The 57,671-nt window shown below is 42.0% G+C and carries 44 protein-coding genes and 1 pseudogene (2 of these 45 running past the window's edge); 15 read left to right on the plus strand and 30 right to left on the minus strand.

Annotated elements, in window-relative coordinates:
• The 3 genes from JMX48_RS02375 to JMX48_RS02385 form a co-directional block, all read left to right on the plus strand.
• Positions 1-807: the end of an NAD+ synthase gene (locus JMX48_RS02375; protein WP_201533860.1), read on the plus strand. The gene continues 879 nt to the left of window position 1, outside the view; only the last 807 of its 1,686 coding nucleotides appear in the window; the start codon falls outside the window, past its left edge; it ends in the stop codon at positions 805-807.
• Between the two features lie 427 nt (positions 808-1,234).
• Complete coding sequence (locus JMX48_RS02380; RefSeq protein ID WP_201533861.1) at positions 1,235-2,509, plus strand: hemolysin family protein; 1,275 nt, start codon at positions 1,235-1,237, stop codon at positions 2,507-2,509.
• Between the two features lie 176 nt (positions 2,510-2,685).
• Positions 2,686-3,411, plus strand: a complete 726-nt coding sequence (locus JMX48_RS02385; RefSeq protein WP_201533862.1) for a phosphatase PAP2 family protein — start codon at positions 2,686-2,688, stop codon at positions 3,409-3,411.
• 53 nt (positions 3,412-3,464) lie between these two features.
• Here JMX48_RS02385 and JMX48_RS02390 read toward each other — a convergent pair whose 3' ends face one another.
• Positions 3,465-4,181, minus strand: coding sequence for a YggS family pyridoxal phosphate-dependent enzyme (locus JMX48_RS02390; protein ID WP_201533863.1), 717 nt, complete (start codon positions 4,179-4,181; stop codon positions 3,465-3,467).
• A gap of 544 nt (positions 4,182-4,725) precedes the next feature.
• On the opposite strand from JMX48_RS02390, the gene JMX48_RS02395 reads away from it, so the two are divergent.
• Both JMX48_RS02395 and JMX48_RS02400 read left to right on the plus strand, forming a co-directional pair.
• Positions 4,726-5,781 (plus strand): type IV pilus twitching motility protein PilT, encoded by a 1,056-nt coding sequence (locus JMX48_RS02395; protein WP_201533865.1) that lies wholly within the window; start codon positions 4,726-4,728, stop codon positions 5,779-5,781.
• Between the two features lie 168 nt (positions 5,782-5,949).
• A complete protein-coding gene (locus JMX48_RS02400; protein WP_201533867.1) occupies positions 5,950-7,071 on the plus strand; it encodes a PilT/PilU family type 4a pilus ATPase in 1,122 nt (373 codons plus the stop codon).
• Positions 7,072-7,400: 329 nt separating this feature from the next.
• On the opposite strand, the gene fur is transcribed toward JMX48_RS02400, so the two are convergent.
• On the minus strand, positions 7,401-7,835 hold the full coding sequence (fur, locus tag JMX48_RS02405) for a ferric iron uptake transcriptional regulator (protein ID WP_201533869.1): 435 nt from the start codon (positions 7,833-7,835) through the stop codon (positions 7,401-7,403).
• Positions 7,836-8,161: 326 nt separating this feature from the next.
• Here fur and JMX48_RS02410 point away from each other — a divergent pair, with 326 nt between their 5' ends.
• Positions 8,162-8,581, plus strand: a complete 420-nt coding sequence (locus tag JMX48_RS02410; RefSeq protein ID WP_201533872.1) for an outer membrane protein assembly factor BamE — start codon at positions 8,162-8,164, stop codon at positions 8,579-8,581.
• Positions 8,582-8,628: 47 nt separating this feature from the next.
• Here JMX48_RS02410 and JMX48_RS02415 read toward each other — a convergent pair whose 3' ends face one another.
• From JMX48_RS02415 to JMX48_RS02430, 4 genes are all read right to left on the minus strand, one after another.
• Complete coding sequence (locus tag JMX48_RS02415) at positions 8,629-9,081, minus strand: RnfH family protein (protein ID WP_227687857.1); 453 nt, start codon at positions 9,079-9,081, stop codon at positions 8,629-8,631.
• Positions 9,000-10,142 (minus strand): hypothetical protein, encoded by a 1,143-nt coding sequence (locus tag JMX48_RS02420; RefSeq protein ID WP_201533875.1) that lies wholly within the window; start codon positions 10,140-10,142, stop codon positions 9,000-9,002. The genes JMX48_RS02415 and JMX48_RS02420 overlap by 82 nt, the downstream gene beginning before the upstream one ends.
• 473 nt (positions 10,143-10,615) lie before the next feature.
• Positions 10,616-11,284: a c-type cytochrome gene (locus tag JMX48_RS02425; protein WP_201533878.1), complete on the minus strand. Its 669-nt coding sequence runs from the start codon at positions 11,282-11,284 to the stop codon at positions 10,616-10,618.
• A 316-nt stretch (positions 11,285-11,600) separates the two neighbouring features.
• Complete coding sequence (locus tag JMX48_RS02430; RefSeq protein ID WP_201533881.1) at positions 11,601-11,936, minus strand: c-type cytochrome; 336 nt, start codon at positions 11,934-11,936, stop codon at positions 11,601-11,603.
• Between the two features lie 674 nt (positions 11,937-12,610).
• Here JMX48_RS02430 and yihA point away from each other — a divergent pair.
• Entirely contained in the window at positions 12,611-13,381 is a 771-nt protein-coding gene (yihA, locus tag JMX48_RS02435; protein ID WP_201533884.1) for a ribosome biogenesis GTP-binding protein YihA/YsxC, read from the plus strand.
• Positions 13,382-13,525: 144 nt separating this feature from the next.
• Here the strand turns inward: yihA and JMX48_RS02440 are convergent, their stop codons facing one another.
• Positions 13,526-14,239 carry an HAD-IA family hydrolase gene (locus JMX48_RS02440; RefSeq protein WP_201533886.1) on the minus strand — a complete coding sequence of 238 codons (714 nt, stop codon included), beginning with the start codon at positions 14,237-14,239 and terminating at the stop codon, positions 13,526-13,528.
• Between the two features lie 132 nt (positions 14,240-14,371).
• Positions 14,372-15,382, minus strand: a complete 1,011-nt coding sequence (locus JMX48_RS02445) for an RluA family pseudouridine synthase (RefSeq protein WP_201533887.1) — start codon at positions 15,380-15,382, stop codon at positions 14,372-14,374.
• Between the two features lie 1,210 nt (positions 15,383-16,592).
• On the opposite strand from JMX48_RS02445, the gene JMX48_RS02450 reads away from it, so the two are divergent.
• Positions 16,593-20,876, plus strand: coding sequence for an Rne/Rng family ribonuclease (locus tag JMX48_RS02450; protein ID WP_201533888.1), 4,284 nt, complete (start codon positions 16,593-16,595; stop codon positions 20,874-20,876).
• A gap of 174 nt (positions 20,877-21,050) precedes the next feature.
• Here the strand turns inward: JMX48_RS02450 and JMX48_RS02455 are convergent, their stop codons facing one another.
• Positions 21,051-21,980: a DUF808 domain-containing protein gene (locus tag JMX48_RS02455; protein ID WP_201533889.1), complete on the minus strand. Its 930-nt coding sequence runs from the start codon at positions 21,978-21,980 to the stop codon at positions 21,051-21,053.
• A gap of 462 nt (positions 21,981-22,442) precedes the next feature.
• On the opposite strand from JMX48_RS02455, the gene JMX48_RS02460 reads away from it, so the two are divergent.
• The 5 genes from JMX48_RS02460 (at position 22,443) to JMX48_RS02480 (ending at position 28,509) form a co-directional block, all read left to right on the plus strand.
• The gene (locus JMX48_RS02460; protein ID WP_413786338.1) at positions 22,443-23,225 is read left to right on the plus strand and encodes a DsbC family protein; all 783 of its coding nucleotides are present in this window, start codon (positions 22,443-22,445) and stop codon (positions 23,223-23,225) included.
• Between the two features lie 277 nt (positions 23,226-23,502).
• Positions 23,503-24,861: a homoserine dehydrogenase gene (locus tag JMX48_RS02465; protein WP_201533891.1), complete on the plus strand. Its 1,359-nt coding sequence runs from the start codon at positions 23,503-23,505 to the stop codon at positions 24,859-24,861.
• A gap of 306 nt (positions 24,862-25,167) precedes the next feature.
• Positions 25,168-26,349 (plus strand): thiolase family protein, encoded by a 1,182-nt coding sequence (locus tag JMX48_RS02470; RefSeq protein ID WP_201533893.1) that lies wholly within the window; start codon positions 25,168-25,170, stop codon positions 26,347-26,349.
• Between the two features lie 542 nt (positions 26,350-26,891).
• Positions 26,892-27,740 (plus strand): DUF2382 domain-containing protein, encoded by an 849-nt coding sequence (locus tag JMX48_RS02475; RefSeq protein ID WP_201533894.1) that lies wholly within the window; start codon positions 26,892-26,894, stop codon positions 27,738-27,740.
• Positions 27,741-27,912: 172 nt separating this feature from the next.
• The gene (locus tag JMX48_RS02480) at positions 27,913-28,509 is read left to right on the plus strand and encodes a YsnF/AvaK domain-containing protein (RefSeq protein ID WP_201533896.1); all 597 of its coding nucleotides are present in this window, start codon (positions 27,913-27,915) and stop codon (positions 28,507-28,509) included.
• A 132-nt stretch (positions 28,510-28,641) separates the two neighbouring features.
• Here the strand turns inward: JMX48_RS02480 and JMX48_RS02485 are convergent, their stop codons facing one another.
• Together JMX48_RS02485 and secA are read right to left on the minus strand one after the other, a co-directional pair.
• The gene (locus JMX48_RS02485) at positions 28,642-29,187 is read right to left on the minus strand and encodes a hypothetical protein (RefSeq protein ID WP_201533898.1); all 546 of its coding nucleotides are present in this window, start codon (positions 29,185-29,187) and stop codon (positions 28,642-28,644) included.
• 522 nt (positions 29,188-29,709) lie between these two features.
• Positions 29,710-32,502 (minus strand): preprotein translocase subunit SecA, encoded by a 2,793-nt coding sequence (gene secA, locus JMX48_RS02490; protein WP_201533900.1) that lies wholly within the window; start codon positions 32,500-32,502, stop codon positions 29,710-29,712.
• 587 nt (positions 32,503-33,089) lie between these two features.
• Here secA and mutS point away from each other — a divergent pair.
• Both mutS and fdxA read left to right on the plus strand, forming a co-directional pair.
• A complete protein-coding gene (mutS, locus tag JMX48_RS02495) occupies positions 33,090-36,122 on the plus strand; it encodes a DNA mismatch repair protein MutS (protein ID WP_413786339.1) in 3,033 nt (1,010 codons plus the stop codon).
• Between the two features lie 270 nt (positions 36,123-36,392).
• Positions 36,393-36,716 (plus strand): ferredoxin FdxA, encoded by a 324-nt coding sequence (gene fdxA / locus JMX48_RS02500; protein ID WP_011279554.1) that lies wholly within the window; start codon positions 36,393-36,395, stop codon positions 36,714-36,716.
• 75 nt (positions 36,717-36,791) lie between these two features.
• Here the strand turns inward: fdxA and JMX48_RS02505 are convergent, their stop codons facing one another.
• The 19 genes and pseudogenes from JMX48_RS02505 to JMX48_RS02590 form a co-directional block, all read right to left on the minus strand.
• On the minus strand, positions 36,792-37,355 hold the full coding sequence (locus JMX48_RS02505; RefSeq protein WP_201533904.1) for a transposase: 564 nt from the start codon (positions 37,353-37,355) through the stop codon (positions 36,792-36,794).
• On the minus strand, positions 37,330-37,641 hold the full coding sequence (locus JMX48_RS02510) for an IS630 transposase-related protein (protein WP_320157838.1): 312 nt from the start codon (positions 37,639-37,641) through the stop codon (positions 37,330-37,332). The genes JMX48_RS02505 and JMX48_RS02510 overlap by 26 nt, the downstream gene beginning before the upstream one ends.
• 297 nt (positions 37,642-37,938) lie before the next feature.
• The gene (locus tag JMX48_RS02515; protein ID WP_201533906.1) at positions 37,939-38,364 is read right to left on the minus strand and encodes a pilin; all 426 of its coding nucleotides are present in this window, start codon (positions 38,362-38,364) and stop codon (positions 37,939-37,941) included.
• Positions 38,365-38,672: 308 nt separating this feature from the next.
• Positions 38,673-39,116, minus strand: coding sequence for a type IV pilin protein (locus JMX48_RS02520; RefSeq protein WP_201533909.1), 444 nt, complete (start codon positions 39,114-39,116; stop codon positions 38,673-38,675).
• A gap of 2 nt (positions 39,117-39,118) precedes the next feature.
• Positions 39,119-39,745 carry a type IV pilin protein gene (locus JMX48_RS14205; RefSeq protein WP_320158141.1) on the minus strand — a complete coding sequence of 209 codons (627 nt, stop codon included), beginning with the start codon at positions 39,743-39,745 and terminating at the stop codon, positions 39,119-39,121.
• On the minus strand, positions 39,738-43,736 hold the full coding sequence (locus tag JMX48_RS02530) for a PilC/PilY family type IV pilus protein (protein WP_201533912.1): 3,999 nt from the start codon (positions 43,734-43,736) through the stop codon (positions 39,738-39,740). Before JMX48_RS02530 ends, JMX48_RS14205 begins: the two co-directional genes overlap by 8 nt.
• Before the next feature lie 59 nt (positions 43,737-43,795).
• A complete protein-coding gene (locus tag JMX48_RS02535; RefSeq protein WP_201533915.1) occupies positions 43,796-44,719 on the minus strand; it encodes a PilX N-terminal domain-containing pilus assembly protein in 924 nt (307 codons plus the stop codon).
• A 41-nt stretch (positions 44,720-44,760) separates the two neighbouring features.
• Positions 44,761-45,759: a PilW family protein gene (locus JMX48_RS02540; RefSeq protein WP_227687871.1), complete on the minus strand. Its 999-nt coding sequence runs from the start codon at positions 45,757-45,759 to the stop codon at positions 44,761-44,763.
• Positions 45,760-45,801: 42 nt separating this feature from the next.
• Positions 45,802-45,900, minus strand: a pseudogene (locus tag JMX48_RS14220) (PilW family protein); the annotation flags it as partial.
• The gene (pilV, locus tag JMX48_RS02545; RefSeq protein WP_201533921.1) at positions 45,900-46,463 is read right to left on the minus strand and encodes a type IV pilus modification protein PilV; all 564 of its coding nucleotides are present in this window, start codon (positions 46,461-46,463) and stop codon (positions 45,900-45,902) included. The gene pilV and the pseudogene JMX48_RS14220, both read right to left, overlap by 1 nt.
• Positions 46,460-46,948, minus strand: a complete 489-nt coding sequence (locus tag JMX48_RS02550) for a Tfp pilus assembly protein FimT/FimU (protein ID WP_227687858.1) — start codon at positions 46,946-46,948, stop codon at positions 46,460-46,462. The genes pilV and JMX48_RS02550 overlap by 4 nt, the downstream gene beginning before the upstream one ends.
• Positions 46,949-47,319: 371 nt before the next feature.
• Complete coding sequence (locus JMX48_RS02555; protein WP_227687859.1) at positions 47,320-48,162, minus strand: ComF family protein; 843 nt, start codon at positions 48,160-48,162, stop codon at positions 47,320-47,322.
• 24 nt (positions 48,163-48,186) lie between these two features.
• On the minus strand, positions 48,187-49,635 hold the full coding sequence (locus JMX48_RS02560) for a phospholipase A (protein ID WP_201533923.1): 1,449 nt from the start codon (positions 49,633-49,635) through the stop codon (positions 48,187-48,189).
• Positions 49,636-50,016: 381 nt separating this feature from the next.
• On the minus strand, positions 50,017-52,182 hold the full coding sequence (dsbD, locus tag JMX48_RS02565; protein ID WP_201533925.1) for a protein-disulfide reductase DsbD: 2,166 nt from the start codon (positions 52,180-52,182) through the stop codon (positions 50,017-50,019).
• Positions 52,183-52,304: 122 nt separating this feature from the next.
• A complete protein-coding gene (locus JMX48_RS02570) occupies positions 52,305-52,874 on the minus strand; it encodes a protein-disulfide reductase DsbD domain-containing protein (RefSeq protein ID WP_201533927.1) in 570 nt (189 codons plus the stop codon).
• 309 nt (positions 52,875-53,183) lie between these two features.
• A complete protein-coding gene (gene gspG / locus JMX48_RS02575; protein WP_227687869.1) occupies positions 53,184-53,621 on the minus strand; it encodes a type II secretion system major pseudopilin GspG in 438 nt (145 codons plus the stop codon).
• Between the two features lie 584 nt (positions 53,622-54,205).
• Entirely contained in the window at positions 54,206-55,408 is a 1,203-nt protein-coding gene (gene gspF, locus JMX48_RS02580) for a type II secretion system inner membrane protein GspF (protein ID WP_201533931.1), read from the minus strand.
• Positions 55,409-55,470: 62 nt separating this feature from the next.
• On the minus strand, positions 55,471-56,577 hold the full coding sequence (locus JMX48_RS02585) for a hypothetical protein (protein ID WP_201533933.1): 1,107 nt from the start codon (positions 56,575-56,577) through the stop codon (positions 55,471-55,473).
• A 284-nt stretch (positions 56,578-56,861) separates the two neighbouring features.
• Positions 56,862-57,671, minus strand: the 3' portion of a protein-coding gene (locus JMX48_RS02590; protein ID WP_201533935.1) for an AraC family transcriptional regulator. Its footprint extends 126 nt past the window's final position; only the last 810 of its 936 coding nucleotides appear in the window; its start codon lies off the right edge, out of view; the stop codon is at positions 56,862-56,864.

Raw genomic sequence — 57,671 nt, forward strand, 5'->3', positions numbered from 1 at the left:
TATGTCAATCACTCAGGATTCACGGGGATTATTCTTGGATTATCAGGTGGTATTGATTCGGCTTTAACGCTATGTATCGCCGTTGATGCCTTGGGCGCTGATAAAGTATATGCGGTGATGATGCCTTATGAATATACCTCTCAAATCAGTTTAGAAGATGCGCAAGCACAAGCTCGTCGCTTGAATGTCTCTTATACGGTTTGCCCTATTTTTGATGCAGTTGAAGGCATCCGTCATACCCTCGCTCCGTTATTTAATAAGTCGCCAGCAGACACCACGGAAGAAAACATCCAAGCGCGTGCTCGCGGTGTTGTTTTGATGGCACTGTCCAATAAATTCGGTCATTTGGTCATCACCACGGGTAATAAGTCAGAGTTGGCCGTTGGTTACTCAACATTATATGGCGATATGGCAGGTGGCTTCGATGTGCTAAAAGACGTTTATAAATCACAGGTTTATAAGCTCGCTAGTTATCGCAATCGCTTAGAAGACACGCCAGTTATCCCTGAGCGCGTCATTACTCGTCCGCCGTCAGCAGAGCTACGCCCAGATCAAAAAGATCAAGACAGCTTACCTGATTACGATGTATTAGATGGCATCCTGATGTTATATGTTGATGGAGATATGGGCTATCAAGATATTATCGATAAAGGTTTTGATGCCGATATGGTCGCAAAAGTCATCAAGATGGTCGACAATAGCGAATACAAACGTTTGCAATCACCCATTGGCACTAAGATTAGCCACAAAGCTTTCGGACGTGAGCGCCGCTATCCATTGGTCAATAAATGGTCAATCAAAGGATAAATCTGATTAAGTAGTACAGCTTCTCCGACTTCTATTATTTAGAAGTTGGGAGGACGCCAATACTCTCATTTTTTAAAGAAAATTATTTTTTCTGATGAGCTGGGTACTTGCCCAGCTTTTTTAGTGGCTGTTTTTTAGTATCTATTTCTTTAGTGGCTATTTTTTTAGTATCTATCTTTTATTACCTATAAAACCCAAAATTTTTATAGATATAGTCAGTGGAAATTAATATCGATACATCACGTCCTGCTGATATCAATTTTTTGTGGCCTCTGCCTGCGCAGGCACAGCAAGCAAAATCGATATCAGCAGTACCGTAGCGTTTTTAGGGTAATTTGACTGTAGCACCTTCCCTGTGGTTCTAAACAATCCTTTTTAAATTCTCTCACCTTTATTTTAACCTCTCTATTTTTTTACCGAGTCTGTCATGAGTTTGCTAACCGCTAGTGTTTTCCTCTTGTTACTGCTTGCCCTAAGCGCTTTTGTTTCTGCTGCCGAGATTGCTATCGCAGCGGGTCGCAAAATTAAGCTGCAAATTATGGCAAAAGAAGGAGAAGTCCGTGCACTTGATGTCCTCAAAATGCAAGAGCACCCCGGCAGCTTCATCACTGTCGTGCAAGTGGTTTTAAATGCAGTCGCTATTTCGGCAGGTGCGGTAGGAGAATCTGCTATCAGCCCTTATCTACAGCTGTTGGTGAATAATGAAGCGGTGTCATCCGTTATATCATTCGTAGTGATTACCAGTTTGTTTTCTTTACTCGCTGATTTGATGCCCAGACGTTTGGCCATGTCAAACACTGAAGTTATCGCTGTGCGGCTTGTACGACCCATGATGCTACTAATTTTTATATTTAAACCCGTGATTTGGATATTTGATGGTGCGGCAAATCTCATTTTTCAGCTACTAGGTATCTCAACCATACGCCAAGACGATATGACGCCAGAGGATATTTATGCCGTCATGGATGCAGGTGCCGAAGCGGGTGTACTCAAAAAGCAAGAACATCATCTGATAGAAAATATCTTCGATATGCAAGAGCGTACGGTGACTTCGGTGATGAACCCACGCGAAAATATCGTTTATTTCGATACCAAGACCACAACAGAAGATGTCGTTGAGGTCATGATTGAACAACCACATAACAAATTCTTGGTGTGTCATGACGATGATTTGGAGCATATCATCGGTTACGTAGAGTCACGCAGCTTTTTAGCATTAGTCTTGAACCAGCAAGAAGTCAGCTTGACAGACAAAGCCCTGCTCAAGCCAGCACTTTTCGTGCCTGATACTTTGTCTTTGTTTGAAGTGTTAGAGATGTTTAAATCTACTGGTGCTGACTTTGCTGTTATTGTTAATGAATACGGCTTAGTAGTCGGAGTCATCACACTCAAGGATGTGATGAGTATCGTCATGGGTGAGCTTGTGACAATGGAGGAGCAGCCGATTGTCCAGCGTACTGATAATTCTTGGTTAATCGACGGCATGACGCCCATCGAAGATGTGGTGCGCGCTTTAGATATTGTCACTCTACCTCGCAGTGAAAACTATGAAACTATTAGTGGTTTTATGATGTATATGCTACGCAAAATTCCAAAGAAAACAGATACGATTGAGTATGCCAATTATCGATTTGAAATTATCGCAACCGATAATCTCAAAATCACTCAGTTGTTGGTCACCAAGTTTGAAGACATTATATAAAAATACACTTTTTATAAGTGCTTGACCGCTGATAAAAGTGGATTAAATGGCTGTAAAAGCTTGATATCAATTTATCAAAGTAAGGCTATCCGGTATCGATACTTGAAGAGCGTTAATGTACGTTTTTTACGCACTCATTTTAATGATGATAGGTTTATTCAAAAGGTCAGCGCATTATGGAAGCAGAAAATAAGAAAGCGAGCTTTCTGGCTATCATTTTGATAGTCGGCTTGGGAATAGCGAGTATTTTTATTTGGCTTTTTTTGGAGCTGGCAGAAGAGGTTTTTGAAAATGAATTGAGACGTTTTGACAATAGTGTCATTGCTTCTTTCAACGCTATAAAAACGCCTACGCTTAACGCTATTTATACTTTGATCACCGAACTGGGCTCTGTCTGGTTTCTGACCAGTTTATCGGTTCTAATGATTTTATTACTGTGGTTTAAAGCCAAAGATAAATGGGGGGCGCTTTTCTTTGTCATCGCGATAGGCGGCAATGGTGCGCTAACTTGGTTGTTAAAACAGGTTTATCACAGAGGACGTCCTTCCATCAATCAAGCCATCGATGCGATTGGTTTTAGCTTTCCGAGTGGACATTCAATGGGATCAGTTGTTTTTTATGGTTTTCTCATCTATTTGATCGTACGTAGCGACCATAGAAGGGTATTCAAAATAGTATCGTCCATAATTTTAGTCACTTTTATTGTCTTAATTGGAACCAGCCGAATTTACTTAGGCGCTCATTTTCCAAGTGATGTGGTTGCAGGTTTTTTGGCAGGAACGATCTGGCTAATCCTCTGTTTATTAGCGCTCGAATGGATACAATGGCAAAGCAATAGCCAAGTGAACCCTGTCCATGCTTTGCAAGAATTTTTAATCTCCAGCTACAAATTACTGAAGTAGAAACGCGAATGCTGATGAGTCATTTATAAAATAGTGACTTCATTTAAGTTCAATCAATCACGTTCACCAAAAATTGCCGTTCCAACACGCACCATGGTAGAGCCGCTAGCGATTGCCTCTGTCATATCGCCACTCATGCCCATACTTAATGTATCCCAGCCACTCAGCTCTGGGTAACGTTGTTTAATTTCTTCGAATAACTGCTTGGTTCGAGCAAATGCATTGGTGTCTGCCTGAGCAGGAATAATCATCAAACCACGCAACTGGAGTCGCTCGTAGCCTTTAATCGTCGCTATCAACTCAGGCAATTGGTCTGGCAAACAACCTGATTTGCTTTCTTCGTTATCAATATTTAATTGAATCAGCACGTTTAATGGAGACATCTCAGCGGGACGTTGATCATTGAGACGCTTGGCAATAATGTCTCTCTCGACCGTTTGTACCCAATCGAAATGTTCGGCAATATCTCGAGTCTTATTGCGCTGAATACTGCCAATATAATGCCAAAAAATCCCATCACATTCAGGCTGTTCTTTTAGCATAGTGATTTTTTCGATGGCTTCTTGCAGATAGTTTTCACCAAAATGACTTTGCCCTTGCTTGGCCAACGTAGCAATCATATCAGCAGGTTTGGTCTTAGAAACTGCCAGCAGGACAACACTCTCACTCTTTCTTCCCACATGATTACAAGCATCGGTCAGCTGTTTGCTAACTTGTTGCCAATTATTAACCAAATTTTGGTTATCAATGTTTTGTTCAATATTACTCATATACAACTCACCAGGATGATTTAATCAGACATTTTTGATATTCGTTAACAGTAGCTTTCAACAAGAATTATGATTTTGTTATAAAACGCTTCATTAAGAAAATTCGGTATTTACTAGAGCGTGTTCTCATTTTGAGAGTAATCATAAAAATGAGATAAATGACAGTTAAATGAGTAAAGTAGCGCAGATAGCATAAATAATATTAGGATATTAATCAGCCATTTAATGATATTTGGTGAAATTTAGCGACTTTCAGCTCATTTAGATACTTTCTCTTGAACTAAGGATACGCTCCAATATATTTGCTACTTATCAGCATAACTAATTCTACATCTTATTGGTGTGATGGATGGTTAATTACCAGCATTCTTGTTATTGTATTGTTACAGATATTAACATATGCTACTAAATATAGTAATAATGGTAAATAATTTCACCTATCCTTTACTGAAGTAATTGGCTCAATACGGGTATCTATCGAATGCAAACATACCCTTTTACCATCCTTTATCTTACCCTTATTGATTGATAGGAATATCCGATTATGGCTGAAAAAAGCAGTTTAAGCATTGAAGACTTACTTCGCTTTACCGTCAAACACAAAGCGTCAGATTTACATATTTCAGCCGGCATGCCGGCCATGATTCGTTCAGATGGTGAAATGACACGAATCAATATGCCTTCGATGACTCATCAAGTGGTACATCAACTTATCTATGACATTATGAATGATAGGCAACGCGCTGACTTTGAGGAGTTCTTTGAAACAGATTTTTCTTTTGAGATACCCAATTTAGCACGCTTTCGAGTAAATGCTTTTAATCAAAACCGTGGCGCGGGCGCTGTCTTCCGTACTATTCCCTCCAAAGTTTTGACTATGGAAGACTTGGACATGGGAGCAGTATTCAAACGCATCTCAGACTTCAAACGTGGCGTAGTACTAGTCACCGGACCCACAGGTTCAGGTAAATCAACCACGCTGGCGGCTATGATTGACTATATTAATGAAACCCGTAAAGAGCATATTTTAACCATTGAAGATCCGATTGAATTTGTCCATGAGTCTAAGAAAAGCCTGATTAACCAGCGTGAAGTTCACCGAGACACCTTGGGTTTCGAGCCAGCGCTGCGCTCTGCACTACGTGAAGATCCAGATGTGATTTTGGTTGGTGAGTTACGTGACCTTGAGACCATTCGCTTGGCATTAACGGCAGCAGAGACTGGTCACTTAGTATTTGGCACTTTACACACCAGCTCAGCAGCGAAAACGATTGACCGTGTTATTGATGTGTTTCCCGCAGCAGAAAAAGATATGATTCGTGCGATGCTGTCAGAATCGCTGCAAGCCGTTGTCTCACAAACACTTCTTCGTCGTCAAACCGGTGGACGTGTTGCAGCACATGAGATTATGCTGGGCACACCCGCCATCCGTAACTTGATACGTGAGAATAAAATTGCCCAAATGTACTCTGCTATCCAAACTGGTGCAAGCGATGGCATGATTACGCTTGATCAAACGCTTAAAAACCTAGTGGCAAAAGGCACTATCAGTAAAGACGTTGCCCGCCCTTATGCTAAGCAACCTGAAGCATTTTTGTAGTATTACCAATCGTGTGTCGCTATTTCTCTTGTCGATATAGAATTTGTCGTTATCGATATAAGGCAGAGTGTCACACGACACACTTTATTTCTACTGGTCATCATTAGCAACGCTTAAACTATGATGTCAGATATTTTTTAACTGATTTACATCAAGTGCAGATACGATATGGACATTGATAAACTATTGCAATTAATGATCAATAAAAACGGTTCCGACCTTTTTATTACCGCTGACGTCGCCCCTTCCATGAAAATAAATGGCAAAATTCTGCCAGTGGGTAAAACGCCGTTAAGTGCTGAGCAAACCATGAGATTGGTTAAAGGTGTGATGACACCAAACCAGCAAAAAGAGTTCGAAGAAACGAATGAGTGTCAATTTGCCATTGCTGACGAGGCGCAACAAGCACGTTTTAGGGTCAGTGCTTTCATACAGCGTGATATGGCTGGGATGGTTTTACGAAAAATTGAGAATAAAATTCCGACTGTTGAAGAGCTACGTTTACCACCAGCGCTAAAAGAGCTGGCAATGAAAAAACGAGGCATCATTTTATTGGTGGGTTCGACAGGCACGGGCAAATCCACCACGCTTGCGTCTTTGATAGGACATCGCAATCAAAACTCTCATGGTCATATTATTACTATTGAAGATCCCATTGAATTTGTCCATCAACATCGCGGTTGTATTATTACCCAGCGTGAAGTCGGTATCGACACACACTCGTTTGAGACAGGTCTAAAAAACACCTTACGCCAAGCACCTGATGTCATTTTAATTGGTGAGATTCGTAACCGCGAGGTCATGAGCTATGCCATTCAATATGCCGAAACAGGGCATCTGGTTTTTGCAACCTTGCATGCCAACAATGCTAACCAAGCGATTGACCGTATTATTCACTTTTTTGAAACCAGTCGTCACAATCAATTACTGATGGATTTGTCCCTTAACTTGCAGGCCATTGTCGCTCAACAACTTATTCCCACCCCTGACGGTAAAGGACGACGTGCCGCTATTGAGATTTTATTAAACTCACAGCTGATTAGTGATTATATTCGTAAAGGTGAGGTTCACGAAATCAAAGATGTCATGACGCGCTCACGGGACAGCGGTATGCAGACCTTTGACCAAGCTCTCTTTGATCTATATGAACAAGGGGAAATCACTTATAAAGAAGCGATTCTTCATGCTGACTCTCCTAACGATTTACGCTTAAAAATCAAGCTTAGTAGCAAAAACGGTAAAGGTAATTTGGATGAAGGCGCTGATAGTTTATCATTAGATATCAGCTAGATATTTTGATCTGGCAATGTTCGCTCTCAATCTTTGCAAAAAATGTAAAGTCTTTTATGAAAAAGCCCTCGTCATCAATAACGAGGGCTTTTTTGGCTTGAACACAACAAGAGGCAAAAACTCTGTTTAGCTTACTAGAGTCTGTTCAAAATAAAACCGATACGTTAGTAGCTACGTGCTACTGGGATAAATTTTCCTGGCGTGCTGTTCGCAAGCATGACAGAGGTTGCAAAAAATCTACCCCAGCAGCACTGTATCGGATTTAAAGTAAATCGACTGTACTATAAATTTAACTATTCTAAATTCAACTGCTGTAAATCCAACCGCAACTACTTTATGGTGTCTCTACATTCTTGGTCAGCACAAATACCATAGAGCACTAGTGAATGACCTGATAGTTTAAAGCCATGATCCTTCGCCACTTTGAGCTGCTCCTCTTCGATCACCTCATTATGAAACTCTATAATCTTTCCACAAACATCACAAACCAAATGATCATGATGTCCTTCTTGGGTAATCTCAAACACTGATAAATTGTTTTCGAAGTTATGGCGCTCAACAATGCCCGCTTGCTCAAACTGTGTCAGCACTCGGTAAACAGTCGCTAAACCCACATCTTCACCTTGTTCAATAAGCGCCTTATAAATCTCTTCTGCACTCATATGGTGTAGCTCGGCGCTCTCAAGCAGCTCTAAAATCTTGATGCGAGGTAACGTAACCTTTAATCCGGCTTTACGTAAATCTTGATTGGTAAAAGAAGCCATAATATTCCTTTTGACTGTGACAGTCTTAATAAATAAAGAATCGAAAATATAAGATAAAGAATCGTGATGATTATTTTTTATTGAAGATAAAACATTTTATTAACAGCAAACCGACTTATAGCAACTAAACCTTTGCTCTATTATTTTTTGAGGTAATCCCAACGCAAGTCTATGAATTTAAAATATAAACAATAAAATCATTCAGGTATCATTTGGTAAATAATGTCGTAAGTGGTAGGAAATTGCAAGTAAATGACGTATCATTTGTCCAAGATTATCGGTCAGACGAGCACCAAACAGCTCTGGCCGTGCCTAATTCATTTCTTATGAGTCATCTTACCATGATAAAGACATTAACTTTTCGTCCGTTAAGCTGTACCAGTGCATTACGCAAGCTTGTTATCACCAGTATGCTTAGCGCTGCTGTCGCTATGTCTGGCTGCTCATTACTGAGTGTTTATAAGATTGATTTGCCACAAGGCACGCCTATTACCCAAACGCAGGCGCAAAAATTGCAAGTGGGTATGAATCAAAACCAAGTACTTTATATCCTTGGTAGTCCAGCGATTAAGGACACTCTTGAGCCTAAGCGCTGGGATTATATTTATGACTATCAAGCTGGCACAGATGGCAGCCGCAAAGGTATCGCCGATGTCAAAAATGCCAGCCAGCATTTGGTTATCTACTTTGATGATCAAGGTTTAGTCACTCGCATCGAAGGCATAGAAAGCCTTCCCGCTGCCTAACTAAAATGCTTAGCCAAGACGCTTAACAGCCTTTAACCGTTAATCACTCAACCTCGAGATTTGCTTTTGCGCTGAGACATTGGATCAGCGCTTAAGCTGCGATATACCTCAATACGGTCAAAAGGCTGTAACTGATAATTAAGCGGCTGCTTTTGTGCATAAATCCCTACATGCCAGCGCTTAGCCGTCGGCGTAGTAATATCGACCACCTCCTTACACCATCTTGCTAGCTCTGGAAACTTCGTTAACCAGCCCGCTGTCCTTAGCGCCTCATACAAACTGGTACCGTCACTGACTTGTAATGCTAAATAGTGCTGACGCTGTGCATCCTCGGCATATGCCAAATATACTGTCATGAGCAAAGCCTGTTCGGACTGCCTCGCTGCATCATTACTAATAGTTTTACTCTCATCCGCTATTAGCTCAACCACTGCATCACCCAACCTATCAAGGCTAACAATAGGGCCAATGGCACGACCAGACGCATCGCTATCCGCCATAAGTTATAAAAAGCTTCATTACCAAAGTTCAATGACTTGCGCAAATGACTGATTTTCATCTTCCAGCCCACAAATAGCGATAACAATAATACCGCCACGCTACTAATAATGACCAAAAGACCTACCAGCCAAGTACTCGGAATGGCAATGACCAATACTAACGCTAACACAAAAGTCACTACCAAACTGATCAATAGCCCAAACTTATGCGCTAATTGCTGGGTACTATAATGTAACAAGTAACTGACGACAAACAGCACGCCTACCCAATATAGCAGCTGTCCAATCGGTGATAATGATAGCCCGCTCATAAATAGAGCGATGACCCCAACGACTAATTGCAATAGCCAAATGGGTAAGACCAATTTGGTCGCGCGGTATTCAGTTGTAGTACGATTGCGAGCGGAATTTTGCGTGTTAAGATTGCTGGCATCTACCGCTGTTAGCGCTTGTTTAGCCAATAAGTTTTGGCCAAACCAATATAATCCTGTGCCTGCACCAACACTGACCAACGCTAGCGCCACTGCGCGTGCCCATTCACCCAAGCTGATATCAGTCATGGCAAAATCAATATGAGGTAAGCCATTGGCCACACCCAGCAATAACCCTAGCACCATGAGACCCAACCCAATCGGTAAGGGCGCTACGCCAAGCAAACTTAATAAAATGGCAATAACCATCAACCCTGCAGCAATTGCAAAGCTTGGTACAGTGGGTGCACTATTGAGCTCGGTCAATGCCGCTAATATACCTGTGCTGGCGCCAGATATCACTAATGCAGCAATAATAATAGATACTAGCGCTGCCAACCAACCAAAGCTGCGCCATACTGGACTGGCATCGGCTTCCCGAGTGAGCTTTTGCATACCTGCCAATGGCGCATCGACGCTACGATAGGCCAATGCAATCTCAGCATAAACCACTGGCAGTGATACCACGACCATGGCTAATAGCCACAGTAACCAAAAATCAATCTCACCAATGGATGCCGGTACAAACCAGCGAAACAGTAGTAACGGTAGCAGTGCTGCAATAAAATAAGAAGCATAACGGATCATCATAATCTAAATCCAAACGACCTAAAGTGAATAATAATAATTTATAATCATACAGAGCGATGATATAGTCAGTTCAAAATAAAATCGATACGTTAGTAGCTAAGTGCTACTGGGATAATTTTTTCTGGCGTGCTGTTCGCAAGCGTGACAGAGGCTGCAAAAAATCTACCCCAGCAGCACTGTATCGAATTTAAAGTGAATCAACTATAAGAATCTGTCAGTGATTTTATCTTTATATTGTCTCTATAATATGAGGGACAAACAGTTATAAAAAAACCCCGAAATCGGGGTTTAATAGTTCAGTGATTTTAATAACTTAACAACTCTAAAAATTCGGTAATTCTAAAAACTTAATAACTCTAAAAGCTCAATAATTTCAATAACTCGGTAATTCTAAAAACTTAGCAATAACGAATAGACGGTTAAGCGCTCAGAAACTTTATTTAAAAAAACAGAGCAAGTAATCGTGCATAGTATTAATGAATAGCGCTGATGTAATCTGACAACATACGAATATCACTATCCGATAGCTTCGATGCTACTGTCTGCATCATACCCATCTCGCCTTCTTTCGCTGCGTCATTGACACGCTTCTGATCATCGCTATCAATATCATCAACGCGGCCAGCGGCACGGAATAGTTTTAGCTGAGTAGAGATGTATTGTGCATGCTGACCACCTAAACGTGGGAAAGCCGCCCAAACATTACCAGCAGCATCTGGACCATGACAGCCTGCACAGCCGATTACGCCACGTGACTTATCACCGCCCAAGAAAAGTTTGGTTGCCTTTTGGTTGGTCGCAGGATTACCAAAACCGACGCCCCAAGGTGCTTGACTTGCATAATAACCCGCCACATTGGCCAAGTCTTGCTGAGATAGGTTTGCAACTTGTGATTGCATGATACCGTTTTTGCGGTAGCCTGCTTTGAAGTTAACCAGTTGTTTGTAGAGATACTTTACGTTTTGACCACCTAAATTAGGCTGTGCTGGAACCACGCTAACACCATCAACGCCATGACAAGCGGCACAAACAGTTTCTGCAATTTGTTTACCAGCATTAATGTCATACTCAGGAACGACAATAGCAGCTTGTACGCTGAAACTTGCAACGCATAAGCTGGCAGCAGCGATTAACTTTTTCATTGATACAAATCCTACTAGCTCGGCGTAAGCATTATTTAGAGTGATTGCACTGATTAGATACCCAATATGAGCTGCCCTACTATTGGCAAGGCAGATACAAACTTTAAGGTCTTGACACAAACAATCTGGAAGTACTTACTAACATCAGGGTTTATTTTCAATTATTATAGCAAGACTTTGTAGTATTTGCTTACTTAATCATCACATTAGCCAGTTTTTCTAACGATGCACTAAAGTGCTCACTCAAAATAAAAAACGCTAACGTTTATGAACCCAGCGCTTTATTTTAAACCGCTCAATTTTATTTATATCCTAACTATTTACTCATATATTCAATCAGCTTGCGATAGTCATCATCGCTACAGTTATTACAAAGCCCGCCCGCTGGCATTTGAGTCATCCCATTTTTAACTGACTTGATTAGCGTTGGCATGCTTTTCTGATTTATAAGCTGCTGCCATTTAGCACTGTCGCCTTTTTTGATGGCATTTAGCGCGCCACTATCGTGACAGGCGGCACATGAGTTATCATAGGTGGTTGCAATATCGGCAGCAGTAGCACTGGTCATCATGACACTAGTTAATAATACGGCAGCACTGCTCCCCAATAAGATGCGATAAGTTTGGCTAAAAAGCGTGGTGATTGACAACATAGAACACCTCCTTTGATGTTTCACTCATTTGATCAACCATTCTATTAAATGGTGTTCATTTAACCTATCTGATTAAATATTGTAACAATTTATGTCATATACAGATAGATAAATATAGTTTGGTTTTAGTAACGCGTTTGACGACCGTCATAACTTTGCTAATGACGGATTAATTTTAGTGTTATGCTGTCATTTATATGACGTTAATCATCGTTATTTCAATAAGTAAAACAGATAATAGTATAGAATGGTCAGTAATTTTGAACAGCTGTTTTTATGACTAATACGCCTTTAAAATGAGTGCGAATAGATTCTCACCATGTTTTATCCAATGCATTGCCTTAGGGCGTGTTTGATCCTTCAACCATGGCACTGACAGGAATTATTTTTTAGGCGATTCGACGTTAAAAATCGTAAGTTTAGTCATTCTAAGCGTCTTTTTTTAACAATGAAGCGGCAAAAAAGAGTTCTGTCCCTATGGGCTGATGCTAAAATTACCCCATACTGCGTTGCAATTCTAGCTAAGGTATTAACATTATCGTCGACTTGCTCCTTGTCTGGCGCTATTTGAGCCATCAGCAGTGCCTATTTGTGAATACTCAAACACGCCCTAATATCCAGTAAATTAAAATTTTATACCCGTATCCAATTTCTTGAAGATTAATGAGCCATTTATGAATACCCCGTTTACAGATGTTGCCGCCGAACATGCGCTGTTCAACACCAAGTCTCGTCAAAAAATTCAACAAACTGAATTTATGACATCAGCGCCGACTTTTCGCCTTTGTCCACCTGATATGGGTCTAGAAGTCGCCTTTGCAGGACGCTCAAACGCGGGCAAATCCTCGGCTATCAATGCTTTAACCAATCAGCGCCAACTGGCACGCTCGTCCAAAACCCCTGGTCGTACGCAGATGATTAACTTTTTTAGTATTGGTAATACTGAGAGGCGTTTGGTAGATTTGCCAGGTTATGGCTATGCGGCTGTACCGCTTGAGATGAAAAAAGAATGGCAGATTGAGCTAGAAGAGTACTTAGTGTCACGCTCAAGCCTTGCCGGATTAGTACTTATGACTGACATTCGTCATCCATTAAAATTCTTTGATGAGCAAATGTTACGTTGGGCAAATGATGGTGATCTGCCAGTACATATCTTATTGACCAAAGCAGATAAGCTTAAGTATGGCGCTTCTAAAAACGCCCTACTCAATACTCGCAAAAAACTCAAAAAACTCGGATTAAACTGCACCATTCAGTTATTTTCAGCCTTGAGAAAAGAAGGTCTTGATGAGCTGGCTGGCGTAATGGGCAACTGGTATGAGTATCAGCTCGATGCCGATAAAATTATTGAATCCTCTTTTGCGTTGCTAGAAGGCGCTGAGTTGGAAGATGCTATTGAAAAAGAAAACGTTCAAAAAGAAGATGCTCAAGAAGAAAACAAATAAATATCATAGTCCTAAATCAAAAAGGGTTTATCGTTATTATCGATAAACCCTTTTTTTATTATTTAAAATGATTTCTATCTAGGGCATGTCGTCAATTAGATTATGAGCATTAAAATGCATCAATGTGCTAGTTGATGACACGTCCTAAGCACACAATAGCTCTGCCAACACTTGCGGCGTGTCAACCTGATACGTAGGCTGCTGCGCTGCGAGCTCCTCCTTAGTTGCCGCACCATAGTTGACCGCGATACTGGTCATACCAAGCTTGTTAGCCATTTGAATATCATAAATACTATCACCGATAAAAACCGCATCAGAGATCTGCTTCTGCGTATAAGTCAAAATATCGGTCAGCATCTGCGGATCGGGTTTTGATCCGGCCTCATCAGCGCAGCGTGTCATGACAAAATATTCCTGACTTTTAGAGGCCTCTAGTACACGATCTAGCCCTTTTCTTTTTTTGCCCGTGGCGACTGCCAGTCTTTTACCGTCATCTTGTAAAGTCTGCAACATATCTTCTATCGAAGCAAAAAATGGGGTGCAATGACTGTTAGCAATATAGTAATCAGCATAACTTTGCTGAATAGCAAGCTTTTGCGTGCCATCTGCTTGAGGGTATAAAATATCAATACCATTCATTAAGCTCAATCCGATAATGTCTTGTACTTCTTTATCGGTCGTCTGAAATCCGTGCGCTTCTCCTGCGATATGCATGGATTCAACGATTAAGCCAATTGAGTCCATCAGCGTGCCATCCCAATCAAAAATAATCAGCGTCTTATCTGCTAAGAGATGATTGGCTGATAATGGCGTTCTTTTGGCAGCGGTAGAGATATTGGTGACATATTTTTCACTCATAAATAGACCTTAGCGAAGAGCAATAATAAATGGTAGATAGGGAGACAGATACGAAAACGTCACGGCGGCTTATTCATAGAAATAAGATATCGTGACGCTTAACGTTAACACTTAAAAATTCTATTTGGCTACTTATTCGGGCAACGTGATCGTCTCTGGCAACCAGTCTGCCATATCGTCTGGCAGTGGTGCAGTGATGGTCTCATAGCCTGGAATGTCTAAACGCCACGCATGCAGACACAGACGATGGACGCCTGATTTGTCATGTACGTTGTATTTATCGTCGCCCAAGATCGCATGACCGATATGAGCCAAATGCACACGGATTTGATGGGTGCGGCCCGTCAGTGGTTTGGCTTCAATTAAGCTCACTGGCTGATTGGCAATCATAAAACGACCATGTACGACAATGTCGGTCTGGCTTTCTTTTGCTTGCGAGTCTTGCGCATCTACTTTGACGCGGCGCTCACCACTAGCGAGCGTGTAGCGTAGCAATGACGCATCGATACGTTGCTCATTTAATGCAGGCTGACCTTTGGCGATGCATAGATAGTGTTTTTGGATGGTTTTGTCGACCAAATGCTGCTGCAAGGTTTTTAACGCTGAGCGCTTTTTAGAAATCATCAACAAACCTGAGGTGTCTTTATCGATGCGATGTACCAGCTCTAGGTATTTTTTACCTGTCACTTCACGCATGGCTTCGATAACACCAAAGTCCAAACCACTACCGCCATGAACAGCAATACCAGAAGGTTTATTAAGGACTAGCATGCCCTCGTCTTCATAAACCACACGTGCCAATAAGCTTTTGGCAAATTCGGTGCTGATGATTGGCTTTTCACGGGTAGCAAGTACCACCGGCGCGATACGTACCACGTCTTCACGCTGTACTCTATCGTGTGCCTTGCAGCGCTTATTATTGACTCGTATTTCATCTGAGCGAATCATTTTATAAATATGCGGTTTTGGCAAACCTTTCAAGCGATTCAGCAAAAAGTTATCCAAGCGCTGGTCATGTTGATGACGCGTTACTTCAAGATAATTTACTTTGCCAAAGTTGCTGATTTCATCGTCAGCGCTTTGCGGGCGTGTTTTGCTATTAAAAATAGCAGGGGCTTCAGGGGTAGGTGCGTCGTCAGTCATTTTTGAGTTCGTCATTTTTAGTTAGGTATTTACACAAAGATTTGTTATAGTTTAGCATGTTGAGCGACAATTAAGCAGAAGCTGTGGCAATAATCATTGTTGCTTCAGATAGCAGATTACTATTTTTACGACTTATTAGTAAAGAGGTATAAGCCGTATACCCTGTAGAGATTGGACGTTTCATCTGATTTTAGGGCGTATCATCTGTTTACAGATATCAATGATAGATATTCATAGATACGACCTCATAAATTGAAGGAACCGTACTGATTGTACTCAGTGATATAAAATAATCAGTACCATAAAATAAATAGTGACACTAAATACCTTTGTGTTAAAAAATTCAGTGTTAATAAATTTGGCAAAGCGCCTGTTTATCAACCGATAATGACACTACATTAACTCACAACCCGCATGACAACGACTTTACTTGATAACTGTTTATTATTTAATAACTGGTTATCTGATGGTCCTTTACGCGAGCGTAGTCGAGCAAGTATGGGTTGTTTAACATTAGGATCGAAAAGTATATCGATAGCTGCCTAAGTATTGGTGGTCAAACAGATGGCGAAAATTAAGATTTAAATATAGCACCACACCGATGATTTGGTCATTTATTCTGTTTGCCAAGTACGCCCCGCTGATAACCAAAGCTGCGATACCTAATATTAAAACATTCCAGATATGATTAACGTTATATGTGATAGAACGATAAATAAAGAGTAACCAATTGCTTCACCTAGATAAATAATTGCTGGAGACTGCTACTTTATATAATAGCACTCACAACAGCGAGATTATTGTTAGACTTTGATGGATAGATTGCAACAGCACGATACTGCTTGAGTATCAGTATTTTTAAACCAGTAACCGCCAGTACTCACTCTTACAAAGTGCGCTGCCATAGCTACCAATAAAATTTACTGATCATTTACTAGTACGCTGACGCATGAATACTTAAACCAAACCTACCAATAATAGGATATAAATACATAGCTTTACACCCTATAGCATTTATATTTTCGTTAGCATTGCTAATGCATTTTAGGTAAAAATAAGCCATTGAAAAGCCAACGTGCTTTATGAAACCCACGATTTACGTTCTATTGTTAATTAAAATCTGACCATGCTAATTTAACCATTAGCCGCACTTGCCCTTACGCCCGAAAGCCCGTCTCGTCGTTGTTATGCGTACTCATAGGATACAGATATGAAACGCATTTTGATCAACGCTACTCAAAACGAAGAAATTCGTGTCGCCTTATGTACAGGCAACCATCTATACGATTTCGATTTAGAAAACCGTACTCGTGAACAAAAAAAATCTAATATTTATAAAGGTCACGTAACCCGTGTCGAACCATCGCTTGAAGCTGTTTTTGTCGAATATGGCTCACAGCGCCAAGGATTTTTACCAATTCGTGAAATTTCTGCTGAATACTTGAGCGGCAATCCACGTGATGAAAACATCAAAAAACTGATCAAAGAAGGCGACGAGCTAATCGTCCAAGTCGAAAAAGAAGAGCGTGGTAATAAAGGCGCTGCTCTATCAACTTATGTCTCACTAGCGGGTCGCTATTTGGTATTGATGCCAAACAATCCTCGTGGTGGTGGTATCTCACGTCAAATCTCAGGCAAATTGCGCGAAGACATGAAGCGCATGCTGGGCAGCCTCGATCTGCCAAAAGGCATGAGCGTCATCATTCGTACTGCGGGTATCGGTAAAACGCAAGAAGATTTGCAACACGATTTGAACCATCTCCTCAATATCTGGCAAGCTATCCAAGAACAAAACCAAAAATATCCTTCGCCTCGCTTGGTTCATCAAGAAGCGGGCGTGGTCACACGTGCTGTCCGCGACTATCTGCGTGATGATATCGCTGAGATTTGGATTGATAATGAAAACGCTTATATTGAAGCGGCAGGTTTTATCGATGCAGTGATGCCAAAACAGGCAGAAAAACTACGCAAATATACCGATTATGAGCCGATGTTTTCACGCTTTAATATCGAAAAACAAATCGAAACGGCTTATCAGCGTGAAGTTCGTCTGCCCTCAGGTGGTTCAATCGTTATTGACCAAACGGAAGCATTGGTCTCTATCGACATCAACTCAGCCAAGTCTACCAAAGGCTCAGATGTTGCTGAAACTGCCTATCATACCAATTTAGAAGCCGCCGATGAAATTGCACGCCAGTTACGCCTGCGCGACATGGGTGGTTTGATTGTCATTGACTTCATCGATATGAATGACAACAAGCATCAAAAAGAAGTCGAAAAACGACTGATTGATGCCACTAAATATGACCGTGCCCGCGTACAGTTTGGCGACATCTCTAAATTTGGTCTGATGGAAATGAGCCGTCAGCGTTTGCGTCCGTCATTAGAAGAATCAACGGGTTATATCTGCCCGCGCTGCCATGGTAATGGTATGATTCGCGACTTACGCTCATTGTCGCTATCAATTATGCGTCAGATTGAGCAAATTGCGTTAAAAGAACGTCAAGGTGAAGTCCAAGCAGAAGTGCCGACTGACATCGCAGCCTTTTTATTAAATGAAAAGCGCGACAGCTTGGTATATCTTGAGCAAGACAGTGGCACTCGTATCACCATTTTGCCGCACGCGCATTTAGAGTCACCGAACTTTAAACTACACTTCAATCGCGATGGCTTTGCACCTTCGAGTTATGAGCGTATCACTGATACCCAGCTGCAAGAGCATAGCGATCTTGGCTACAATGTTGATTGGCAAACTGCTGAAAAAGAACGCCCAGAACAGCAACCAACTCGCCAGCCACGTCAAGTATCAGACAGTAAAACGGCCAGCCAACAAAGCAGCACAGTAGATCATAGTAACGATCACCGTAGCCATAAAAATGCCAACAACGTCTCATCGACGAGTGCAGCGCAGCCCGTCCAAAATCAAAATGTCGTCGCTCCTGCCACGCCAGTAGCTGTGCAACCTGCCCGCATTGAAACGAATGCCCAACCGCAAGCTGTTGCTTGGTTGTCTAATTTATTTGCTCAAGCGCCGCAAGCCTCAACGACGCCTAGCGTCAGTAGTCGTGATGCTGCTGAAGCCATTGAAGCGCTGGTAAATGGAGGCGCGCAAAGCTTAGGTTCATTTGGACAAATTGATAGCAATGCTTTGAATAATGCCTCAAATGGTGCGCAAGCAACTCAGCCAAACGACCATCAAAAAAATGATACCCAGCAGTCAGATAGCAATGCCAATCGTCAGCAGGCGAGTCATGCCTCAGACAGCGATACTGATGATAGCAGTAATGAAGACAGAAGAAGACGTAAGCCACGCAAGTCTAGATCCTCTAAGCCTCGTCAAAGAAAAGAGCAAACGGATGAGACGAGCAATGAAGTAAGCAGTACTACAGATAGCAATACTGCAAATGCAGCTGCCAATAACGCTGATGACAAATCGTCTGACAATCAAGACAAACGTCAGCATGACAATAGACGCACCAATGATCGCAACCGCAATAATCGTCAAGACAGCAATCAGCAGAACCCTAAGCGCAATGCAAACGAGCGCAATGACTCTGAGGATAAAGACAGCAATACAGCAGATGAGCAAACTCGTGCTAAGCGTAAAACGCATAGTCAACGTGGCTCACGCGGAAAGTTAGAGCGCGGCGAGACGCTAACGGCTGATAATATTAAACAAAATAATCAGCAAGCGACTACATCGGCTAACGGCAACAAAAATCAATCTAACACACGCCGCAATCAAGACCCTAACGAAGTCGTATTACAAGTGAATGAAGCACCTGCTGAGCTTAAATCACCGGAAGTTGTGCACTTATCTTTAGATGACAGCAAATCTATGCAGATGAAACATCAACCTGCTAAGAAACAAGAATCAGCAAGTGACACATCACAAGAACGCACGACTCAGCAGCAGGCTAATCAACAGAGCAATGACGTACAAAACTCTAATGGGCAAAAATCTGATGATAAAAGCTCTGATAATGCAGTTACGGGAAAAAGCGCTGTAAAAACTCATGAGTCTAAGGTTGATGAAGTTAAAGTAAGAACTACTGAAGATAAAGTGCAAAATAACGCGCCAAAATCTGATAGTAACGCTGAATCTGATAGTAACGCTGATGACCAAAAATCTGTAATTGATGTGCAGTCAACCTCTCAGAGCACTACAGGCAGTCAAGCGGATAGTCCAAAATCCACGACGACTGAGGCAGAAAGCACTCAAGCAGTATCAGAGAGCCAAGAGACGAATGAGAAAGCGAATATCACTGCTGATATCAATGAGAGTGCGAATGCTAAAAATACTCCAGAGAAGGACAGCAATGTAGAAACTAGCAATCAGAGTAAATCAGCACTGCAACTGACGCATGAAGCCTTGTTTGCGACACGCTACGTCACCGCTGAGAAGTTTGGTCAAGCCAATAATGACCCACGCGTTGTCCGCAGTCAGCAGACACAATCACCAGCAGCTCAAAAGCCAAAAGCAATTGAGCAGACAGTGGTAAGTATGCCGACTATACGCGGCACGGTTGGTGAGTTTATTCGTGCGACTTTGCCAGAAGCCTCAACTCGCTTAGCAGAAGAAGGTGTTATTAACTGCTTTATCGAGACGATGGTCTTATATACTCAGCAAGCGCAAAATGCTGACGATAGTGCCAACGACGACAGCACTATGAGCGATAGTAGTGATAGCGATAGTCGTGATAACGAGCTTGCTAGTCAGAGCTTTGACTTTAGCAACTATGGCTATCAGCCATTAGCAGTGGATTATTTAACGCGCTTTGAAGCGATGACACAAGCGGTTAGTCAGTTTGCAGCAGAACAAGGCAAAACAGACGTTGAACCACGCGCTATTAACAAACGTGCGAGCAACGATCCACGTGGTCAGCATCCTGATTATCAGGAATCAGCCACCTTACGCGTTCCTGCTGAAGAACAAGCTGAAGCAAAATCAGAGGATGCTAATGAGGTAGCTACTGACACTAAGCAGACTGATTTTAAACAAACTGAGAATGACGTTGATGCGCATAACATCGAGGCCACTGCTCTTGCCAATCAAGCACAGACAGAGAGCGTCAGTGCTGATAGCGAGCAGCTATTAGTAGCAGATCAAGAACTATCAAAGGCGCATAACACGCAGTCTAACGATGGCAATGCTGAAAGCGTCGAGAGTGCTAACGACGTTCAAACAGAAAGCAAAGATATCGAAGATGCTGCTGTGCAAGCTACTCATGTTGAAGAGAGCGAGCAAATAGCGAATCCTGAGGTAGCGCTGCCAACGAAAGAAGAAAGTCAGGCCGCGAAGTCGAAAACTACGATTGCAAGTTATAAAAACATGATCGAAAATGTGGCGGAGCAATTATTACCACAGACAGGTATGTTTAACTTAACCACGCCAAAAGTACCAAAGGCACGCAGTCGTAAGCCCAAAACCGATCATAAAAAGCCAACGCAAGCTGAAAAGCTAGAGGCTGATGATGTAGATAGCGACAGCTAGTACTGTAAGCATAAAAAGTACTACAAGCCTAAATAGTACTGTAAGCCCAAAGCAAGAGCCCCAATGTTGATAACAACGTTGGGGCTCTTTTTGTTTTGAGATTTTTTATGCGGCGTGTTTTTACTTAAGTATTAATTTACAAAGCAGATTCATCATAAGAATAAACTAATACGTTTAGTGCGCAGAGGATGGCTTGTCCTCCTTGCCACGCATTTTATTGATAACCGTAAAAATAGCAACGACTGCCGCACCAATGATGAAACCAATAACACCATTTAAAAGAGTGGTTGTTAAGCTTTCAAAAATACCGGTTAGATGCGCGATATCCTCAACGCCGTGATGTAAAAAACTAATGCCATGTACTAAGATACCACCGCCCACTAAAAACATCGCCAACGTGCCAGCAATAGATAAAAACTTCATTAATTTTGGTGCAGCAGCTAACAGGAAATCCCCGATCTTCTGTTTAATATCACTGCTCTGCTTTTTTAAATATAGCCCTAAATCATCTATCTTGACAATGCCCGCTACTAAACCATACACCCCAACAGTGATCGCTATTGCCACAATAGATAGCACTAAACTTTTCGTCAACAAGCTCCCGCCTGCTGCAGCGCCTAAAGTGATTACGATAATTTCTGCTGAGAGAATAAAGTCAGTACGTATCGCCCCTTTGATTTTTTCCTTTTCAAAAGCAACCAAATCTATAGTCTCATCAGCATTGGCTTGCCTACGCGCATTCTGCTCTTCATCATGCGGCAGAATATGTGGCCAAAACTTATGAATAACTTTTTCAGCGCCTTCATAAGCTAGAAATAGCCCACCACACATCAGCAAAAAAGTGACTAATGGTGGATAAATAGTGCTGATAAGTAGCGCGGCTGGCACTAAGATAAGTTTATTAAGGAACGAGCCTTTCGCCACTGCCCAAACCACTGGCAACTCACGGTCAGCTTTGACACCAGTGACTTGCTCAGCGTTGAGGGCTAAATCATCGCCTAATACCCCAGCGGTTTTTTTGGCGGCAACTTTCGTCATCACCGAGACGTCATCTAAGATCACGCTAATGTCATCAAGTAAGGTTAATAAACTGGCACCTGCCATATGAGCTCCTTGGGGCAAATTTTTGAGAAAAATGGTTTTGAGATGGCCCATACAAAAAATTTGTACAAATTCTCATAAAAACCTGATTATTAACAGTAGCGTACCTAGACAAGCGTCGATATGACATAGTACAAATGTATCTTATTTTTTGAATTTATATTCGTTGGCATCGTTACCAAAACCACGCTAATTTACATCATTGTCCTAAGAGCCTATGGCTGTTATTTTTCATAAATATGGTAATATAGAGGATATTATCATCTGCCTTTTATTATCAATAAGTTATAAAAATGCTTTCACAGTCAGTTTTTTGAGTAACGCTGATATGCATCCTTATATATAAATTTATAACGCATTCATCATTAGGCGCGATGCCTATAGGAAACCCATATGTCCTCTCCCATCATCAAAAACCTCGTTACCCGTCATCACTCTCCTCGCACCACTTTGTCTCGTTTTATAATGAGTGCTTTATTGGTTGTGATTGCGGCTGGCTGCTCCAATAATGCGGCGGATGCAACGAGCAATACCAGCATTGTCAAGTCAACATCAACCAAAGTCAGCCCTGCCAAAACAACGGCAGATAATGACCCTGCTGTAGCAAAAGCCTTACAAGCCAATTTAAAGGCTTCTGGCATCGAAGAAAGTATCGTGTCAGCGGTGCCGACAGATATGGAAGGAATTTATTGGGTAACTGCTGAAGGATTGCCTTCGTTCTTTACCGATAAATCTGGCAAACACATTATCCAAGGTCAAATCATCGCTGTTGGTGACGCGGCTCCTGTTGATATCAGTGCCGCCTTAGTGGTCAGTACCGCACAAGAAGCCCTAAAAGCCGTCGATAAAAAAGAGATGATTATTTATCCTGCCAAAGGCGAAACTAAAGCCGTTATTTACGCCTTTACTGATGCAGACTGTGGCTACTGTCGTAAATTGCATGGAGAGATGGATGACATCAATGCGCGCGGTATCGAAGTACGTTATTTGGCATGGCCACGCAGTGAAGAATCGGTTCCAAAAATGGAAGCGATTTGGTGTAGTCAGGATCGTAATGCAGCCATGAATCAAGCAAAAATGGGAGCTGATATACAAGCACCTAGCTGTGCCAGTCCTGTACGAGAGCACATGGCATTAGGCACAAAACTTGGTGTACGTGGTACTCCTGCCGTCTTTACTGAATCAGGAGAGCAGATAGGCGGCTATTTACCTGCAGCTCAACTGGCTCAAGCAGTAGGCGCTAATTAGGAAATGATTGGATACTTTTTGTTAGCCATTAGCTAAGCGACATTGTGTAGACGTCACACTTGCTTGTCGGTATGATACGATAAGGCGCTATGCAACATCAGCAGCACACTTCTGTTTGAGCATTTTTTATTCAACTATAATGAAACAAAGAGAGCATTGCGACTGTCAAATTCGCGTAAATACTATATTTAATACTGCAAGATTTAATACTGCAAACGAATTTGGCCTCGTAACAGCTTTATCATTGGTTCGTTATATTTAACCTTTTGAGGATACTGTGAGTAACTCCATCAAACTAGCGATACTTGGTCTAGGCACCGTCGGAACGGGCGTAATCAATCTAATCAATGACAATTTAGCTGAGCTAAAACGCCGTAGTGGACGCGATATTATCATTACCGAAGTGGGTACGCGCCGTCAACGTGATGACATTGATCCTAATATTATTCAAAACAGCGACTTGATGGCCACTGCGGCAAGCGATAATGTCGATATCGTTATCGAAGTGATTGGCGGTACTACCTTGGCGAAAGACGTCATTATGCACGCCATTCAACATGGCAAGCATGTGGTTACCGCAAATAAAGCGCTATTGGCTGAACATGGCAATGAGATTTTTGCATTCGCTGAAGCAAACAACGTCCATGTCGCTTATGAAGCAGCGGTTGCAGGCGGTATTCCCATTATCAAGGTGATGCGCGAGGCGCTTGCTGCCAATAAAATCAATTGGCTTGCCGGTATTATCAATGGCACTGGCAACTTTATCATGACCGAAATGCGTGATAAAGGTCGCCCATTTGCAGATGTGCTGTCTGAGGCGCAAGCGCTGGGTTACGCCGAATCAGATCCAACGTTTGATGTTGAAGGTATCGATGCGGCGCATAAATTGGCATTACTAGCCTCTATTGCCTTTGGTATCCCGTTGCAATTTGATAGCGTTTATTGTGAAGGTATCACAGGTATTACCTTACAAGACGTGAATTATGCTGAAGAGCTTGGCTACCGTATCAAGCATTTGGGCTTTGCGGTACGCCGTGATGGACACGGCAATGCTGATGCCGCTGGCATTGAGCTACGAGTACATCCAACGCTGATTCCGCAAGATGCCTTACTTGCCAACGTCAATGGCGTAAAAAACGCTGTGCTGGTCAACTCACATCCGCTAGGACAAACGCTTTATTGCGGTGATGGCGCTGGTGCTGGGGCAACGGCTTCTGCTGTCATGGCCGATGTCATGGATTTGGTTCGTGTGTTAGGTAGCAAAGACAACCACGATCAAAGCAATATTAATCAAAACAACCACGGTCATCATGTCCCGCATTTGGCATTTATACCTGAGCAGCTGTCAGACACGCCTATATTGCGCGCTGAGCAGATGATAACCGGTTATTATTTGCGTGTTCATGCTTATGACAGTCCTGGCGTTTTGGCGGATATTACTCGCATCCTAAGCGATGCTGGTATCAATATTGATGCGATTTTACAAAAACCTGCGCACAAAGTCGGTCAAGTACCAGTCATCATTTTGACACTGCCTGTGGTAGAAAGTCAGATGAACGTAGCTATCGAAAAAATCGAAAAATTAAACACCATTACTGATAAAGTAGTACGCATTCGTTTAGATGAGCTGGCATAAAGCGCATACTTAACGAACCAATGATTTTGGGCGTGTCATCATTTGGATTGTAAGGCTTAAAGCGAGATAAATGGCAGTCAAACAAGGAAAATAACGCAGATAATATCGAGATATTAACCCGTTATTTGACGATGTTTGGCAAAGTTTAGCCATTTTAAGACCACTAAATGATTAAGTGTGCTACTTGATGACATGCCCTAGCAAGCGAGGAAAATGCTTGCTGATAAGCGCTCGATGATTCATCAACGCTTGTCTTGACTCTAAATAAAATATTTTCATTTAAATACGTAAAAAGGAATAATAACGATGTCAAATGATTCAATTGTAATTTTAAATGGCGCACGTACACCAATGGGCGGCTTTCAAGGCGCATTAAAAGATATGAGCGCCACTGATCTTGGCGCTGCTGCTATCAAAGCCGCCGTCGAGCGTTCAGGCGTTAGTATCGAAAATATCGACGAAGTCATCATGGGCTGTATTTTGACCGCAGGTTTGGGTCAAGGCCCTGCCCGTCAAGCAATGCGTAAAGCGGGTCTATCTGATGCCACTGGTGCCGTGACAATCAATAAGCTTTGTGGCTCAGGTCTAAAAGCGGTGATGCAAGCGCATGATGGTATCAAGGCTGGCAGCTTCAATGTAGCAGTTGCTGGCGGTATGGAGTCTATGACCAATGCCCCTTATATCATGCCAGGATCACGCGGTGGCTACCGTATGGGACATCAAGAAGTGAAAGACCATATGTTTTTGGATGGTTTAGAAGATGCCGAAACAGGTAAGTTAATGGGTAAGTTCGCCCAAGAAATGGCGGATGAAAAAGGCTATACACGCGAGCAGATGGATGAGTTTGCTATCGAATCGCTGAATCGTGCCCTAACGGCTATCAAAGACGACCACTTCAAAGACGAGATCGTGCCAGTTACGTTTGAAACCCGTAAAGGCGAGCAAACTGTTGATACCGATGAGCAACCTGCCCTCGCCAATGCTGAGCGTATCCCGACTTTGCGCCCAGCGTTTGCTAAAGACGGTACGATTACTGCAGCAAACGCCAGCTCAATCTCAGATGGTGCTGCTGCTGTTGTCGTAATGAAAGAATCACAAGCGAAAGCGGAAGGTCTTGATTACCAAGCCCGTATCGTTGCGACTGCTTCGAACTCGCGTCATCCCAGCGAATTTACCATCGCACCAATCGGGGCGATTGAAAAAGTCTTAGCCAATGCAGGTTGGTCAGTAGCTGATGTTGATCTGTGGGAGATCAATGAAGCGTTTGCGATGGTTACGATGACAACGATGGACCAATTAAACATCGAACACGCTAAAGTAAATATCGAAGGCGGTGCTTGTGCGCTAGGGCATCCAGTTGGTTGTTCAGGGGCACGTATCCTAGTCACGCTTATCAACTCTCTAAAGCGTACTGGTGGTAAAAAAGGCGTTGCAACGCTATGTATCGGTGGCGGTGAAGCCGTTGCAGTGGCCATCGAACTGCCTTAAGTAGCCATCTCTATAACGCTTAGCGTGGTAGAGAACCGTGAAAATTTGAAATGTTAACTTTTCTGATTTAATCAAAACCGCATTGCCAATTGCTCTGCGGTTTTTTTGTGCCTAAACTTTTACCTAAAAATATTCAATAAGTAAATATAGTCGAAGCCAAATAATTTCGATACAAGGAAGCCACGCACAGATAGTACAAGTAGTACATCAAGCGTGGGTGACGATGTAGCGGATTTATAGGGATTTGACTATACTGTTCTTTACTGTAAGAAACCCTTAACTCAAAATTATATAGACACGCTCCGCTTTACAGCCTATTACACGCAATTACCTCAAGCGCACACTTTGCTACCTTGCTTATATATATCATCCAAAATCATGATGTTACGATGATTACAAGTTGATGTAGAAGCTACTTAACGAGAATAGCTAGACAATCTGTTTTTAGTAAAATAGTTTTAATAGAACAATAGATATTTTATGGAAATTTAGCTTTATAAAAATAACCATTAATAATTTACTCATACAAAAGGAAGAATATAATGAGCCAACTAATTCGTTTAAGAGATATTCAAGCCACTCACCGTGATCTTATCGGTGACGACTATTATGACCCATCAGGTAAAACGGCTTATGGTGTCAATGAAGAAAAAATTGGTAAAATCGAAGGGGCATTGGTAGAAGATACTACTGGCCGTATTCGTTATTTGATTGTTGATGCTGGCGGTTGGTTTAGCTCAAAAGAAGTATTGGTACCAGCAGGTTTGGCACGTATCGTTGGTGATGATGTATTCTTTGATAGCCTAACTCAAGCTCAAGTAGAAGCAATGGATGTCTACGATCATGACTATCAATATAGCTATAAAGATCAGTACGAAAGAGATCGTCAGACATTTGTAGCAGACACGGTTCCAACTGAAGAGCGTATGGAAATTGCAGAACATAACTATGATGCACCAAATACGTTAGAGTTGTTAGAAGAACGTTTGACCGTTAATAAAGATCGTATCGTCGCTGGTTTAGTTAAAGTCGGTAAGCATGTCGTTACAGAAGAGCGTAATGTAGATGTTGAGCTAGAAGAAGAACATGCTAATATCGAGCGTACCAACGTTGATCGTCCAACTGATCGCCGTATCGGTGATGTCAATGGTAATGAGACAGTCGAAGTAGAATTGTCAGCAGAACGTGCTCGTGTTGCCAAAGAAACGTATGTATCCGAAGAAGTGAACGTCGGTAAAACCACTGAGCGTCATACTGAAACGATCGTTGAAACCATTCAGCGTGAAGAATTAGATATTGATCGTGATGGTAACGTTGTTGACCGTGAAGGTAACATCATTGACCGCGACGGCATTACTGCTGAAGATGTACGCCGTGCTCGTGGTATGTAATAGGCTAATATGTCACCTGTTTTGTATGGCGAATCTTTATAAATATAAAAAACGGCGACCCTATTCAGCAGCTGAATCTTTGATTTAGCGATTAAGACCAGAGCATGCCTCTGGTCTTTTTTATGCTTATAAATGTTATTCTTACTCAATTAATAATAATAAGGAAATAACAATGACTACCGATAAAACAGATATTTTAGCTACGCATGGTGTAGACACGCTTCAGAATAGCTCAACAGCAGACCAAACACACTTAATCGATCAAGATAAAGAAGTGAATACGACTGGGCAAGGCGGCCGTCTAGAGCTATTAGAAGAACGCCCTGTAGTAAATAAAGAACGCTTAGATGTTGGTAAAGTGACCGTTACTAAACACACACGCACCAAAACTATTGAGGTGCCCATTGAGCTAGTAGAAGAATATATCATCGTTCGTACTGAATTTCATGACACCCAAAGCCAAGATTTGCTATCTGGCAATTACGATGATAAAGATGTCTTACGTCATGTTGAGCCATCGTTGGACAGCAAGGCCGTCGTCACGATCAACGATAAAAAAGTTGAGATTGGCGATACGCCTATTGAGATAATATTATCGCGTCAAGTAGCGACTATTACGAAAGAGACTTACGCTATCCAAGAGATTGATATCAGCAAAACCGTCCATACGCATACAGATAGTATCCAAGTGATGCTCAAACATGAAGAGCTGGATGTGACAGAAGAAGGGTTTTTAGAACATGAGGCTGGTTCTACTTATAATAAGTAGCGTTTGATAAGCATCGTCAAAAAAAAATAAAAGCGCGATAGTACTGCTGCAATGAATTTTTTGAAGCAGTCATAAAAAAGCAACGCAAGCGTTGCTTTTTTTTATACTTTTTTAGCATCGTATCGAGCTTATTTATACCGCGTCTTGATCAGTCTTTTTACACTCATAGGTGCTTACCTTTGCTGCATCGGCACCAGCCATACGCATCACGCCCGTTTCTCGTGCTTGATGAGCGACACGCCATTGTACAAAACCTTCACCGCCATCAATCGCATTTTTGACACTAAATACTTCAGGGTTGCTAGCGTCATTGGTCTTCATCAACGTTGCTGTGCCATTAGCGGTATCGATGACGACTTGCTTTTCAGCATCCTTATAAGTGGCTCTAACCGTTAGCTCTGGTGAGCATAAATAGGTAACCTGACTCACATTGGTATTAACGGAAGCGACGGTATCATCTTCGACTTCAGTGAGAGAAGCGTCTTCATTATTAATCAATATATTACTGTGTTCGGCAGGCTCAGCAGACATTGGTACTGACTCCTCAGTACTGATACTGTCTGCTGCACTTGGTTCTGGCTCTGGTTTCTCTTGACAGGCACTGATCGTTAGCGCGCCAGCCAGCAAACTTGTTAGAGCGAAAGAGGTGCGCCACTGTTTTAATAACGCTATGTTCATAACACGCTCCCAAATAAATATGATAAACACTATAGCCTGTCCATAAATACACGCCTATGTTGAATTTGTAAGTAAACACGACAAAATCAACGATAACTTTAATATAGTGATCGAAAAGTTAAATCGATATATCAATAGTCAGATACCACTGGTATAAATCTTCCTAGCTTGCTGTGCCTAAGCAGACAGAGGCTTCAAAAAATTCATCCCAGCAGTACTGTAGCGAATCTATTGTTCTTTGACTATATAGTGTCAGTGAAAAGCAAGATAGAGACATCAGCAGTACCGTAGCGTTTGTAGAATGTTTTGACTAGGGTGTCTTTTTTATTTATTACACAGCGCGTCTTATTTTTAGCGACAAAGCATCCCTTGCCCTTCGCCATTCCAAAAAAAATCCTTATCTATTTTAGATAAGGACTTTTCATCGCATATTAACAGCTTTTAATTAGCAATCTTTATAACATTTTCAAAAATTTGAGCAGCCAATCATGTTTTTGAGCAATCATGTTTTTGAGATTGGTACTAAATTTTGCCATGGCACTGCTTATATTTTAGTCCTGACCCACAAGGGCAAAGCGCATTACGACTGACATTCATACCAGCATATGGATTCGACTCATTAGCGTTGCTACCATTACCCGCCATAGCACCTGCTACTGCAATGCCGCCGCCAAGACTGCGATTTTGAGCTTGCGGTTGATCCTCTGATGCATTTGAATGGCTGTCTAAGTTATCAACATCATCATGCTCAAACTGCATTTGCATATGAGCCGCATTCTCGCGTTGCTGCGTTTCTAACGCTTCTAGCTCTTCTTTAGTTGGAATATGCACACGTGATAAATCTTGTACAGTCTCAGATTTAATAGCCCCAAGCATCATTTGAAATAATTCAAACGACTCACGCTTATATTCTTGCTCAGGGTTTTTTTGTGCATAGCCGCGCAAATGAATGCCTTTACGTAGCTGATCCATCTGCGTTAAATGCTCTTTCCAATGCTTATCTAGGCTTTGCAGCATAAAGTGACGCTCTAGCTGGGCAGCATCTTTATCGCCCATTTGCTCACGGCGACTGTGATAACGATCCAATGCGGTTTGGACGATTTTGGCACGTAAGCCTTCTTCATCCAAGCGACGATCTTCATCAAGCCAATCATTAATAGGCATCGTAATCTTGAATTCGTTTTCAAGCTCATCCTCTAAACCATCGACATTCCATTGGTCATCGATAGAACCTGGCGGGATAAACTGACTAATCATGGCATTGTATACATCATAATGCATCACTCTAATGCCTTCGAGCAGATCCATCTCTGCCAATAAATCATCTCGCTGACCATAAATCACCTTACGCTGATCATTGGCAACATCATCATATTTCAGTAGATTTTTACGGGCATCAAAATCGCGACTCTCAACTTTACCTTGCGCGTTTTCGATCGATTTGGACACCATTTTGTGCTCAATGGCCTCGTCTTCTTTTAGACCCATGGCACGCATCATATTGACCACGCGATCGCCTGCAAAAATACGCATCAAATCATCTTCAAGCGACAAAAAGAAACGCGACATACCAGGGTCACCTTGACGACCCGCACGTCCACGCAACTGGTTATCGATACGGCGTGATTCATGACGTTCAGAACCAACAATGTGCAAACCACCAGCAGCCACCACTTGATCATGCTTGATTTGCCATTGCGCTTTTAGACGCTGCATCTCTTCAGGGCTAACGGAATCAATATCTTCAATAAATGACTGCCAGTTACCGCCAAGGATAATATCGGTACCACGACCTGCCATGTTGGTCGCGATAGTGACAGATTTTGGACTGCCCGCCTGTGCGATGATGTCTGCTTCGCGCTCATGCTGTTTGGCGTTTAGGACGTTATGTTTCACGCCTTCTTGATCCAGCAAATAAGACAACTCTTCACTGGCTTCAATGGTTGCCGTACCCACCAACACTGGCGCACCTTTGGCTTGGATTTCTTTAATCTCGCGGATGATACCTTTGTACTTGCCAAGCTTCGTTAAGAAAATCTGGTCATCCAGATCGACACGAGCAATCGGCTCATGCGTTGGAATAACGATGACATCTAAGTCATACGTTGATTTAAATTCTGCCGCTTCGGTATCAGCCGTACCCGTCATCCCTGATAGCTTGTCATAAAGTCGGAAATAGTTCTGGAAAGTCGTCGTTGCAAGCGTTTGGTTTTCCGCTTGAATTTCTGCGTTTTCTTTGGCTTCTACCGCTTGATGCAATCCTTCAGACCAGCGGCGACCGGGCATGGTACGACCGGTGTTTTCATCAACGATGACCACTTCGCCATCATCAACGATATAATGAACGTTTTTGACAAACACGTGATGAGCACGAATGGCGGCCTGCACGTGTGCCAATAATGGCAAACGGCTTGGGCTATATAAACTTTCGTTTTCACCAAGTTCGCCCACTTCGATTAAGAAGCGCTCAATTTTTTCGTAGCCTTTTTCGCTAATCTCAATTTGGCGATTTTTTTCGTCAATCCAAAAATCTTCTTCTTCATTATTTTTATTGGCTTCTTCGTCTTTTGAACGAATAAGCACTGGAATAATCGTATTAATCAGCGCATACATACGTGACGAATCTTCGGCTTGACCAGAGATAATCAATGGCGTACGTGCTTCATCAATGAGGATAGAGTCAATTTCATCGATGATACAAAAGTTTAATGAGCGCTGCTTTTTTTCGCCCAAACTAAAGACCATATTATCGCGTAGATAATCAAACCCGTATTCGTTGTTGGTACCGTAAGTGATATCTGCTTTATAAGCATTGATTTTTTCTTGTGGCGGCTGCTGTGAATAGATCACCCCAACCGTCATGCCCAAAAATCCAAATAATGGACGGTTTAACTCAGCATCACGCGCGGCCAAATAGTCGTTGACCGTGACCAGATGGACACCTTTATCGCTGATGGCATTGAGATACATCGCCAAGGTTCCCATCAAGGTTTTACCCTCACCAGTTTTCATCTCAGCGATTTTGCCTTCGTGCAAGGTAATACCACCGATCAGCTGCACATCATAGTGGCGCATACCATTGACACGTAACGACGCTTCTCGGCAGACTGCAAATGCCTCTGGCAATAAAGCATCTAAGCTTTCGCCGTTTTGGTGTCGTGCCTTAAACTCTGCGGTTTTTTGTTGTAATTGCTCATCAGACAGGGCTTGTATCTCAGCCTCTCGTGCATTGATTTTGCTGACCACTTTACGCATACGCTTTAATTCGCGGTCATTTTTAGTGCCAACGACACTGCCTACAATCTTTGATAACATAATTTTTTGACCTATGGAAATATTCGATAATTAGTGCGCATTAGCCAACGCTTAGCTCGCCGTCTTGTCATTATCCGACTCAGTACTATCCAGTGACTAAGTACCAATTAATGAGATACTATCTAATGAAGTATCGCCTAATGAAGTATCGCCCAATTCAGTGTGACGTCATTATATATGGTTATGACGCTGATGGATACAAGGGCAGTGACCAGATATTTGCTGACGTAAAAGCGTGACAGGACATGTTAAAATAACGCTGACACTTCTACATTTCTGAGTAATTTCGGCTGTTTGATTTGTTCGCTTGAAATCATTATTTAACAGACAGATACACTATCCATTATATAAAGTCAGATGACTCAAAAATCTATTAAGAAAACCCATTTAATCATTATAAGAGATTCTGCATGCCCGCTAAGCCGTCCGCTCAAAACACCAATGTCTCAAAACAGGTCTCAAAAACTGCACCATCAGAATATACGTTATCAAAAAAAGACACCTTTGACCAACTAGCCTCTGACCAATTACCCGCTGATCGACTGGTGATAGGTGATGACGTTTATGATTTGGCAGATCATACGCCAATGATGGTGCAATATCTAACCATGAAAGCCAACTATCCACAAGCACTGCTGCTGTACCGGATGGGTGACTTTTATGAGCTGTTTTTTGATGATGCCAAACGTGCCGCCCAGATATTGGACATCACTTTGACCCGCCGTGGTACGGATAAAGCGGGTAACACTATTGCCATGGCAGGCGTGCCTTTTCATGCAGCCGACAGCTATATGGCAAGATTGATTGCAGCTGGGCAGACGGTGGTGGTGTGCGAGCAAATCGATGAATCAGCGACTAGCAATACGGCTGGCAGCGCACCTAACCTTCCTAATATCGGCGATAAGCAGAAAAAAGACAAAAGCAAATCTGCCGCTGGCAGTATTATGCGCCGTGAAGTAGTCAAGACTCTAACGGCAGGCACGATTACCGATGATGCATTAATTGCACCCAATCACACCCCGACCGTGGTCGCTATTGATATTGCAATACCTAAAGGCAACAGCAATCAACCTCTGCAAGCGGCCATTAGTCAGATGGACTTGGCGGCTGGCACGCTCACGACACAAACGATGCACGCTAATAACGATGACATTGAGAGTTTGCAAACCCAAATGCTCACGGTGTTGGCGCGTTTTTCGCCTAGTGAATGTATCATTAGCGAGTCACTCAACGAAAGCATTGGTGAAGAGTGGCTGCTGTGGTTACGTCAAAATCTTGACTGCCCTATTATAGAAGTGGCGACCAATGACTTTCATCGTGAGCATGCGACTGCGACACTATGCCAACAGTTTGATGTGCAACGCCTTGACGGACTTGGGGTCAGCGATACGCCATTAAGTCAGACGAGTTGTGCGGCGCTCATTCATTATGCGCGGCAGACTCAGCAGCGTCACGTACCACAAGTGAATCAACTAATCGTCGAGTATAATGATGACTACTTAATCATCGATGCCAATAGCCAGCAGAATCTGGAATTATTTACGCCTGTTAGTAGTAATGGCACGTCATTAATATCCGTGCTTAATCACTGTCAAACGCCAATGGGACGACGCTTACTCGTACAGCAAATGAAGCGTCCGCTTCGTCAACATAACCGTATCGATCTACGTTTGGACGCGATAGCCAGCTTACTAAATGCCGCGAACCCATCTCTCTCATCTGATCAAAAGATGGCAGATAATTCGCTGGTCATGAGTTTACAAGAGACGCTAAATAGTATTGGTGATATCGAGCGCATCAGTAGCCGTATCGGTCTGATGAGCGCCAAGCCTCGCGACTTACGCAAGCTTGCCGATGGCATCAACAGTAGCGCTCATCTCACAACCCTACTGACAAATTCAGGCATCAGCCATGACCATGTAGGTTTATTACCGATGCTCATGCAGCACTTTCCCGCTCAGCTACCTGCCGTACAGTCCATCGCCGCACTGATAGAGCAGGCTATCATCGTAGAGCCGCCTGCCCATATCCGTGATGGTGGCATGCTGGCCGCAGGCTATGATGAAGAATTTGATCGCCTAACCCATCTACATGACAATATCCAAGTCACGCTAGATGACATGGTAGAACGTGCGCGGCAGGACAATCAGTTACCCAGCCTCAAAGTCGGCTTTAACAAAGTCAGTGGTTTTTATTTTGAATTACCCAAAATGCAGGCAAAAAATGCCCCCGCTCATTTTATCCGTCGGCAAACGCTCAAAAGTAGCGAACGTTTTATCACCGATGAACTAAAAGACGTTGAGACAGAATATCTGAGCGCGCAAACCTTGGCATTGACGCGTGAAAAATCCTTGTATCAAGCACTATTAGTCGAGCTCAGTAATCACTTGGCAGAGCTACAACAGCTCAGTGCTGCTATCGCGCAAATAGATGTGCTGAGCAATTGGGCGCAGCTCGCTGTCACTTATCATTGGCAACGCCCACTGATGAGTAATCACTCAAAAAATACGCAGGAAAGCAAACACTCAAAAAATGATTCAAATAATTATTCAAAACACGATTCAAGTAATAGGAATCAAACCAATATCGATATCAAGCAAGGTCGTCATGTCGTCGTTGAAGCCGCATTAAATCCTGCAAATACCAATAATAATACAGCCAACCAAACCAGCAATGCGAAACATACCAGCCAATTTGTTGCCAATGATTGTGCGTTGGGCAGCGAGGCAAATCCTGAGAGACTCCTGATGATTACGGGGCCTAATATGGGCGGCAAATCGACCTATATGCGTCAAACGGCGTTGATCGTCCTACTCGCGCATTGCGGCAGTTTTGTCCCAGCAGCGCAGGCGCATATTGGTGATATCGACCGTATTTTTACTCGTATTGGCTCAGCGGATGATCTAGCTGGCGGTAAATCCACCTTTATGGTGGAGATGATTGAGACCGCTAATATCCTTAATCAAGCGACGAATAAATCACTGGTACTGATGGATGAAGTCGGACGCGGTACAGCTACTACCGATGGCTTGGCCATCGCCCACGCCTGTGTCAACAGGCTAATAGAGATTGGCTGCCTGACCTTATTTGCCACTCACTATTTTGAGCTGACGCAATTGGCAAAGAGTGCTGACAACCGTCAAAGCAGCATTTGTAATGTACATGTCGCTGCAAGTGAGATCGATGGTCAGTTGCTGCTCCTTCATCAAATCAGAGAAGGCGCTGCCAGCTCTAGCTTTGGACTGCATGTGGCAAAAATGGCGGGCATCCCGATTCAAGTCTTAAATGATGCCAAACGCTATTTAATAGACAACTTAAAAATAGACAACCTAAAAATAGACAACCTAAAAGCGGAAAACGAAAAAGTTATTATTGATGAAGTTGATGACAAAAATGACTTAGCTAAGTCAGTAAACGATAAAAGCGAGCAAGCTCAACCTTATGACGCAGAAGAAGCCCGTATAAAACCTATCAACCAAAATCAAGTAGTAGCTAATATTCCGCAACAAAATCAGATGTTTAGCTTGCAAGATGAGCTTGATGCCATTGATCCTGACAGCTTAACGCCCAAGCAAGCGCACGATCTGCTATATCACCTTAAAAAAATCATTAGTCAATAAAGGGAATTGTTAAATAGCCATAAAGACGTTAAAATACGTTTTATTTTTAATCTATTCTATAGTCATTACAAATCTATATTCAGTAAAAATAAAAAATAGCATCGATACGTTAATAGCCATGTGTCGCTGGTATAAATTTTCTTCGCTTGCTGTGCGACTTCGTCACTCCAGAGGCTTCGAAAAATTCATCTCAGCACACTATATCGGTTTTAAAGTGAACCCACTATAATTAGCCCTTATAAGCCAAATCAATAACAGGTAGACATCAATATGACCTTTGTCGTTACAGATAACTGCATTCTTTGCAAATACACCGACTGTGTAGAAGTCTGTCCTGTGGACTGCTTTTATGAAGGCCCGAACTTCCTCGTCATCGATCCTGATGAGTGTATCGACTGCGCGCTATGCGAGCCTGAATGTCCGGCCAATGCTATCTTTTCAGAAGATGAAGTGCCAAAAGGGCAAGAGATGTTCACTCAGCTCAATGAAGAGCTGGCACAAAAATGGCCAAACATCACCGAGATGAAAGAGCAAATGCCAGAAGCCGCGAAATGGGATGGCGTGGAAGGTAAGATTCAGTATTTAGAGAAGTAGCAGATTCATTAAATCGACTTGATATATTTATATTGAGACAATAAAAAACCACCTAATGGCGATATGCGGTTATAGTCACTGCACTACAAAAGAGTTATGTTTTGGATGAATATCATAAAACAATTTAGATAAGTCATTTTCCATCCAACCTTGGCGTAAAAACTTCACTTGAGCCCACTTCTTCTCGATGGGATTTAGATCAGGGCTGTAAGGTGGTAAGAATAAAAGTCTGTGGCCATGTCTGTTAAGCAGTTTTTGAACTCGCTTATGAAAGGCAGCATTATCCATAATGATTACACATTTTCTCTTAAGCTTTGGTATCAGCGTGAACTTGCACCAGCGATAGAAAACCTTTTTATTAATGTTGGTCTTTAAGCAATTGAGTGCAAACAGCGTTTTGCCATATAGTGCACCAATCACGTTGGTTCGATCTTTGGCTTGCCAGTTGTAACTGCCAATGCAGGGGCTACCAATGGGTGCATAACCACAAGGACGCATCGTTTCACTCTCAAAGCCACTCTCGTCCATATAGACAATAGCAAAGCCTTGAGCAATGTAGTGGTTAAGCTTGGTCAGATAAGTCGCTCTTCTCACAGGACAGGCTTTCGGATGCTCAAGTGTCTTTTTTTTTGCTAACACCGATACGTTTTAAGGCTTTACTAATACCTGTTGGGCTACATCTGAAACGCTGTGCCCGCTCATAGTGATAATCGTCAGGGTGGTCTTTGACATCTTGAGCTAAGGCTTCATCCTCTATTTTGTAGGGCTTAATATATCGGGTGGTTTTGCTATGAATACGCTTTTTCCACTTCTGGATAGTCGTAGGACTGATATCATAGAAAACAGCAGCTTCAGCAAAGGTCATACCCTCATCTAAGCTTTTCAGGACTTGTTTGCGATAATCTAGGGAGTAAGTCATGGTCATTTATAGTAATAATCGTTTAGTTGACTCATTCTATAACATTTTTGAAGTCAGGTGACTATAGGTGGTTTTTTATATAAATCTAATCTATTTTTTAGCTTACAATAATACCTGCCTTCAAAATACTCACTCCTTCTCTCTTCTGAGTAATGGTTTTAGAAAATGACTAGATATAAAACTACTATACGTATTTAATAAAATCGATTCTAATAAATAAAAAAGCCAAGCATAGTGTTTGGCTTTTTGTATAATGCATATTATATTGAAAATAAAAATAGACTAAATTAAATTGGTTTCTTATTAAGCTTGTGGACAAGATTTAGGTGCTAAGGATTTATCATTTGCTAAAGTTGTTGCACATGTCCATTCACCAGTAGCTGTACGTGACCAAGTAAGTACAGCCTTAGATACTTGAGAAGGAGCATTGGCGATGGTACATTTGATAGTACCTACACCTGGAGCAGTAGCAACAAATCCCGTTGTAGAAATTGCGCAGTTAGAAGTACTTGGATTCAAGCCTAAAGCTGCTGCATTTGCAATTGCTTCTCCATCATTAAGTAGCGTTTCGGCAGCTGTCTTGCCAGCAGAAATTTCTGCTAAGCCTGCAGTCAATTTAGATTTAGCTTGATAATTACTATAAGCAGGTAAAGCGATCGCCGCTAGAATACCGATAATAGCAACAACGATCATTAGTTCGATTAAGGTAAAACCTTTTTGAGCGTTCATAGACATGTCCTTTTGGATAATATGGCAGTAGAATTATTGTCTAACTGCCAGTTATAAATATAATGTTTCTCTTACTATAACTGTTGCAGTTGTCATGCCAATTTATGTCTACTGATTATTTTTCTTATAAAAGTCCAAGGAATTCTGATTTTTTCGTTTAAAAGGCTTAATTTATCTAACCATAATTACAAAATGTCACTTATATTACTGCTTGATTACTAAAAATTGTCAATAGACATACAAATTAACAGTAGCTAGTAATAATATATGACGTTTTTTGTCAGTTACGGCTATTCAAACCACTTTTGTCATTCATTCCATTCATTTCCACTACCACATTTTTTATTTGTATCATTACCTCGACATTTAACACCTTGGTAGTTTAGCGTCAATATACCATCGTTTTTCATTTGTGCAGTTTGTTTTGGTGTGGAGATAACACTCCACTCTGAGGTAAGTGGATCGGGAGTAAAGCTAATTGTATAGAGTGCATTACCTTGCTTGGGATAATCACTACCCAATCCAGTAACAATTGCATTACTATAGGAACCTTGCGCCAACTTGCGACTTTGGATTTGGTTAGCAATGTTTTGCATTTCACTCATCATATCGGTGCGCTTGGTCTTGATCACATATCGCTGATAACTAGGATATGAGATGGCTGCTAACATACCGATGATAGCGACGACGATCATCATTTCAATAAGGGTAAAGCCACTCTCATTGTCCGTATTTGAATTTTTAGAGTTCATGATTACCATTCCTTAGTATCACTACCACAGTCTGCCGATCGAATATTAATAGTGGTAGTGGTAGCAGTCGTCATACATTTGATACCGGAACTGGTTAGCATAAGTTTACGACCTTCTTTGATATAACGATCAGGATTAGGCACGGCAAACATTTTCCACGTTCTGCCCGTGATATTGTCGACAGCTGTGCTTGATACTAAACTTTTTTCTGAGACTTTGGTGTCCCCGTCGACTAAGGTAATACGATAATTATAGTTATCACCGCTATCTATAGGAACATTAATCACAGTGTTCTTTGTGTCTGCATAGCTGTAAGTCACGCTACCATCTTGCTCAATTTTCTGCGGCATAAAACCTTTATAAGTCAAGGCAGTTGAGCGCCAACGTTCTAACTCTATCTGAAGCTGTAACATCTTAGCTTGTGTTTCACGTTCGGCGTTGACGATTATATAACGACGATAGCTTGGGATAGCAATTGCAGCAAGTATCCCTATTATCATAACAACAATCATCAATTCGATAAGCGTAAAACCTTGCTGAGCTTTATTAGGATGAATGATTACGTGCTTATAGTAGCCTTTTGCTCCATTGCTTAATAAAAGACCTGATGTAGAGCACTGCCTATTCATTTAGTGGATCCGCAGTTTGCTCGTACCACCGTGTCGGAAATAACCGGTAACTTAGACTGGTCACCTCTCCACCACCTGAACCACTACCACCTGCGGGCGTTTTCTCAAGACTTGATCCGGCACAGTTCCCACCGATACAATTGGTATCAAGCCTCGCACCAGTTCCTGTCGTACCTTTGTCATAGTTGATACGGTCATCCATTTTCACAAGCTCACTAAGCGTTTGGGTACCCAACATAATACGTGTCGTTGGATGTTGTGAATCTACCGCCCCAAATGCCAGTTCTTGAATACCTTTACCGGCACGTATAAACCCGCCAGCGCCATTTAATGATGTTTGGTCATCACAAATACCATAAGGCAGACAGTACATTTGGCGCTCAGACCCTCCTACAATTTGAGCCACACAGCCACTTACCTCATCGTACTGCATCTCTGGGCTATAAGCAGTCATAGAATATACACCACCAATGGCAAGACCGTCCCCCATAGATTTAACATTTTTAATATTACTAAAGCCATCAAACAAGTTCAGCGGATATACCCAACCTTGTTTGGTAGCGGCATTGGGTCTCATTGCTGCTTCTATATTACTTTTGGTACCCATAGAGGTTTTATAAGGTAGCTCAGTCAGACTACTTAAAGTCAACTCCTTACTAGTTAATGTTACTACTTCATCCTTTCCATATAACCCTTGTTTAGCGATATCACGATCTATAATACCAAATAATCGATCTGACTCTTTGGGAATATCATTACGAAGCCGTGACAAGGGATTACTTCTATCTCCCGATGCAATATTAACTACCGCAAAGAGTACGCCTGAATCTTGATGAAAACTAACTGAAGGTTGAGCGTAAAAACGAGGTTGTAACCCACGCTGTAATAATGATTTAGCGGTAATACCACTATCATTGTCGCCACTGGTATTTAATACTCGTACCACGCGGCGCGTGAAATTATTTACCCCGACACTACCGCTAACATCTTGCCCGTTACGTAAATCTACTCGGAAAACTTGACCGCCTAAGTCCCCAAAATAAAGATGATCAATCATGCCATCATCATCACGATCTAACGTCGTTATTTTACCGACTACGCTATGCTTCATTGCTGGCACTTGGATATGTTTATTAGAGGCACCCTTTGCACGCCCAGAAATCGACCATAATACACTACCTGTCTTAGCGTCAGCGATATAGACCGCATTACCGTCTGCCATTGGCTTGTTATTACATTCACTGAATACATTGTTCGTGGCATCAAGGCGGAATGTCGGATCTTCATAACATTCATCGTAGCCACCGCCGAAGATAATCACATCTTTAATACTTGTCTTACCTTGGCCAACTTGAATTTTGCCCGTAACTGGCTCACTCCAAGCCATTCCTAATGCTTGGTAATCATCGGTTGCACTATCGAGACTAAATAGCATTTTTGGATTGTCTAATTTACTGACATCGAGACCATAAAGACCTTTACCGCCTTGACGCAATCCGCCATAAACATACAACTGATCGGTGGTAATTTCTCCAGATGATTTGGCGTTAGTCTTACTAAAGTCGTACTGATAACTACCCTTTGTCGCCCACGGTGCGTCTACGCCAAACACTGGCGCATTCGATACCGTACTACCTAGCTGTAAGGCGGCGATTTGTTTTTGTAGAATGGTTTTTGGTATAAAAGCTAAGCTTTCTTGACCCGTTGTCGCTGAGGCAATATGTAGCGCACCCTCCATTGAACCAAACATAACATAGTCTTTACGACTAGAAGTATCATTAGATACCATGCCAGCATCGGCATCTATAATGCCATCTTTTGGATTAGTGTCTTTATCTGTCGCATTGATATTTGCTCCATAAGTCAAAAGAGCAGGTTTTGAATGTATGACGCCGCCTAAGACTTTTATATCACCTGGTGGCGTTGCAATAATATTTTCTAATGCTGTTTTGATGTTCGCCTCATTGGTACCAATGCGATCTACCTCAGCTTGAGTGGGAGTAGCATCGTATCCTAAGAAACTCAATAAATACAATTTGGTTAACGTGGTATACGAGCTGTCGAGCTCGTCCTTCCCAAACCCAACAAGCTTACCATTTAACACACCTACTTTTACTAATGCGTTTTCACTGCCAATCTTGCTTTCGACATAAACATTGCGTGTGCTGTTATCATTTTTTTTGGGCATTTTTAGCTGAGCATAGAACCCACCTGCGGTAATTCTATCGTTGATATTGATGGTAGCACCAGTAGCATTTAGTGCCGTTTCATTTTTTGTACTCCAAATATCTTGGGCATCTGGATTTAAATCATCTGGGAAGCCGTCTTTATCATTATCAATATATAATCTTTTGTTATTTTGACCGTATAACGTGCCTTGGTTGACACTGTATTTTTTTAGATTACCCGCCCATATTGCCAGATCACTACCAACTTTGGGCTCTAGCATTGGTAAATAAGCATAGGGTTGAATGCTCAAGCTGCTCAAAGGGTCTTGAGGGATGGTAATAGTACCTGCAGGAATACTGGGTAAATCCATCTTCAAGTCTTGTATCACAGACAGTACACTACCGACGATATCCTTCGTATCCTTGGCAAAATAAAACCCGCCTTGACCATAACCACCAACATTATCGTACTTGCCGGATTCCATGCCTAAGTTACATGTGTTACGTGCATCGTAACTATTAGAGACAGCAGGAATTTTTGAACAGTCGTAATATTTTTTATTATATTTATATGCTTTACCCTCGCTATCTTTAAACCTATCAATCGTACGCTCTACTGAGGTGTAATTGGCAGGATTATCGACAGTATCAAATGAAGATCCGAACCCTACCATCGCCGTTTGCACTTGTTTATTTGTTCTTAGTTGTTTTGCAAACTCCCCCATACACTGCCATTGGCTTGTTGAGTCACTACCTTGTAATAGTCCACCAGAACTGGGGCAGGATAAACTCGACGTATTTAATGCTCCGCCCATCATACTTCTCAAAGTGTTTTGATCCGAGACTCCGTTTGGAAACCCATCCGTTAATAAATAGACACCTCGAGCCCCACATTCTTGAGTCTCTGGCGCAATATATTTCTTCTTATTTCCACTGGCATTATTTACGATGGTGGCATCGGTTGTTGCTCTCATGCCACTATAGGTAGTATCGCCTGTGTAAGTTGAAGTACCTAGCATATAAGCACCCGCATCAGTGAAAGCTGGTGCCATCGGTGTACCTCCAGAGGGTTCTAAGCCTCTTAAAAACGTATAAATCTTCTCCTTTTGGGTAGCGTCTAACGGTTTAGCGGCTACTTGTATTTGTCCACGATTATTGGTATAGCCAAACGCCCCAACACCCATGATGATGTCTTTGTTTACATTCTCATAAGAAAGCAACTCTAGAATAGCCATCTTCAGCTTAGACATCCGATCGTATACTTTTTCAGTACCTTTTAAACAATATTCTAACCGGACACCGTTTGGATATTCTACTATAGGATTATATTCATCTGAATATACGTCATTAGAACTATCACTCATAATACAAACTTGTTTCTTGTCTCCCATTAACTCGGGTGCTGTGTACCGTTTATAATTACGATTGTATGTTAAATTAGAAGGGATATCATTGTAGTTGTTATAGTAGTAATAGGTATATGTATAATCGTTTTGATAGTAGCAACTGTTTCTCCTACATTCTCTAGAATAAGCTTCGTATATAGTATTATATCCATATAACTCATCTTCCTGAAAGCTAACGCTACCGCCCATACTTCCCGACTTATCCAGCATTAAGGTTAAAGTCGGTTTATTCGACTTAACAATAGGTTGATAGATGGTCAAATCACCACGCTTGCTATAGCTTAGGTTGCCAAATCCATCGTCACTGGTTCCTGCATGCAACATTACCGATGATGCCATCAAAGCACATACGGCAATAGTAATAGCGGTTGGACGAAACTGCCGTAATAATGGCGGGTTAAATCGAATATTTTTCATAGAATCTCTCGCTATACTTTGCATATGGATTTGATAGGACTATAGGTCTATCTATATAACTATTTTGAGGCACCATTCGCTGATACATTTAGCAGCTCTTGACACCTTACACTTATTTGGCCACTACCTTTGCCATACTGGATACATCGCTCCGTTTCATTCATATTCTCTAGTTGCACATCTCCTACAACAACTCTAGCTGGTACACCAATTTTCATCAGACAATCGTTACGTGTTTCTCCGTAATAATTACTTTCATTAGGATTATCTCCTGCTACTCCTGAGATAAAAGAATTGGCATTTTCACTAGGTTTTTTAAGACACTCAGTGATATCGGCTTCTGAAGCACTAGACATTGCTGGTAAGAAGGATGTTGAACTTATTCGGAAACTTGGAGAAGTACTGGTCGTATCTTCTGTTGTTACCGTTTTACCTAAAGGAATGTGTCCAAAAGGGGTTACCGGCACAGATAAAGTATTTGGTCGCGTTACTGATACCTGAGTCATAACATTTTGTCGAGCATTCACAAAATCTTCGTTTCTACTCACCTGACAGAAACCTCCTAAAGCATTAGCCCCTCCGATTAATCTGCTTTTATTAGAAGAAGTCAAAATAGTCGCTTCAGACATTTTAAAAAAATAATTTTTCCGCGGACGATAACAAAACACTATTTGATCACCACGGTTTGAGGTTGCTCCGATATTCATAAAATGACCAAAAAATCCGAGTGGCCCAAGTAGCTTAGCGCTCTCATCACTATATTGTTTCTCATTGATAATATTTTCAATGTTTTTATTAGTATTGTCGGAAGCGTTTAAGAGTAAGGTATCAACCTGATCACTAGTGGCTAAACGTAACGACGTCATACTACTTCGTACTGCAATGACTCCTACCAAAATAATTAGTAGTAAAAATAGCAAGACTACAATCAATGTAGCCCCTCTCTGAGACTGACTAATTTGATATTTTGGGCATTTATTCATAATATTAATACCTAGCTGAGTCAAAATAAATCAGATTTGAACTATTTATTTTGATAACCTGCGTTTCTTAACGTAATATCAGACTCTACCACTGTTCTTATATAACTTTTACTCAAGCCTTCTTTCAAAGTTAACTGTTTACCTAATACATTGAAAGTAGATGGACTATCATTTGTTAAAATGGCATTATCTGAACGCAAAATAAAACCATACTTGATACCTACAATGACAGGTTTTATTTCTTTGTTTAAACCCAGATAATCATTAACGGTATAATATTGTATTGTGTTATCGCCGTTCACAGTCGTTGATAATGCTTTATCCTTCATAGTCGTTAGTAATATGTCGAAATAATCTATGTTGGTTATAATTTCTGTGCCAGCATCACCAAAATCTTTGATTTTATTATTAGTTGTGAACTCAACAGAGGAAGGTAGCTTTTTTTCTGGTGCGCTTTGTTCAGTATAGTCATCCATTACTTCAGTAATATATTTACCAGCATCGCAATATAATGAAAGGTCTGTCGGCTTCGTGGAATTGGGTGCTTTCAGATAAAATCGCTCTATAATTATCTGTCCATCAATAATCGTTAGAACGCCTCCCACCTTAACTCGGCGCGGCCCTAAAACCAATTTTCCTTCGCAGTCATACATATTTTGTGGCGCGCGATACTGAATGGTTAGCTGCCCACTTTTTAAATCAAAATTACTAGCGCCTGTCCAATCATTTCCCGTTCCACCAGTGGCCTGCTCACCAGTATGAGTAAGCAGTGCTATTTCTAAGGGTTTGTCACCTAGTGTAATACTCTTAGGTAAGCCTAATGAAGCATCAATATTTTCTGGATTTCTCATATTATCTAGTTGCTTATTACCAGCTTTATCTTTTGACGCATTATTGGCACTTGTCAGTATGATGCCAGCACCTGGCTGATCGTCTTTAACTTTATTGGCTAAGCCCAAGCTTGCGAGACGGACTTTTCTTTCAATAACTGGCACATTAAAAGTAGCACCTTCAACCAGTTCAGAGGCACTATTTTGCATACCTGCTGTCCTCGTATTAATAATATAGACTTGTATCACTGCAGCAGAGACCAGTAGTCCTAATACCATTGATACCATTAACTCTATTAGAGTAAATCCGTACTGAGATTTGTTGTAACCGTGACGATATAATAATTTCACTAGTAAGCCTCCATTATTAAGCAGCTAGACCCTAGCTTATATGTCCCTATCTGGTTACCACAAGCATTTTTATTATCGCTACTGAGGATAGGTAAAGTATTACCCCAAGAAGTAATAATGCATTGTCTCGCGTTAATGTTAGACATCTCTGGACATGCGATCATGTTTAGCATGATATCTTGCTTACATGCCAAACTAGCTACTTTCCATGAATTTAATGCGGCTATATTTGATGTTGTACAGGAAGTCGTTTTACAGCTATCTTTATTAAAATTACTGCCTGCCTGCTCTACTTTATTACAGTATTCAGTAATATTATTTGTACCCACGCTTAACTTATTCAGCTCTTTAGTAAACTGTTCAGTAGCCAAGCTATTTAAGCGCATATTTTCTGAGAGCTGTTTTGAAATACTCATGGCACGGCTGCGATCCAAACTTTCATCAGTAGCCTTCAAAGCATTTATCTGCAATGCACTAAAACCTAATACGGCAACTGCTAGTAATAAGACGGCGACTAGTACTTCCACCAGACCAACACCGCGCTGATAGTGATACTGGATCATGGGCACGTCCCTCCTAGTTTACTGCTAACGTTAGCCACTGTGCTAACTATAACTTGCCTAGCAGCACCTAGAATATTACTATCACAAATAGTATAGGTCATCTCGTCGGCAGTTTTACTGGGCTTAAACTTTATAACGCTAACTGTAGACTTTATCGTACTTTTTGCATCATACTTATAAGTTGCGATTACTTTTGCATTTTGATCTATAATATTGATAATGCCTGCAGCAGTACCATTGTTATTGTAGCTTACTGACAATACTTGTCGGCGAAGGAAACTTTCTATTTTGGCTTCTTTCAGTGCATTAGCAAATGTGGCAGCCGTCGACTTCACACGCTGATTGGCCAATTGAGTACTGATATTAGGTGCAGCAATACTGACAATAATAGCAAGCACAGCAATCGTCACCATCAGCTCAATCAGGGTAAATCCTGAGGTGGTCATTTGTCGCTTTTGTGGGAAATTATTTACAGATGCGTTCACATCAGATTCCTATTTATAACTGCTATTGTCTGCCTACTACCAGCCCTGATTTAAATATAGTAGTGGTTAGCCCATTTTTATATCATTTTCGCTAGGTTGCTTTCTCTTTTGACAGATACTATGTAATACACTTATTAAGTATGATGCAATTTCTATTCCATGATATGTGGTAATTACTTTGCGTAGAATAATAAGCGCTGAATCAATAGTACAAACTATCTTATGCTGATCATTTTTATGTACTTTTCGTGAATAAAAAAGAAAAATACTTTGTCTATTAATAACAAATTTATATATGTCATTTTTATAATATAGCGTCAAGATAACGTATTAGCAATATAATAGTATTTATGCAGAATCGACGTTGATTCTCATGATTGGCTACCATGCGCTAAGGTATAGGCAGAAATGTGATATGGGTTAGAGGCATGAAATTCGTTAATGGCTAAAGGCGTCGTTTGACCATATAAAGCCCGCGCCAACGCTTGCAGACTGGCACCAGTGGTGGCGACATCATCGAATAAAAGCAAGCGCTTAACAGCGGGCTTTTCAATTAAAGCAAAGGCATTGTCCAAGTTACTTAAACGCTCGGCACGTGACAACCCTCGCTGGCTAATAGTGTTATCGATACGCTCGACACCTTGCCACAATGGTATGTTCCAATGCTTTGACAATTGTGCTGATAAAATACTGACAGGATCGAATCCACGTTTTACCAGTCGTTGATTGGTGGTTGGCATGGCGACAATCACACTGTTGTTGTAATGGCAGCCATGCGGGCGTGGCAGTTGACGTAAGATATGTAGCAACAATGGCAGCTTGGTCATATCTTCATGATACTTAAACGCTCGAATGGCCTGACGCAGTGGGTAATCATAATAGGTAGCTGCCTGAATAGGCAGAACAGAGCCAGCGGCAATGTCCACGTCAAAGGGTCTTGGCAGCCAAGCGATACTATCGTGACAGTGCGCACAGAGCAGCCCGCGACTTAATCGTTGATACATTTTTTGGCGAATTTTAGCAACCAATGATTGATGACTGGATGACCATTTAGGGGCAGATTGAATACTTGCTGCATCAGCTAAATCCAGTACGGATTGGGATAATGAAAGCTGGGTTTGCGCGGTACTGCGATAAACACGGCAAAGCTGACAGCGTATATCGACATACTCTGCCAGCCATAGTCCAGTTTGATAAGGCGCCGAAAGGGGCATAACGGATTTTATGCGTTGATGCTGCTAAAAACCTTTCCAGTCATTTAGTACGATACCAAAGCCAATAGAGGTATTTTCGTGATTATAATCTACGATAGATTCGCCATAACCTTGGAACAGTTGAACGAAGCCATTGACGTTTTCGGTTAATGGATATACATAGTCAATTTGCGCAGCACCTTTATTGGTACTTGGGTTGTAGCGCAACGTACCGCTGATGCTCTGCTGGTTAGCTAAGTCATATAAGAACTTAACATCGCCATAACCCATATAATCTTCGATATCTGGATTATCATCTTCAGCAGAGCTCTCATTGTTTACGCGAGCCCATATACGCGGTATCACGGACAGCTTGCCCCACTCTGCGCCTGCCATTAGATAAGCACGATTCCATGAACGTGACAATGGATCATCTTGACCGTTAGAGTGATGAATTGCCCCTGCACCCAACATCCGCAAGCGCCCACCAAACGGTAAGTTTGCCGATACGGGCTGTGTCAAGAAAACCTCAGGCTGATAATCGGTAGCACGAAACGGTCGTGAATTGTCTTCATTGTAGACCTGCCAATGCGACTCTTGCGTATAACCAAACCACAAATCAGCATTGCTATCGAATAAATCTTCAGCAACTTTGGTTTTCAAAGATAATTGGAACTTTAATTCCGTGTTACGCACATCGTTAGAGGTATAAGGCTCGACAGGCTGAGTGGGTGTACTAGGGTTCAAATTGGGATCAAAGGTATAAAATAACGGTAATATATAAGTTGGGCGATATGGTCGAACCGTCCAAGTACCACGCTCGCTGTTTTTGTCAAGATCATAGGACAAGCTGAGCGGCGTATACTTTTCAATATCAGCCTGACTAACGCCAGCGTTTTCTAATACTTTTGTCTCTCTCTGCGTCAGCCCGACCGTGTCTAGGCTTTCTGTATCATCTGAATCATTGGCGACGAGTCCTGTCGCTGTATTATTAGTACTAGCGATAGTCGTGTTTTCGTCCACAAAAACCACTTGAGGATTACCCGAAATCGTCGTTTTAAATGTTTTTGCCAAATCGACGGTTTGTTTGGTCGTGGTGTAGCTTGGCGTTTTACCTTGCTCAGCAACTTTATCAAAACAGGCCAAACGCGCCGCACTGGTCTGAACTTGGGTACATTCAGAAAACAACTTCGCTTGCTTGGCAATAAATTCTTTACTGACCACTTTACGATCTTGAGCACTGGTATTAGCAGTCATCGTCTGCTCATTGCCAATTGCTGACGAGTCATAATCTTCATATTCAAACGCCGCCTCTGGTACTGGCAACTCATTGTAAGTCTGAGCATTATTAGCGGCTTGCACTTGCACGCTAAAGCAAGCCAGCGCTATCCCAACCGCTGTAGTCAAATGATGCTTCGTCATTTGAGGTAAGCTATTTTTACGCGTTTTGATAAGATCCATAGACTGACGCTGCAGAGTATTATGGGAAAACATAAGTGTCCTTTATCTAACTGACCTGATCGCCAGCAGAGTAGATGAGATAATGAATATGACTGTGAATACCATCGTTAAAATAGAATCAATGACATTCGAACATAAAAGGCAGACATTACAATATGTAATGCTCCTTCAGCATTGTTGCTTTATTGTAGTGAAAATATGGATATTATACTAGCGTTATCGCTACAGAATACAAATGTAAATAGACAGAATGTGCATTAAAGCAGATGCTTAGTTATGAGCCAGTTGTGAGTTAGTTATGAGGTAACGGATAGCGTCTAAAAAATAAAAAAAGCCAGCGCACTGTGTTAATAGCACGTTGGCTTTTTTTGTATTGTTAAGTCCTAAGAAAAGACTTAATAATGTTGTTAAGTATTAATTATTAAACATCGTTAACGTTTGCTCAAAATCTGAGCGTTCGATTTCGCCCACTTGTTGATTGACCAATTGACCGTCTTGATAATATAACAACGCTGGCGGACCGAATAATTTATAGCGCGCTAAGATTGCTTTGGAATCGTCAGTAGTTTCTGTGATATCCAGTCGTACCAATTGCCAATCTTGCATCTGTGCCGGACGATTATGGAATAAATTTTTGTCCATAATACGGCATTCAACACACCAGTCAGCGGTCAAATCGACAATCACTTTAGGGTTTTCAGCGACGATAGCATCTAGCTCGGCAAGCGTGGTGATGTTTTTATCTGACGCATTATTATTGGTCATTGGCTGACCTGCAACCGATTGCATCATTGGTGCAGCACTCAATGACGCTAAGGGATGTAAGCTATCATCATTACCCAATGCCGCGCCCAACACCAAACAAACCGCCCAAATACCCGCAATCAAACCTAACGCTTGAGTAAGCATACGAGCTTTACCCAACCAGCTCCATGCCCATGTGGCAACAACCATAAACCATAGCGCCCATACTATCAGCATCACAGGTGAGATAAAGACCCGTTCGATCAATAATAACGCAACGGCGAATAGCAATAGAGCAAAACCTATCTTGACCCAATTCATCCACTCGCCCGCTTTCGGCATGATTTTACCTTGAGTGGCACCAATCAAAATAAGCGGAGCTGATAGGCCAAAACCAAGCATAAACAAGGCTGCAAACCCGAGTAACGGATTACCAATCGTAGATACTGCCAAGAGCGCCCCAAATAATGGCGCAGAGACACAAGGCGATACGACTAAGGCTGACAAGAAACCAGCAATCAAACTACCGCTCGTACTACCAAGTTTACTATCACCTGCTTGGCTGAGACCCTGCATCTTATTACTGATGACTCTCGGTAAGCGGATACTGAACACACCCAACATATATAGGGCTAGTAACACAAAAATAATGGCGAAGCTGATCAGAATAATGGGGTTTTGCAACCAACCAATAATCCCTAATGACTCACCAAAGATGGCGATGATCGTACCCAAAATACCATAAGCCGTTGCCACACCAATGGCATAACTGGTGGTTAAGATAACACCGCGCTTGACGGTTGGGTTTTTTTCACGGGCAACGATATTGGCAACGATAGGCAACATCGGTAATACGCAGGGAGTCAAAGCCAAGCCTAGTCCTGCTAAAAATAACAATACTAATGCCAGCCAAGGATGAGAAGCCAAACCAAATGGATCACTATCAATGGCATTACTAGCCGCTATATTACTAGCCGCTACATTACTGCCAGCTGCGTTGTCACTTGTCGGCGCAGTAGCACCGGTTATTTGTCCGTCTGCTCCAGAGATCGTATTGGTAGCCGCCAGCTCACCTTCTAAAGCGCCATCTTCTATTAAAGCATAATCAATAACGTCATCATCAGCACCCGATTGCGCTGATTCAGGCGTCAGACCATTAGCATCAGTGGCATTGGTTGTTGCTGCCGTACCAGTAGAATTTTCTGCAACACCGCTGGTGTTATTTCCCGAAGACGACTGGGCAGTAGCAGCAATATTCACCGTGGTTTTAATCTTCTCTGGCGGATAGCAAAGCCCTGCTTTGGCACAACCTTGCCAACCAATCACCACGGCGGCATTGTCTAATTTTTTGCCGCTGCTATTGGTCAAGATGGTTGTCGCGACCATATTTACTTGGTCAAATACCGGCACTTGTCCAAAAGTTGGATCATTGATGGAGACTGGCGACTGACTAAAGGTAAAAGGTGCCGCCGTTACGCCAGCAGGTAATGTCAGCTTGATTTGGTTTTTATAGACATAATGCCCAGGCGTGATATCAAAATTAATAGCCAAGCGCGTGCCAGACGGAGTAGATTTACTGCTGCTACTGACCTGAAAAGCTTGTGCCACTGGCAAAAATTTTGACTGATCGGCACTTTGATTGTCACTAAATAGATCGCCCAATGCTGCCGCTTGCGTCGTCATAGACACAGCGGTCAAACCAGTAGCAAACAATGCAGTCGGTATCAAACCGGCAAACAACGAGCTACTGCTTAATGCAAATGCCAATAGATAAGACTTTTTGGCAGAACGATTTGCCGTTAACGATGATTTTTTTTCTCTTGTCTTAATGGACATGAAGGGCTACCTATTGAATACTAGCATTTTGTTTATGACTAATTGTTTATTATTAACTGCTTGTGGCTAATCGTTTATTGCTAATTGCTTGTTACTGAGATTTGAGTCGCTTTACTCACTATCTATTTGCGTGTCACAGCGACATTAACCGTGGTTTTGATCTTCTCTGGTGGATAGCACAAACCTGCTTTGGCACAGCCTTGCCAACCAATGATAATCGGGGCATTCTTGGCACCTTTACCATTATTGGTCGTAAGCGTGGTGGTTGCTACCATCGTTTTTTGTGTAAATACGGGTACTTTACCAAAGGTTGGATCATCGATAGAGACGGGCGACTGACTAAACGTAAAGGGGGCTGCGCTCAAATCTTTAGGGAAATTTAAGGTCAGCTTATCTTTATAGACGTAATGACCTGGCGTGATGTTAAAAGTGATCGATAAACGCGTCCCTTTAGCAGTCGCTTTAGTAGTGGTGCTGACTTGAAAGGCTTGATCGACTGGCAAAAATTTTGATTGCCCAGCGCTATTATTATCGAACAGATCATTTAAACCTGCTGCCTGAGTACTCATAGAGAATAGGGATAATCCCGTCATCAACGAGGTGCTCATAATGGCAAAAGCCAGCGCACAAGACTTTTTAGAGGTGCGTTTGTTTATGGCAACTGATTTTGATACTGGCATTTTGATTGACATGATTGATTACCTTTAATGTCTGCTTGCGATGACTGATCGTTAACGCCCAACTATTCTGACGATAGTTGCAATAGTATTGGCGTTAACCTATAAAAACTTATAGTGACTCTATCTTATATAATAGGGCTGTCTTAAAATGTGAAAACGTATAGGGAATGGCGCTCATTTTATCTATTGATAAAAAATATCAACCAATAACGCATTATTGGTTGATATGTAGCGATTATTAGAAGTGGTTTTACCAGCAAATGAGCGATATATCAGAGAATATCTTGCGACCAACTTTTTAATCATTTATAAATCTAACGCTTATAACTTTGCATAAATATCTGCATCTTGACCTTCGCCGCCCTGCTGTCCATCTGCACCCAATGAAAATAAATCATAAGGTTTGCCTTCACTACCTGGCGCAACATATTGCATCTCGTTTTCCCAACCATCTGTCGGATAACCACCTTTAATATAGCCACCGTCAGGATAGTTTTTGGCTTCAGCAGGCGGCGTAGTAAGCGCTTCAAGACCTTGTGCGCTGGTTGGATAACGCGAATTATCCACTTTGTACATATCAAGTGCATTTGACACGGTAGCGAGTGCAGTCTCAGTGGTTTTAACACGAGCTTTATCGCTTTGTCCCACGACTTTTGGTACGACTAAACCTGCAAGGATAGCCAAAATCACAATGACTACCATGATCTCAATCAAGGTAAATCCTGACTGATTAGATTGGCTTATGCGGCTACTTTGCATAGAAACGGCATTGTCATTGCTAACATTCGTAGTCTGGAGTTTGACATGATCAATGGCGGCGTTTGGTATTGTATTTACTTGAGTTGTGTCAATCATAATCATCGCTTTTTTCATTGCCTTTGGCATGAGTGATATAAATAATAAAAGTAGCGTCCCGGTTGCGTTCATTTGCATCATAACAATGAAGATTGCAACTGTGATCACTATAAACCATGATTTTATTTTTATCCAGCGATGCCAATAAATTGTCATCAGTATCAACAACAAACAGTATTCAATGCTAAGAAAGTCATTATTAATAAGGTCAGATTCTGTTAATAGTTACTATAGCTTGATAAAGCGTTTTACAGTAGCAGAAAAGTGATCCAGTCAAAAATATACTACAGTAAGTAAATCTTAAGAAAGCTAACGTTATATTTAGCAATATATAGGTAATAAGAATGTAGATAAGAGGCGGATATAGGTGATCCACTGTAAAACAACGACAGTGTTACTGGGATAATATTTGTACTTATTTTATTTAGAACGGCCTATAGTATTAAAGATTTAAATCAGTGTGCTATAAAGATCAGAACCATCATACCCTAGCCTGCCAAATCATTCATATTGACAATTGGTAGCATCACGGCCATCACAATAATCATCACCACAACACCCATCAAAACTAGCATCAGAGGCTCAAGTAGTGACAGTAAAGTACTGATAAAGTTGGTGGCTTCCGCTTCTTGCATGTTGGCGGCACGGCTGAGCATGTTTTCAAGCTCGCCTGAGTTCTCACCACTTTTAATCATCTGTACCATCATGGGTGGAAAATAAGACGATTTTTCGAGTTGACTGGATAAGCTTGAGCCTTCTGTCACTCTATCGGCGGCGGTAATGATTGTTTGCTTAATATGCAAATTAGTGGCGACCGCTGCACCAATATGCAGTGCCTCAATCAGTGGTACACCTGAGCGCACCAAGATTGCAAGCGTGCTGGCAAAACGCGCCGCATTCAGTCCTTTGGATAATCGTGCCAATATGGGTAATTTAAGTACCACACTGTCTATGGTCAATTTACCTGCATTTGTTTGAGCAAAGCGATAGAATAAAAACGCCGTCCCTGCTAACACCAATAGCATCAGCCACCACCACTCGGTAATGATGTTGGATAAGGCAAGAACGATTTGGGTAATCAGCGGTAGCGCTTGCTCAGACTGCTCAAAGACTTTGACAATTTTGGGGACTACAAAGCTCATCAAGCCCATAATGACACTGATGGCCATCACCATCAGTACAATAGGATATACCATCGCGCCTTGAACCTTTTTTTGCAAGGCAAAGCGATTTTCGGTGTAGTCTGCCAACTGATTGAGGATTAAGTCTAAATGACCTGACTTCTCTCCTGCTGCAATCGTGGCGATATAAAGTGGTGGAAAGCTCGCGGCTTGTTGCAAAGCACGCGCAAGGCTTAAACCCTCTAACACATGCGAGCGCACGGCAAGCATTAAAGACTTAATATGAGTTTTTGGGGATTGTTTGGCGACAGCTGCTAGGGTTTCTTCAAGCGGAATACCTGCGGCGAGTAATACAGATAACTGGCGCGTGAGCAGTGCCAATTCATAAGCCGACGGTTTTTTATAGCGGTTTTTATTTTTATTTTGACGATCATTGACAGCGTTGACTTCAACTGGTGTCCACTGCTTATCGCGCAATTGCTGGCGTACCTGCCGGGCAGAATCGCCTTCGAGCAAGCCTTTTTGGACACCACCGCGATCGTCGAGTGCTTTGAAATGATAAGCAGGCATAGCAGCAGATATCCTAAGGTAATCGAAGGTTGGTGGTTATAAATCAGTGCCCAAAACCATGCTTAAAACAGCGGCGTAGAGTCATTGCTATCAGGCATCAAACCTTGTAATAATAAAACATCCAAGTGCTGTTGTTGTAGCTTTTTATCAAAATCATTTACCTCTGCAATCAGCATTCGCTCGATGCGCTTATCACTGGCAAAAACACTCAATCGCGCGCAGATGACGGCGAGTTGATAAATGCGTTTTTTACAATAGCCATCCAAACCTTGCAATAACCTCACCATATAAGGGGTCTCGAGACTGGCATAATCATAATCCGTCACGAACTGCTGACCAAGCGCCGTGACGCCATAACTGATAGACAGGTGCGCACAAAAGTAGCAGCTGAATAAATAGCCAATCACATGACCGATATAATAGCCACGATCATAGGTAAAGCTACTCACACCAAAGTGACCAAGCACATAACTGTTGAGACTGCCTTGATCGCGTATCGGCTTGCCATTTTTTAGCTTGCCAACGGTGGCAAAACACAAGGGGTTTTGGCCATCCTGAGTGGTTAGCTGCCATCCTGCGGGCTGCTGCGCCGGCATATGACGCACGATATCTGCGATGATGTCATCGACTACGTGCAACTGCTGCCAAAGACGTTCTAGCCCATCCGTATCCATAAGGCCGCGCTTATCGAGCTGCTGCGCCAGTAAATATTGCTGATACTCTGCAAACTGCTTTTTGAGCGTCTGTACCAAATAAGTGGGACGTGTGGTGGCAGAGGCCACGTACAACAGCCGAGTACGTTCGTGCTGATTATGATAAAGCGCCACACGCTGCTCGGCAATACTGGTCTCGCTTACGGCGGTCGCGATACTGCTATCAGTTGCTTCAGCAGACGATGTGTCAGCACCTGCTTTCACTGCGATTCCTGCGGCTGCCATTTCGTCGACGGCTGTATCTTCAGAATGCGGTAGCGTAAATAGTGCCAGCAACGACGCTTTATCTAGTGTCTCATCGACCTTATTTTTTTGTCCACTTACCACCAGACAAGCGCTGTCTCTAGCGTTGCTTTTAGCGCTACTCTCATCAATCTTGCTTTGTTTTTTCATAGACGCAGCAGAGCCTTGTTGGCTATTGGGCTGTGCGCTTGGCTTTGCGGTCGGTTCAGTCATAACATACCATCAGCAGAAAAAATAAACATCTTCTAGACCATACTATATGGCTACCATACAGTGAAAAACAATACGTTAAAAATAAGTGTTTGCGCCTAGAGGACTCATTATTCCATAGTACCTGAACACAAGCACATTGTCAGCCGTACATGGTCAAAATACCGCCAGTCGAAATCTGATGGAAAATCTTTATCAACGTCACATAATAGCGTGTTAAAAGACAAAAAAGCGCTAAGGGTACGATGGTAACCTAAACGCTTTCCATAAAAATGAGTGCCCTGATCTTACGCGAGCTTTTCTTTTTGATAGTGTTGGCGATATGCTTTTGGTGATACGCCATAAACCCGCTTGAACGCCTGACTAAAGGTTGAGTCTGAGGCATAGCCAACCAGTTCACTAATACGGCTGATACTGTTCTGTTGTAAGCGTAAATATCGTGCTGCTAAACGCAAGCGATAGTCAATTAGGTAGGTCAATGGCGGCATCCCCACCGTATCTTTGAAACGCTGTGCAAAACTTGAGCGCGACATTCCCGCTGTCTCAGCGAGCTTATGAATACTCCAATTTTGGCTTGGGTCTTCGTGCATCGCGGCTAATGCTTTGGTCAAAAACGGATCTTTCATTGCCTTTAGCCAATTTTCTGTAGCCTCAGGCAAACTTTCGATATAAACGCGCAAGCATTCAATCATCATAATACTTGCCCAATGATTGATGACTGCTGTCTTTCCCATGCGCTCACGCTCAGCTTCTAAAGTTAGCAACTTAATCTCAACATCAATGACCTCAAACCTGCCATCAGACTCAGCATTGATTTCAGGCAGTATGGGTGGCAGCACAGACAATAAAGGACGAATCATCTCTTTGTCATATTTACATTCAATCAATACCAAAGATGAATTGGCGTCACCGTTACCATTAATATCAAGCGTATGTGCTTTGCAGTGAGTCAGTAACTCATCAAGCGGTCTAGCATCATCACCATTATGATCCAGCGCATAGCTGACATGCTTATGGGCGTTGGGAATCATAATCATGTCGCCTTCATGTGCCTGCCGCAGTCCATTACCGACATCGATACAAAAGCTGCCAGACAT

It is taken from the genome of Psychrobacter immobilis, assembly GCF_904846225.1.
Classification (GTDB): Bacteria; Pseudomonadota; Gammaproteobacteria; order Pseudomonadales; family Moraxellaceae; genus Psychrobacter; species Psychrobacter immobilis_F.

What these genes read in the sequence shown, in the direction of transcription:
- JMX48_RS02450 (WP_201533888.1), top strand. Translation starts at nt 16,593, where the DNA reads ATGAAACGCATTTTGATCAACGCTACTCAAAACGAAGAAATTCGTGTC.
- JMX48_RS02380 (WP_201533861.1), top strand. Translation starts at nt 1,235, where the DNA reads ATGAGTTTGCTAACCGCTAGTGTTTTCCTCTTGTTACTGCTTGCCCTA.
- JMX48_RS02560 (WP_201533923.1), bottom strand. Translation starts at nt 49,635, where the DNA reads ATGTTTTCCCATAATACTCTGCAGCGTCAGTCTATGGATCTTATCAAA.
- JMX48_RS02540 (WP_227687871.1), bottom strand. Translation starts at nt 45,759, where the DNA reads ATGCAAAATAGTGCCTCTGAACTGGTTGAAGGTGCTACTTTTAATGTG.
- JMX48_RS02425 (WP_201533878.1), bottom strand. Translation starts at nt 11,284, where the DNA reads ATGAAAAAGTTAATCGCTGCTGCCAGCTTATGCGTTGCAAGTTTCAGC.
- pilV (WP_201533921.1), bottom strand. Translation starts at nt 46,463, where the DNA reads ATGATCCAGTATCACTATCAGCGCGGTGTTGGTCTGGTGGAAGTACTA.
- JMX48_RS02520 (WP_201533909.1), bottom strand. Translation starts at nt 39,116, where the DNA reads ATGAACTCTAAAAATTCAAATACGGACAATGAGAGTGGCTTTACCCTT.
- dsbD (WP_201533925.1), bottom strand. Translation starts at nt 52,182, where the DNA reads ATGTCCATTAAGACAAGAGAAAAAAAATCATCGTTAACGGCAAATCGT.
- JMX48_RS02535 (WP_201533915.1), bottom strand. Translation starts at nt 44,719, where the DNA reads ATGAATAAATGCCCAAAATATCAAATTAGTCAGTCTCAGAGAGGGGCT.
- JMX48_RS02480 (WP_201533896.1), top strand. Translation starts at nt 27,913, where the DNA reads ATGACTACCGATAAAACAGATATTTTAGCTACGCATGGTGTAGACACG.
- yihA (WP_201533884.1), top strand. Translation starts at nt 12,611, where the DNA reads ATGAATACCCCGTTTACAGATGTTGCCGCCGAACATGCGCTGTTCAAC.
- JMX48_RS02390 (WP_201533863.1), bottom strand. Translation starts at nt 4,181, where the DNA reads ATGAGTAATATTGAACAAAACATTGATAACCAAAATTTGGTTAATAAT.
- JMX48_RS02455 (WP_201533889.1), bottom strand. Translation starts at nt 21,980, where the DNA reads ATGGCAGGTGCCAGTTTATTAACCTTACTTGATGACATTAGCGTGATC.
- gspG (WP_227687869.1), bottom strand. Translation starts at nt 53,621, where the DNA reads ATGCAAAGTAGCCGCATAAGCCAATCTAATCAGTCAGGATTTACCTTG.
- mutS (WP_413786339.1), top strand. Translation starts at nt 33,090, where the DNA reads ATGATGGTGCAATATCTAACCATGAAAGCCAACTATCCACAAGCACTG.
- JMX48_RS02410 (WP_201533872.1), top strand. Translation starts at nt 8,162, where the DNA reads ATGAGTCATCTTACCATGATAAAGACATTAACTTTTCGTCCGTTAAGC.
- JMX48_RS02485 (WP_201533898.1), bottom strand. Translation starts at nt 29,187, where the DNA reads ATGAACATAGCGTTATTAAAACAGTGGCGCACCTCTTTCGCTCTAACA.
- secA (WP_201533900.1), bottom strand. Translation starts at nt 32,502, where the DNA reads ATGTTATCAAAGATTGTAGGCAGTGTCGTTGGCACTAAAAATGACCGC.
- JMX48_RS02570 (WP_201533927.1), bottom strand. Translation starts at nt 52,874, where the DNA reads ATGTCAATCAAAATGCCAGTATCAAAATCAGTTGCCATAAACAAACGC.
- fdxA (WP_011279554.1), top strand. Translation starts at nt 36,393, where the DNA reads ATGACCTTTGTCGTTACAGATAACTGCATTCTTTGCAAATACACCGAC.
- JMX48_RS02415 (WP_227687857.1), bottom strand. Translation starts at nt 9,081, where the DNA reads ATGGCGGATAGCGATGCGTCTGGTCGTGCCATTGGCCCTATTGTTAGC.
- JMX48_RS02400 (WP_201533867.1), top strand. Translation starts at nt 5,950, where the DNA reads ATGGACATTGATAAACTATTGCAATTAATGATCAATAAAAACGGTTCC.
- JMX48_RS02585 (WP_201533933.1), bottom strand. Translation starts at nt 56,577, where the DNA reads ATGACTGAACCGACCGCAAAGCCAAGCGCACAGCCCAATAGCCAACAA.
- gspF (WP_201533931.1), bottom strand. Translation starts at nt 55,408, where the DNA reads ATGCCTGCTTATCATTTCAAAGCACTCGACGATCGCGGTGGTGTCCAA.
- JMX48_RS02515 (WP_201533906.1), bottom strand. Translation starts at nt 38,364, where the DNA reads ATGAACGCTCAAAAAGGTTTTACCTTAATCGAACTAATGATCGTTGTT.
- JMX48_RS02555 (WP_227687859.1), bottom strand. Translation starts at nt 48,162, where the DNA reads ATGCCCCTTTCGGCGCCTTATCAAACTGGACTATGGCTGGCAGAGTAT.
- JMX48_RS02385 (WP_201533862.1), top strand. Translation starts at nt 2,686, where the DNA reads ATGGAAGCAGAAAATAAGAAAGCGAGCTTTCTGGCTATCATTTTGATA.
- JMX48_RS02445 (WP_201533887.1), bottom strand. Translation starts at nt 15,382, where the DNA reads ATGACTGACGACGCACCTACCCCTGAAGCCCCTGCTATTTTTAATAGC.
- JMX48_RS02440 (WP_201533886.1), bottom strand. Translation starts at nt 14,239, where the DNA reads ATGAGTGAAAAATATGTCACCAATATCTCTACCGCTGCCAAAAGAACG.
- JMX48_RS02510 (WP_320157838.1), bottom strand. Translation starts at nt 37,641, where the DNA reads ATGACCATGACTTACTCCCTAGATTATCGCAAACAAGTCCTGAAAAGC.
- JMX48_RS02475 (WP_201533894.1), top strand. Translation starts at nt 26,892, where the DNA reads ATGAGCCAACTAATTCGTTTAAGAGATATTCAAGCCACTCACCGTGAT.
- fur (WP_201533869.1), bottom strand. Translation starts at nt 7,835, where the DNA reads ATGGCTTCTTTTACCAATCAAGATTTACGTAAAGCCGGATTAAAGGTT.
- JMX48_RS02430 (WP_201533881.1), bottom strand. Translation starts at nt 11,936, where the DNA reads ATGTTGTCAATCACCACGCTTTTTAGCCAAACTTATCGCATCTTATTG.
- JMX48_RS02530 (WP_201533912.1), bottom strand. Translation starts at nt 43,736, where the DNA reads ATGAAAAATATTCGATTTAACCCGCCATTATTACGGCAGTTTCGTCCA.
- JMX48_RS02395 (WP_201533865.1), top strand. Translation starts at nt 4,726, where the DNA reads ATGGCTGAAAAAAGCAGTTTAAGCATTGAAGACTTACTTCGCTTTACC.
- JMX48_RS02470 (WP_201533893.1), top strand. Translation starts at nt 25,168, where the DNA reads ATGTCAAATGATTCAATTGTAATTTTAAATGGCGCACGTACACCAATG.
- JMX48_RS02420 (WP_201533875.1), bottom strand. Translation starts at nt 10,142, where the DNA reads ATGATGATCCGTTATGCTTCTTATTTTATTGCAGCACTGCTACCGTTA.
- JMX48_RS14205 (WP_320158141.1), bottom strand. Translation starts at nt 39,745, where the DNA reads ATGAATAGGCAGTGCTCTACATCAGGTCTTTTATTAAGCAATGGAGCA.
- JMX48_RS02460 (WP_413786338.1), top strand. Translation starts at nt 22,443, where the DNA reads ATGAGTGCTTTATTGGTTGTGATTGCGGCTGGCTGCTCCAATAATGCG.